The following is a 56,189-nucleotide window of genomic DNA, read 5'->3' as shown; positions in this document are numbered from 1 at the left end:
GCGAGGAGGTCGCGGGCGAATACCCACTCGACCGTCTCCTCGGCGCCGGTGTGGAAGGTGGCGTGCACGGCGTAGGGATCGGCCGTGTCATACCGCAGGCCCGCGGGAACAGGCAGTGAGGACTCGCTCGACACAACGAGGCGCAGGTGCAGCTCGCAGCTGACCGTGGTGTTCATAAGCGCCAGGGCCTTTCGCTCAGTGTGCGCTCGGGGATTCGCACGTCGGCGAAATCGACATGCCACCTACGGTGCCGTTGTAAACCCCTCTGACCGTTTTGCGGACCTCTGGGTCCCTCGGACGGCGGATCGAAACCGTCATTCACGTGTGCTTCGCACTCGGGTAGATTCGACCCCATGCATACGGGGAGTGACCGCGGAACGAACGAGTCCGCCGCCGGCGACACCACGACGGAAACCACCAAGCAGGACGCGGTGGACACCGCCGGGGAAACGCCGCACGTGTCCAAGGCGCCGGCCTTCATCAAGGCCCGCAAGAGCCTGCACCTCAGCTGGCAGGTCGGCGTCTTCGTCGTCGGTCTCGCGGTGATCGTCGCCGGCGTCGCCATGCTGGTCCTGCCGGGCCCCGGCTGGGTCGCGATCTTCGCGGGCCTGGCGATCTGGGCCACCGAGTTCGCCTGGGCCCACCTCGTGCTGCGCTGGACCAAGCGCAAGGTCACCGAGGCCGCGCAGAAGGCGCTCGACCCGAAGGTCCGCCGCCGCAACATCATCCTGACCACCGTGGGCCTCGTCATCGCGGCCGCCCTGATCGGCTTCTACCTGTGGAAGTACGGGCTGGTCCTGCCCTGGAACCTCAAGGACCAGTGATGGTCAATCGCACCGCTGACATGCGGTAATGTTTGCGGTGCGCCCGGGCGATTAGCTCAGTGGGAGAGCGCTTCGTTCACACCGAAGAGGTCACTGGTTCGAACCCAGTATCGCCCACCCGGAACCGAGGGCCCGGAGACTGTCACCAGTCTCCGGGCCCTCGGTCGTTCCCCGGACGGACTCCTGGATCCGGTCCGGACCCGGACCGGATCCAGGACGGGGATTCCCGACCGGATCCGGACCGGATCCAGGACGGGGCCCCGGTCCGGATCCGGTGCGGAAATTCACCCGTCCGGCCCAGCGTCCGGACCGCTCACCGCATCCGTGACAGCGCCTGCCGCAACCGCCGCGCGTCCCGCAGCCGCTTCTCGTACGTCGCCCCCACCGCCAGCAGCAGGACGCCGGCCAGCGCCGGCGGCAGCCACCGCGGCAGCGCGTCGACGACCTGGACGACGTACGGTGCCAGCTCGTGCAGCGCGACCAGCACCAGCACCGCCCCGCCCAGCAGCAGCGGAGCCTGGAGCCCGCGGTGCGCCCCCGCCAGGGTCACCGCCAGCGCGGCCGCCCCCAGCAGCAGCGGCCGCAGCCAGTGCGGGTCGCCCCAGGCCGCGACCAGGCTCGGCAGCAGCGTCGCGGCCAGCCCCGGACCGTACGCCGTCCACGACGAGGCCTCCGCGTCCCGGCGCCGCCGCAGCAGCCCCACCACCAGGGCCGGCACCGTCACCGGCAGCGTGTACGCCTCCGGCACCGCCACCCCCGACGCCGCCAGCCGGACCCAGGTCGCCGCCACGAACAGCGCCCCCGCCGCCCAGCCCACCACCCGCCGGTCCGCCCGGACCGCCGCGCCCGCGCACACCACCGCGGCCAGCGCCAGGACCAGGGCCAGCGTCGGCCGGTGCCCCGCCGCCAGCCCGATCGCGAGCAGCCCGGCCGCCGCACCCGCCCCCTCGGCCGCCACCCTGACCGGACCCAGCCGCGGACCGGCGGCCGCCACCGCTGCCGGGACCACCAGCACCAGCAGCGCCCCGTGGTGCAGCGGCAGCTCCAGCAGCGCCCCCAGGGCCACCAGCAGCGCCGTCGCGTACCCCACCGCCGCGACCGCCGCCCCCGCCCGGGCCGGGCGCGCGGCCCGCCCGTACGCCGCCACGGCCGCGGCCGCCGCGCCCAGCACACCGAACACCGCGAACGTCGCCGTCCGCCCGTCCAGTGCCGCCACGGACACGCTCAGCGCCCCGGCCGCCGCGCACCCGAAGGCCGCCGCGGCGCGGCCGGCCGCGCCGCGCAGCCCCAGGGCCAGGACGGCCACCGTCAGCGCCACCTGCGCCGCGAGCGCCACCACCGGCGGGGCGCCCAGGGCCCCCGGCGCCACGAACGCCGCCGCCCAGGCCGCCACCACCGCCACCTGCTGCGGACCGGGGCGCGCCGTGACCCGCTCCAGCCACCCGGCCGCCACCGCGAGCAGCACCAGCAGGACCGGACCGGCCGCCGACCGCGTCCAGGCCAGCACCGGCTCCGGGGTGGTCGCCGCCCACACCTCGCCCAGCACCCCCGCCGGCGCCGCCAGGGCTCCCGCCACCAGCGGCAGCGCCACCACCGCGGCCAGGGCCGCGACCAGCGCCCCCGCGCCCGCCAGGCCCCGCCGCAGCGGCGCCGGCAGCCCGGCCGCGACCCCCGCCGCGAGCAGCGGCAGCGCCGCCGCCAGTTGCACCACCACGAGCCACCCGCCCGACACCACCGGCCGGGCGAGCCCGCTGAGCGCCGCCACCAGGGCAAGACCGCCCGCGACCGCCACTCCCGTCGCCCACGGTGCCGGCCGCCACGCCACCGCCACGCACCCGGCCGCCACCGCCGCCAGCAGCACCGACGCCGGCACCGCCGCGGCAACCGTGGCGGCACCCGCCGACTCCGCCAGCGCGAGCAGCACCGCACCGGCCCCCAGCACCACCCCCGACACCCCCGCGAGGCCGCTCAGCGCGCCCCGCCGGCCGAACGCCGCGGGCGCCGCGTCGAGCACCGCCGTCACCAGCAGCGCCCAGCCCAGCCCCGGCGCACCGGCGCCGGCGGCCACCGCGGCCAGCGGGAGCACCAGCTGCGCCGTCAGCACCGCCGCGGGCAGCGGCAGCCGCAGCCCGCGCAGCGCCAGCCCGTACCCCGCCCACAGGGCCGCCAGCACCGCCGCCGCCCCCGCCGCGTACGCCGTACGGTCCGTGCCGGACATCCCGACCGCGTAGAGCGCGTACGCGTCCAGCACCGTCAGCGTCAGCCCCACCCCCGCGACCGACTCCGCCGTCGAACCGAGCCCCCGGCGCAGCAGCACGGCGGGCACCGCCAGCGCCGCCACCGTCAGCAGGGTCAGCACCGCGCTGCGCCCGCCGATCCCCATGGACCCCCAGCTGACCAGCGTGAACGCGAGCGCGGCCACGGCCAGCAGCACCGCCCCGAGGACCAGCAGCACGTTCTGCGCGCCCGGCGCGGACGCCTCCCGGGGCGGGACGCCCGCGGCCGGCCCCCACCCCGGCCACCCCGCCGGCGCCGCCGCCGGCCGCGCTGCCAGCACTCGCACCAGCCACTCCCGTCGCCTGAGCAACTGAAGGCGCCGGGCGTCGAGTTGTACGAGCTCGCGGTCGATGAGGGCCAGTTCGTCGGCCGGTGGCAAGGGGTTCTCCATAGCCGGAGTGTGGCGGCGGTCACGCGGTGAAGACATGGGCGTGCGTACTCATTTCCGCTCTGAGTACGGGGGAGTACCGGCCCGGCGCACGGGCCAGACTGGAGACATGGACTGGAGCCACTACCGCTTCCGCAGTGTCTGGGACCTCCCCGCCCCGCCCGCCCTCGTCTACGCCGTCCTGGAACAGGGCGAGGACTACCCGCGCTGGTGGCCGCAGGTCCGCCGGGTCGAACCGCTCGACGACCGCACCGGCACCGCCCTCCTGCGCTCCTTCCTCCCCTACGACCTCCGCGTCACCGCCACCGAGCTGCTGCGCGACCCGGCCCGCGGTGTGCTGGAGGCCGCCCTGCGCGGCGACCTCGACGGCTGGGCCCGCTGGACGGTACGGCCGCGCGCCGGCGGCACCCGGGCGCTCTACGAGCAGGAGGTCGTCGTGCGCAAGCCCCTGATGCGGCGCTTCGCGGTGCCCGGGAGGCCGGTGTTCCGGCTCAACCACGCGCTGATGATGCGCTCCGGACGGCGGGGCCTGGCCGCCTATCTGGCCCGGCGGCCGGAAGCGGTTTGAATCGGGGCGCCCGGCCCCTGTATGGTTCAGTGCGTTCCCGGGCGATTAGCTCAGCGGGAGAGCACTTCGTTCACACCGAAGGGGTCACTGGTTCGATCCCAGTATCGCCCACCGGGACAGGCCGGTCCGTCGTACGACGGACCGGCCTTCCGCATGTCGGGGCCCCTCACGCCGGGGACCCTCACGCGGCGGCGGGCAGCTCCGGCCGCAGCGGCCAGTGCGGATCCACCTCCTCCTCCGACCCGTTGCGCGCGAACCAGGCCTGGAGTCCCCGCGCCTGTGCCGCGTGCCACACCGCCTGGAGCGTGTGCAGCTCCGCCGGGCTCAGCCGCTCCAGCCGGGCCGCGAACCGGCGCCCGACCGCCCGTACGACCTCCAGCGAGGCCAGCGCGTCCGCCGCCGCGTCGTGCGCGCCCTCCAGCTCTATGCCGTAGTGCCCGCACAGGTCCGTCAGCGTCCGCCGCCCCTTGCGGTAGCGGTCCAGGTGCTTGTCCAGCACCCGCGGATCCAGCACCGTCAGCGGCCGGTTGTCCAGGTACCTCGCCAGCGACGACGCCCGGTGCCGGCGCAACTCCCGGTCCAGCAGCGTCAGGTCGAACGGCGCGTTCATCACCACCACCGGGCGGCCGGCCGTCTGCTGCTCGGCCAGCGCCCGCGCTATCTCCTCCACGACCGGCGCCGGCCAGCGCCCGTGGCGCTGGAGGTGCTCGTCGGTCAGGCCGTGCACTTCCGTGGCGCCCGGGGGCACCGGAACACCGGGATTGACCAGCCACCGCGTCGCGCGGACCCGGCCGCCCGCGCACTCCTGCACGACGAGCGCGGCGGACACGATCCGGTCCTGCTCGACGTCCACACCGGTGGTCTCCGTGTCGAATGAGGCCAGCGGGCCCTCGTACCAGCGCGTCATGGCGAACTCCTCGTCCCCGATCGGCAGATGGCACCCAGCGGCCCCGGCGGTGGCCGCGGCACCCTGCCCGCATCCGTGATACCCGGGCTGTTTGTTCCGTACGCCGTTTGCGGGGTGCCGGGTGCGGAGACAACTGACGTGGGGGACCGTACAGGTGAGCGGTCGTCACCACCGAGGCCAGTTCAGCCTGGAAGGCATGGGGAGCCATGGCCCTGGCGCAGCCCGAACCGGGCGAGGTGCTGCGTGGCACCCTCGCCACCACCGCCTGCATGGAGACCCTCCAGGTGGGCTATCTGCACGCCGTCGCGGCCGCGGCCGGCTGCTCCCTGTCCCAGCCCTTTCCGGACAACGGCATCGACTGGCACGTCAGTCACGGCGCGCCCGAGCACGTGGTCGACGACGAGGTCACCATCAAGGTCCAGCTGAAGGCGACCTACCAGATACCGCCGGGGCCGCCCGGGCCGACGTTCGCCTTCACGCTCGACAACGAACACCTGGTCAAACTCGCCCGGACACCGGTCGCGGTCCACAAGATCCTCGTGGTGATGCTCGTACCGCGCGAGCGCGGGGCATGGCTGCGCGCCGGGCACGACCGGCTGGACCTGCGGCACTGCTGCTACTGGACCAATCTGGCCGGGCACCCCGTGACCGGCCGGCGCCGGACCACCGTGCGGATCCCCACCACGCGGATCTTCGACGACCGGGCGCTGTGCGAGATCATGACCCGGGTCGGGTCGGGAGGGACACCCTGATGCACTGGCCGAACCTGGAACCCCTCACACCCGAGGAACTCGGCGCCCCCGCCCCCGACCCCGCACGGGTCGACCCCGCCGTGCTCGGCGCCCTGCTGCGCCGGCACGGCTGGGAACGCCGCGGGGGCCCGGCCGGCCGCTACGGGCGCTGGACCCCGCCGGGCCGCCCCGGCACCAGCGTCCTGGTCCCGGAGAACTGCTCCTTCCCCGACTGCGCCGACCTGCTGGAGGAGGCCCTGACCGCGCTCGCGCACAGCGGGCTGCCCTCCGCGCGGGAGGTGCTGTTCGGGCTGAACGTGCCCAGCGACGAGGTCCGCTGGGCCCGCGAGATCCCGGCGGGAGCACCGTACGGACCCCGGGGCGACGCCGGGTGGACGGCCCAGGAACGGCTCCGCTCCGCCGCGCACCGGCTGCTGCTGGCGGGCGCGCTGGCCGACCGCGCCCGGGCCGGATACTACGGCGCCCGCCACCGCGGCCAGGCCGAACGGGCCCTGGACGGCGTCCTGGTGGGCCCGGCGCCCGGCGGCCGCCGGCTGACCGCGTACGTCCCCGTCGACGGCGGGCGGGGCCCGGTGATCCGGCTGCACCACGCGCTGCACGCCGCCCGCGAGGCCGTCGACTACCGGCGGGCCACCGGCGGGATGGAGGCCTTCGACGCGGCCGTCGCCGCCGGCGTGAGCCGCGAGCTCGCCGAGGCCCTGATCGCCCTGGTCCGCGGCTCGGAAGGGGCCCGGATCGCGCTGGCCTGGGCCCCGGCGGCCGGCGTACCGGCGGGCTGCGCGGCCCGGCCTGAGCCGGTGGAGTTCTCGCCCGGCGACCTGCCCGTGCTGCGGGAGGCCGCCGCCCGCTACACCCGCGACGAGCCGGCGGTACCGGTACGGATCGCGGGCGCGGTGGTGCGGATGCGCCGCTCGGCGGCCGGCGGTGGCGGCTCCGTACGGCTGCGGGTGCTCTCCGGCGCGGAGATCCCGTACGTCAAGGCCGCCCTCGACGAGGAGGCCTACCGGGTGGCCGGCCACGCCCACCTCGTCGGGCTGCCGGTGCGGATCGGCGGGCGCCTGCAGCGGCGCGGCGGCTTCCGGCGGCTCACGGACGTCACCGACGTGACGCCCGTGCACCTCGACGCGGTGGAACGGGACCGGCTGATGAAGTCCCTCGACTCCCTCGACCGGGGCTACGACGGTGACGCGGACGCGCCCTACGGCGCCGACGACGGGGACGACGGCGCGGAGCAGCCGTAGAGGTCGCGCAGCAGCGCGATCTCGGCGCCGTGGTGCAGGACCTCCTGGTTGACCCACCAGACGGTCTCCAGGAACGGGTCCTCAGGATCGCTGCCGTACGGGTAGGCGCTGTGCCCGACCGTGTCCAGGGCCGCGTCGTCCGCGGCCAGCAGGGCCGAGCGCCAGGCCGCCGCCGCTGCCCGGAACGCGGCGACCGCCGCGGCGGCGGTCCCCGGGACCACCACGTCCTCGCGGGTCAGGGAGCGGCTGCCGGCGGTGTGGTCGGCGCGCAGCGTCAGCATCTCGGTGAGGTGGCTCAGTCGCCACGCCAGCGTCGTGAACGGCGGCGGCGCGGGGTGCGGCGGCGGCGTCGCGTCGCGGCCGTGGTCACCGGCACCCGCCAGGACGGTGGCGCGGGGACCGGGGCCCGCCGCCCTCGGCCGTACCGACCAGCAGCCGGGCACAGGCTCCCACAGGTACTCGGCGTCGGTCAGCGGCGTGTTGCCGACCGGCAGACCGTTGCCGCTGTCGCGCAGCGGCGCCGCCAGACGGTCGGCCAGCCGGCCGGCCGCGTGGTCGAACTGCTCCAGCAGCGGGACCAGGCGCGCCGGTACCGGACGGCGGGTGAAGGAGGCCATCCGCAGGCCCGGTACGGGCTCGAAGTCGGCGCCGCGCACGAAGCCCAGCCGTTCGTAGAGGGTGAGCGCCGGGGCGTTCGCGGCGCCGGTGGTGACCTCCACGGCCCGTCCGGCCGGCAGGCCGTCCAGCAGGTGGCGCAGCAGCAGGGAGGCGACGCCCTGGCGGAACCGGCCGGGATCCACGCACAGCCGGTCGATGGATACACCGCCGTCCGCGCCCTCCTCCCAGGCCAGGAACCCGGCGATCGACCCGTCGGCGGCGACCGCGCCGAGCCAGGTCAGCGGCAGGGCGCGGATCTCCTCGACCTCCTCGCGCAGCGCCGGGATGCCGTCGAAGCCGATCAGGGCGGCCTCCACGGCGTAGGCCGCGCGGCCGATCCGGTGCACCGCGGCGGCGGTGGCCGCGTCGGAGACGTCCAGCGGGCGTACGAGCACGTCAGGCATGAAAGGGTCCCTTCCAACGGCCGCCCACGCTAGCGGGGCACGGCGATCTTGGTCCACGCGTTATCCGTTTCGCGGGCGACCACTGCGGCTCGGTACGATTCCTCCCGCGCGCAGTGACCACTGCGGCGCCCCCGACAGGTCAGGAGAAACCGGTGTCAGACGTCCGTGTGATCATCCAACGCGATTCCGAGCGGGAAGAGCGCGTGGTGACCACGGGCACCACGGCGGCCGATCTCTTCCCCGGCGAGCGCACCGTCGTCGCCGCGCGCGTCGCGGGCGAGCTGAAGGATCTCACCTACGAGGTCAAGGACGGCGAGACCGTCGAGCCGGTGGAGATCTCCTCCGAGGACGGCCTGAACATCCTGCGCCACTCGACCGCGCACGTCATGGCGCAGGCCGTGCAGGAGCTCTTCCCCGAGGCCAAGCTGGGCATCGGCCCGCCGGTGCGGGACGGTTTCTACTACGACTTCGACGTGGCCCGGCCCTTCACCCCGGAGGACCTCAAGGCCATCGAGAAGAAGATGCAGGAGATCCAGAAGCGCGGCCAGCGCTTCGCCCGCCGCGTCGTCACCGACGAGGCGGCGCGCGAGGAGCTCGCGGACGAGCCGTACAAGCTGGAGCTCATCGGCATCAAGGGCTCCGCGTCCAGCGACGACGGCGCGAACGTCGAGGTGGGCGGCGGCGAGCTGACCATCTACGACAACCTCGACGCCAAGACCGGCGAGCTGTGCTGGAAGGACCTCTGCCGCGGTCCCCACCTGCCCACCACCCGTAACATCCCGGCGTTCAAGCTGATGCGCAACGCGGCCGCCTACTGGCGCGGCAGCGAGAAGAACCCGATGCTCCAGCGCATCTACGGCACCGCCTGGCCCTCGAAGGACGAGCTCAAGGCCCACCTCGACTTCCTCGCCGAGGCCGAGAAGCGCGACCACCGCAAGCTCGGCAACGAGCTGGACCTCTTCTCCGTCCCGGACGAGATCGGCTCCGGTCTGGCCGTCTTCCACCCGCGCGGCGGCATCATCCGCCGGGTCATGGAGGACTACTCGCGCCGCCGGCACGAGGAGGAGGGCTACGAGTTCGTCTACTCCCCGCACGCCACCAAGGGCGCGCTCTTCGAGAAGAGCGGTCACCTGGACTGGTACGCGGAGGGCATGTACCCCCCCATGCAGCTCGACGGTGGTACCGACTACTACCTCAAGCCCATGAACTGCCCGATGCACAACCTGATCTTCGACGCGCGCGGGCGTTCGTACCGTGAGCTGCCGCTGCGCCTGTTCGAGTTCGGCACCGTGTACCGGTACGAGAAGTCGGGCGTCGTGCACGGACTGACCCGCGCCCGCGGCTTCACCCAGGACGACGCGCACATCTACTGCACCCGTGAGCAGATGGCGGAGGAGCTCGACCGCACGCTCACCTTCGTGCTGAACCTGCTGCGCGACTACGGTCTGACCGACTTCTACCTGGAGCTGTCCACCAAGGACCCGGAGAAGTTCGTCGGCTCGGACGAGGTCTGGGAGGAGGCGACCGCCGTCCTCCAGCAGGTCGCCGAGAAGCAGGGCCTCCCGCTGACCCCCGACCCGGGCGGCGCGGCGTTCTACGGTCCGAAGATCTCCGTGCAGGCGCGCGACGCCATCGGCCGCACCTGGCAGATGTCGACCGTGCAGCTCGACTTCAACCTGCCGGAGCGCTTCGACCTGGAGTACACCGGCCCGGACGGCTCCCGGCAGCGCCCGGTCATGATCCACCGCGCGCTGTTCGGCTCCATCGAGCGGTTCTTCGCGGTGCTGCTGGAGCACTACGCCGGTGCCATGCCGCCGTGGCTGGCTCCGGTCCAGGCGATCGGCATCCCGATCGGCGACGGGCACGTGGAGTACCTGCGGGAGTTCGCCGCCGACGCGAAGAAGAAGGGCCTGCGGGTCGACGTGGACGCCTCGTCGGACCGGATGCAGAAGAAGATCAGGAACCACCAGAAGCTCAAGGTGCCGTTCATGATCATCGTCGGCGACGAGGACATGGCCGCCGGCACCGTCTCCTTCCGCTACCGCGACGGTTCGCAGGAGAACGGCATCCCCCGTGACGAGGCGCTGGCCAAGCTGGTCAAGGTCGTCGAGGAGCGCGTCCAGGTCTGAGCGGCGTGACCGCGCTACCGAGGGGCCCCCGGAGAACTTCCGCTCTCCGGGGGCCCCTCTTCGCCCTCCCGGCGGAACACCTGGATCAGCCAGGACGAGAAGGAGCCCGTCACCGCTCCCAGCAGGGCCAGCCCGGAGATCATCAGGGCGGTCGCGATGAGCCGCCCGGTCAGGGTCACCGGGGCCACGTCCCCGTAGCCGACCGTCGTCAGCGTCTGGACCACGCACCACAGCGAGTCCCCGAACGTCCGGATCGGGGAGGCCGGGTCCATGCGCTCGTTGTGGTAGATCCCGAGCGCTCCGGAGAAGCCCAGGATGACCGACGAGAGCCCCGCGTACGTGATCACGCGCGGGTACAGGCTGCTGCGCGGGTGGTCCCGGCGGGCCTGGAACGCGTCATGGAGCTTGACCACGCGCAGCGGCCGCAGGGTCGGCAGCAGGACGACCAGGCTGTCCAGCCAGTGCCGGCGGATGAACCGCAGCGGCCGCTCGCGGCTCAGGACCATCCGCACCAGGAAGTCCACGAGGAAGCAGAGCCAGGTGCCCAGGGCCACGAACAGGCCGATGTCGCGCAGGACGGGGTACCCCTCGGCGAGCACGCGGACCGCGTACCCGGTGAGGAAGAGCAGCGAGGCGAAGAACAGCGGCACCTCGGTGCGGCGCTCCCAGGCCTGGTCGCGGGTCTCGGGTTCAGCGTGCATGACCCCAGCATCGCGGCCCCTGCGCCGGTACTCGCCCCGGCGACACGCCCGACCGGGACAAGGTCATATGCTGCATCCCATGACGACTGAGCCGGAGCAGCAGATCGGTGTGGGCACGCAGGACGCGTTCCAGCGGCTGTGGACGCCTCACCGGATGGCGTACATCCAGGGGGAGAACAAGCCGACCGGCCCGGAGGCCGGCGACGGCTGTCCCTTCTGCGGGATCCCGGAGATGTCGGACGCGGACGGCCTGGTCGTGGCCCGCGGCAAGCACGTGTACGCCGTGCTCAACCTCTACCCGTACAACGGCGGCCACCTGATGGTCGTCCCGTACCGGCACGTCGCCGACTACACCGACCTGGACGGCCCGGAGACCCTCGAGCTCGCCGACCTCACCAAGCGGGCGATGGTCGCGCTGCGCAAGGCCTCCGGGGCGCACGGCTTCAACATCGGCATGAACCAGGGCGCGGCGGCCGGCGCGGGCATCGCCGCCCACCTGCACCAGCACATCGTCCCCCGCTGGGGCGGGGACACGAACTTCATGCCGGTCGTGGGCCACACCAAGGTGCTGCCCCAGCTCCTGGCCGACACCCGCGCGATGCTCGCGGACGCCTGGCCGAACGACTAGTGCCATGGCCGGAAAGGTTTGCCGGGTCGCGGTTTCCGGTGCGGTGCATCGCAAGGCGGAGGGCCGCGGCTCGTACTGGACGTACTTGCGCGGTCCGACAACGCAGCGAGGTGCCGTGCCGGGGGCCGTGACACGGTGAACCTTTCCGGTCACGGCACTAGCGGGTACGCCGGCGCCCCGGTGGACGCCCGGGGCGTCCACCGGGGCGCCTGGCCCCGCCGCCGTCCGGCGCGTCACGCGTCGTAGACGTCCGCCTTGCGCGGTGCCGGTTCCTGGATCATGCCGCTGACCACCGACGACCGGTTCGCGAACTTCTCGGTGTCGCAGCCGTTGTCGTTCAGGACCTTGATCGCGGCGGTGTGCACCAGCCGCAGGACCGGGGTGGCGGAGCGCATGACGTCGTCCACCATGAACCGGTGGCGCCACATCGAGCCGGCCCACACGTGCCGGACGCCGAAGGGCTCGGGCAGGACCAGCTTGCCGCCCAGCCACTCCAGCAGCGGCGGGTACCAGGTGAGCGGGGCGCGGACCATGAGGCGGACGACCTCGGTGGTGCTGCAGACCGGCAGGACGCGTTCGGTGGTCTCCCAGAACCGGATCGTCTTGGGGACCGCGACCTTCTCGGGCTCGGACTTGCTGGTGAACAGCCCGTGCACCGGGCCCAGGGCGTGACCGGTGACCTCCACCCGCAGGGTCTGGTAGAGCACGGTGACCGTGACCATCATCGTGATCACCAGCTGGCCGTCCCACAGCGGCCACTGGATGCCCAGGTAGTGCCGGTTGCCCGCGTTGAACTGCTGCTCGTTGCAGATCCGGGTGATCTCGTGCGGCTTGACCTGGAAGTCGTGCACGCCGTCGCCGCTGGGCCGGGAGACCTCCGCGGCCTTCTCGCCGACCGGGATGACGATCCAGTGCTTGATGCTGGGGGTGGGGAAGCCGCCGGTGTGCAGCGGGCCGCGCTCGATCCGCCCGAGCTGGTCATGGATGGCGCGGACGACGTCCCAGCTGCGGAACGGGTGGATCTCGGCGAGATCGGCCCGGGGGACGAGCTCCTCGGCCATCTGCCAGCTGCCCCAGCGGCTGCCCATGCCGAGTATGCCCTTGGGGCCGGCGTAGAAGACGGAGTTGCTGCGGTCCTCGGCGGTGAGCTTGGCCAGCTGCTGGCGCAGGTCCTCGGCGGCCTTGTCCGCCGGGTCGCCGGGGACCGCCTCGGGGATCTTGGCGGGCACGCCGCCGCCCGAGAGCAGGCCGTCCCAGCGCGAGCGCAGGTCGAGCGCGGTGGACTCGCACAGCCGGCGGGCGAGGAACCAGCCGATGGCGGGAGCGATGATCATGCCGCGCAGGTAGTAGGCCCAGAAGCCGGTGTACGGCAGCCGGAACATCACCACCAGGGCCAGGACGCCGATGCCGATCAGGACCACGGTGCCCAGCCAGGAGGAGCGCTTGCCCTCGCTGTTGGCGAGGGTCTTGCGCAGCTGGAACAGGCCCAGCCAGAGCAGCAGTCCGGGCAGGAACAGCACCCCGCACACGAGCGTGATCAGCATCAGCTTGCGGTCGCGCGCCCTGCGGATGTTGGAGGCGGCCAGGCAGTGCTCGACGACGGTCTGCGGGTCGGCACCGAAGGACTGGATCACCGGTTTGCGGGCGCCCCCCAGCAGCCGGCTCTCGACGGCGCGGCAGTACGCCTCGCCGAGGCTGGGCTCGAAGAGCGAGAGCTTGCCCTTCTTCACGGTGGACTCGTGGTACTCGTTGTTGGCATCGAGGATCTTGACGATCTTGGAGTCCTGGGCGCCGTCGCGGTACGCCACCGACGCCAGCGCGTTCGTCGCCACCGACTGGCTGCCGCCGCCCTGGACGGGGATCTGAGCCCCGGGACTGAAATCGAAGCCGTCGTCCGCCATTCCGCCCCCACCTGTCGTGCTGTGTCCTTCTCCGCCCATGGTCATGGGACAGGGAAATGCCGCCCACCGCAAGCTGGTTGGGTGGGCGGCCCTCTACGCTATGACAACTAGGTTCCCTTCTCCGCCTGTTCGCGAATCTTCTCCGCGAGCTGGGCCGGCATCGGTTCGTGGCGCACGTACGCGCGGCTGAACCGGCCGGTGCCGTGCGAGACCGACCGCAGCTCGACGGCGTACCGGTCGATCTCGATCTCGGGGACCTCGGCACGGACCAGGGTCCGGCCGTTGCCCGCCTGCTCGGTGCCGACCACCCGGCCGCGGCGGCCGGCGAGGTCGCTCATCACGGGCCCCACATAGCCGTCGGGAACCATCACGGTGAGCTCGGCGACCGGCTCCAGCAGGTGGATCCGCGCCTCGGCGGCCGCCTCGCGCAGGGCGAGGGCGCCCGCGGTCTGGAAGGCGGCGTCGGAGGAGTCCACCGAATGCGCCTTGCCGTCGAGGAGGGTGATGCGTACGTCGACCAGCGGGTACCCGGCGGCGACCCCGCGGGCCGCCTGACTGCGCACCCCCTTCTCGACGGAGGGGATGAACTGGCGTGGCACGGCACCGCCGACCACCTTGTCGACGAACTCGATCCCGCTGCCCGGGGGCAGCGGCTCGATCTCGATCTCGCAGATGGCGAACTGGCCGTGGCCGCCGCTCTGTTTGACGTGCCGGCCGCGCCCGGCGGCCCGGTCGCCGAAGGTCTCGCGCAGGCTCACCTTGTGGGGGACGGGGTCGACCTGGACGCCGTACCGGGTGCGCAGCCGCTCCAGTGCGACGTCCTGATGGGCCTCGCCCAGGCACCACAGGACCACCTGGCGGGTGTGCGGGTTCTGCTCCAGCCGCATGGTGGGGTCCTCGGCGACCAGCCGGGCCAGGCCCTGGCTGAGCCGGTCCTCGTCGGCCTTGCTGTGGGCCTCGATGGCCAGCGGCAGCAGCGGGTCCGGCATGTCCCAGGGCTCCATCAGGAGCGGGGCGTCCTTGGCGGAGAGGGTGTCGCCGGTCTCGGCGCGGGTGAGTTTCGCCACGCAGGCCAGGTCGCCGGCGATGGCCCGGGCCAGGGTGCGCTGCTGCTTGCCGAAGGGGGCGGTGAGGGTGCCGACGCGCTCGTCGACATCGTGGTCCTCATGCCCCCGGTCGGCCAGCCCGTGCCCCGAGACGTGCACGGTCTCGTCGGGGCGCAGGGTGCCGGAGAACACCCGGACCAGGGAGACACGGCCGACGTAGGGGTCGGAGGAGGTCTTGACGACCTCGGCGACCAGCGGCCCGTCGGGATCGCAGACGGCCTCCGGGCGGGTGGCGCCGGCGGGCGTGGTGACGGGGACGGGGGCCCGCTCCAGCGGGGTGGGGAAGCCACCGGTGATCAGCTCCAGGAGCTCGACCGTGCCCAGGCCCTGGCGGCCGCCGTCGGTGGCCGGGGCGGCCATCAGGACGGGGTGGAAGGTGCCGCGGGCGACGGCCCGCTCCAGATCGTCCACCAGGGTCTTGATGTCGATGTCCTCGCCGCCGAGGTAGCGGTCCATGAGGGTCTCGTCCTCGCTCTCGGCGATGATCCCCTCGATGAGCCGGGAGCGGGCCTCGGCGATGAGCGCGAGCTCCTCGGGCCCGGGGTCGCGTTCGACGCGCTCGCCGGAGGTGTAGTCGTACACGCGCTGCGAGAGCAGGCCGAGCAGCCCCGCCACGGGCCGGTGGCCGTCGGCGCCGGCGGGCCCGTACAGGGGCAGGTAGAGGGGGAGGACGGCGTCGGGGTCGTCGGCGCCGAACAGCTCGCCGCACACGGACGTCATCTGTGCGTAGTCGGAGCGGGATGCCTCCAGATGGGTGACGACGATGGCGCGCGGCATGCCGACGGCCTCGCACTCGTCCCACACCATCCGGGTCGCCCCGGCCAGGCCGTCGGGGCCCTCGGCGGCCGAGACGACGAAAAGGGCCGCGTCCGCGGCGCGCAGACCGGCCCTGAGTTCCCCGACGAAGTCGGCGTATCCGGGGGTGTCCAGGATATTGATCTTGATCCCGCCCCATTCGACGGGGACGAGGGAGAGCTGGACCGAGCGCTGCTGGCGGTGCTCGATCTCGTCGTAGTCCGAGACGGTGCCGCCGTCCTCGACCCGGCCGGCGCGGTTCACGGCGCCGGAGGTCAGGGCCAGGGCCTCGACCAGCGTGGTCTTGCCGGCTCCGGTGTGGCCGACCAGCACCACGTTCCGCAGGGACGCGGGGCGGTCGACCGCCGGTGCCCTGCCGGCGGCTCCGGATTGCTGTGCTTTGTCGCCCATGATGCTCGTGCCTCCCGTTGCAACGGTGAGGAGGATGAGATCCTTCGAGCTTCGCACCGCCGTCACACTCCGTCCATACGTCGTACCGCGGACCGTCGACGAGATGGACCGCGGCGGACGCGACGCGAACCGGAGGGTGCGCGGCGTCGCGGGCCCGGGGCGCTGGCTACGATGGGCCAGCCGGTGGCCGTGGTGGCCGTGCGGCCCAGCGACCCTCCGGGAAGGCCATGCTGAACAAGTACGCGCGTGCATTCTTCACGCGTGTTCTCACACCGTTCGCCGCGTTTCTGCTCCGCCGGGGGGTGAGCCCGGACGCGGTCACACTGATCGGCACGGCCGGAGTCGTCGCGGGTGCGCTGGTCTTCTTCCCCCGGGGCGAGTTCTTCTGGGGCACGATCACGATCACGCTCTTCGTCTTCTCCGACCTGGTCGACGGGAACATGGCCCGGCAGGCGGGGATCTCCAGCCGCTGGGGCGCGTTCCTGGACTCGACGCTGGACCGGGTCGCGGACGCGGCCATCTTCGGCGGACTCGCGCTCTGGTACGCCGGGCTCGGGAACGACAACGTGCTCTGCGCCGTGTCGATCTTCTGCCTCGCGAGCGGCCAGGTGGTGTCGTACACCAAGGCCCGCGGGGAGTCGATCGGGCTGCCGGTGGCCGTCAACGGGCTCGTGGAGCGGGCCGAACGCCTGGTGATCTCGCTGGTCGCGGCCGGCCTGTCGGGCCTGCAGACCTTCGGGGCGCCGTCCTGGCTCGGCGTGCTCCTGCCGGTGGCGCTGTGGCTGGTGGCGGTGGGCTCGCTGGTCACGCTGATCCAGCGGGTGGTGACCGTACGCCGGGAGGCGGCCGAGGCCGACGCGGCGAACCCGCCGCAGACGCCGTCGGGGCCGGCCGGGCCGTCGGGGCCGACCGGACCGCCGGCGTCCTCCGCGCAGCAGGGCGGCGCCGCCTGATGGGGAGCGTCCAGGACCGGCTCACCGACGGGCTGTACGGGCTCGGCTGGGCCGGGGTGAAGAAGCTTCCCGAGCCGGCGGCCACCGCGCTGGGCCGCCGGATCGCGGACTACGCGTGGAAGCGGCGCGGCAAGAGCGTGGCCCGGCTGGAGTCCAACCTGGCCCGGGTGGTGCCGGACGCCGGCCCCGAGGAGCTGCGCCGGCTGTCACGGGCGGGCATGCGCTCGTACATGCGCTACTGGATGGAGTCCTTCCGGCTGCCCGCCATGGATCCGAAACGGTTCGGCACCGAGGTGCGCATCGAGGACGACCACCTCCTGAAGGAGGCGCTGGCGACCGGCCGCGGGGTGATCGTCGCGCTGCCGCACCTGGCCAACTGGGACCTGGCGGGCGCCTGGGTCACCTCGCACCTGGGCGTGCCGTTCACGACGGTCGCCGAGCGGCTCAAGCCCGAGTCCCTCTACGACCGGTTCGTGGCCTACCGCGAGAGCCTGGGCATGGAGGTGCTGCCGCACAGCGGGGGGGCCGCCTTCGGCACGCTGGCCCGGCGGCTGCGGGCGGGCGGGCTCATCTGCCTGGTCGCCGACCGGGACCTGTCCGCGTCGGGGGTCGAGGTCGACTTCTTCGGCGCGCGGGCGCGGATGCCGGCGGGGCCGGCGCTGCTGGCCCAGCAGACCGGGGCACTGCTGATGCCGGTGACCCTCTGGTACGGGGAGACGCCGACGATGCGCGGCCGGATCCACCCGGCGGTGCCGGAGCCGGAGAGCGGCACCCGGGTGGCGAAGACCGCGGCCATGACGCAGGCGATGGCCGACGCCTTCGCCTCCGGCATCGCCGCGCACCCGGAGGACTGGCACATGCTCCAGCGGCTGTGGCTGGCGGACCTGGAGGAGCGGTCGGAATGAAGATCGGCATCGTCTGCCCGTACTCCTGGGACGTGCCGGGCGGCGTCCAGTTCCACATCCGCGACCTGGCGGAGCACCTGATCGGGCTCGGCCACGACGTGTCGGTCCTGGCACCGGCGGACGACGAGACCCCGCTGCCGCCGTACGTGATCTCGGCCGGCCGGGCGGTGCCGGTGCCGTACAACGGCTCGGTGGCCCGGCTGAACTTCGGCTTCCTGTCGGCGGCCCGGGTGCGGCGGTGGCTGCACGACGGCGCCTTCGACGTGATCCACATCCACGAGCCGGCCTCGCCCTCGCTGGGCCTGCTGTCGTGCTGGGCGGCGCAGGGGCCGATCGTGGCCACCTTCCACACGTCCAACCCGCGCTCGCGGGCGATGATCGCGGCGTACCCCATCCTCCAGCCGGCGCTGGAGAAGATCAGCGCGCGGATCGCGGTGAGCGAGTACGCCCGGCGCACGCTCGTGGAGCACCTCGGCGGGGACGCCGTGGTGATCCCCAACGGCGTCGACGTCGACTTCTTCGCACGGGCCGAACCGCGGCCGGACTGGTCCGGCATGACGCTCGGCTTCATCGGGCGGATCGACGAGCCGCGCAAGGGGCTGCCGGTGCTGATGGCGGCGTTCCCGGAGATCGTCGCCGCGTGCCCGGACGTCCGCCTGCTGGTGGCCGGACGGGGCGACGAGGAGGAGGCGGTGGCCTCCCTGCCGCCCGAGCTGCGGGCGCGGGTGGAGTTCCTCGGCATGGTCTCGGACGAGGACAAGGCGCGGCTGCTGCGCAGCGTGGACGTCTACGTCGCCCCCAACACCGGCGGCGAGAGCTTCGGGATCATCCTGGTCGAGGCGCTGTCGGCGGGCGCCGCCGTGCTCGCCTCCGACCTGGACGCGTTCGCGCAGGTCCTGGACCAGGGGTCGGCGGGCGAGCTCTTCACGAACGAGGACCCGCGCTCGCTGGCGGCCGCGGCGATCGCCCTGCTGCGCTCGCCCGAGCGCCGCGCGGAACTGAGCGGGCGGGGCTCGGCCCACGTCCGCCGCTTCGACTGGTCGACGGTCGGTGCGGACATCCTGGCGGTCTACGAGACGGTGACGGACGGCGCGGCGTCGGTGGCCACCGACGAACGCGTCAGCCTCCGCACCCGCCTGGGCCTGGGCACCCGCCCCCAGGTCCCGCCGACGCCGTGACCGGGTGGGCGGCGGTTCGGGATCGGTGGGGGAGGCGGTAGTGTCGCGCGGCGTGATCGAAACGCTCGTATGGGTCGCCCTCGCGCTCGCCGTGATCGGGGTCTACCTCAGCTGGACCGCCGGCCGCCTCGACCGACTGCACTCCCGGATGGACGCCGCCCGCGCCGCCCTCGACGCGCAGCTGGTCCGGCGCGCCTCGGTGGTGCTGGAGGTGGCCACCTCCGGTGTGCTCGACCCCGCCTCCTCCCTCGTCCTGTACGAGGCCGCCCACGCCGCCCGCCAGGCCGAGGAGGAGCACCGCGAGGTCGCCGAGAGCGAGCTCAGCCAGGCCCTGCGCGCGGTCTTCGCCGACGCCGACCAGGTCGAGGCCCTCAAGGAGGCGCCCGGCGGCGAGGAGGCCGCCGAGGAGCTGGCCGCGGCCGTCCGCCGGGTCCCCATGGCCCGGCGGTTCCACAACGACGCCGTCCGCGCCGCCCGCGCGCTGCGCCGGCACCGCAAGGTCCGCTGGTTCCGGCTCGCCGGCCACGCCCCGTTCCCATTGGCCTTCGAGATGGACGACGAACCGCCCGCGGACCTGGCCGACCGGCCGTAGTTGTACCTCGAGGCCAACTTGAAAGGAGCCACCGGCTCCACATTGGCCCTTGCAGTGGACCCTTCGGGGACGGTTACCTCAGCCAGGTACCGGCGTCATGCACCTGTACCGGTACCCCGCCAGGTACCCGCAGCACCGTCTTCCCTTCGAGTGAGGTCACCCCGTGAGCACGCTTCCCACCACCCCCCAGTCCCCCGAGACCGGCACCGCTCGCGTCAAGCGCGGCATGGCCGAGCAGCTCAAGGGCGGCGTGATCATGGACGTGGTCAACGCCGAGCAGGCGAAGATCGCCGAGGACGCGGGCGCCGTGGCCGTCATGGCCCTGGAGCGGGTCCCGGCCGACATCCGCAAGGACGGCGGCGTGGCGCGCATGTCCGACCCGAACATGATCGAAGAGATCATCGAGGCCGTCTCGATCCCGGTCATGGCCAAGTCCCGCATCGGCCACTTCGTCGAGGCCCAGGTCCTGCAGTCCCTCGGCGTGGACTACATCGACGAGTCCGAGGTCCTCACCCCGGCCGACGAGGTCAACCACTCCGACAAGTGGGCGTTCACCACCCCCTTCGTCTGCGGCGCCACCAACCTCGGCGAGGCCCTGCGCCGCATCGCCGAGGGCGCGGCCATGATCCGCTCCAAGGGCGAGGCCGGCACCGGCAACGTCGTCGAGGCCGTCCGCCACCTGCGCCAGATCAAGAACGAGATCGCCAAGCTGCGCGGCTTCGACAACAACGAGCTGTACGCCGCCGCCAAGGAGCTGCGCGCCCCGTACGAGCTCGTCAAGGAGGTCGCCGAGCTCGGCAAGCTCCCGGTCGTGCTGTTCTCCGCCGGTGGCGTCGCCACCCCGGCCGACGCCGCGCTGATGCGCCAGCTCGGCGCCGAGGGCGTCTTCGTCGGCTCCGGCATCTTCAAGTCCGGCGACCCGGCCAAGCGCGCCGCCGCCATCGTGAAGGCCACCACCTTCTACGACGACCCGAAGATCATCGCGGACGCCTCCCGCAACCTGGGCGAGGCCATGGTCGGCATCAACTGCGACACGCTGCCCGAGGCCGAGCGCTACGCCAACCGCGGCTGGTAGTCGTCATGACCAACCCCGTCATCGGTGTCCTGGCCCTCCAGGGCGACGTACGGGAGCACCTGATCGCCCTGGCCGCGGCGGACGCCGTGGCCAGGCCGGTCCGGCGCCCCGAGGAGCTCGCCGAGGTCGACGCCCTCGTCATCCCCGGCGGCGAGTCCACGACCATGTCCAAGCTCGCCGTCCTGTTCGGCATGCTGGAGCCGCTGCGCGAGCGCGTGAAGGCCGGCATGCCCGTCTACGGCACCTGCGCCGGCATGATCATGCTCGCCGACAAGATCCTGGACGGCCGTGAGGACCAGGAGACGCTCGGCGGCGTCGACATGATCGTCCGCCGCAACGCCTTCGGCCGCCAGAACGAGTCCTTCGAGGCGAAGATCGACTTCGCGGGCATCGAGGGCGGCCCCGTCGAGGGCGTCTTCATCCGCGCCCCGTGGGTCGAGTCGGTCGGCGCCGCCGCCGAGGTGCTCGCGACGTACGACGGTCACACCGTCGCCGTCCGCCAGGGCAACGTGCTCGCCACGTCCTTCCACCCGGAACTCACCGGCGACGACCGCGTCCACGCGTACTTCGTCGACATGGTGCGCGCCGGGCTGTAATCCGCTCCCGGTAGGATCGGGGACGAACATTACTGGTTACGCGAAGGAGACAGGCGGATGTCCGGCCACTCTAAATGGGCTACGACGAAGCACAAGAAGGCCGTGATCGATGCCAAGCGCGGCAAGCTCTTCGCGAAGCTGATCAAGAACATCGAGGTCGCGGCCCGTACGGGCGGCGCCGACCCGGACGGCAACCCGACGCTCTTCGACGCCATCCAGAAGGCGAAGAAGAGCTCGGTCCCGAACAAGAACATCGACTCCGCGGTCAAGCGCGGCGGTGGTCTCGAGGCCGGTGGCGTCGACTACGCGACGATCATGTACGAGGGTTACGGCCCGAACGGTGTCGCGGTGCTCATCGAGTGCCTCACCGACAACCGCAACCGCGCCGCCTCCGACGTCCGCGTCGCCATGACCCGCAACGGCGGCTCCATGGCCGACCCGGGTTCGGTCTCGTACCTGTTCAACCGCAAGGGCGTCGTCGTGCTGCCCAAGGGCGAGCTGACCGAGGACGACGTCCTCGACGCGGTCCTCGAGGCGGGCGCCGAGGAGGTCAACGACCTCGGTGAGTCCTTCGAGATCATCAGCGAGGCCACCGACCTGGTCGCGGTCCGTTCCGCGCTCCAGGAGGCCGGCTACGACTACGACTCGGCCGAGTCCAGCTTCGTCCCGACCATGCAGGTCGAGCTCGACGAGGAGGGCGCGCGCAAGATGTTCAAGCTGATCGACGCCCTCGAGGACAGCGACGACGTCCAGAACGTCTTCGCCAACTTCGACGTCTCGGACGAGGTCATGGAGAAGGTCGACGCCTGACCGGCGAGGACGTGACCACGGCGGGCCGACGGGGACACACCCCCGTCGGCCCGACGCGTTGTCGGTGGCACGCGTTAGCCTGCACGAACTGGCGGACGAGCGGGCGGAGGAGGGGCTGTGCGCGTTCTCGGGGTGGACCCGGGCCTGACCCGGTGCGGACTCGGCGTCGTCGAGGGCGTCGCGGGCCGGCCCCTGACGATGCTCGGGGTGGGCGTCGTCCGTACGCCCGCCGAGGCCGACATCGGGCAGCGGCTGGTCGGGATCGAGCGGGGCATCGAGACCTGGCTCGACGAGTACCAGCCGGAACTGGTCGCGGTGGAGCGGGTGTTCAGCCAGCACAACGTGCGCACGGTGATGGGCACCGCCCAGGCCAGCGCGGTCGCCATGCTGTGCGCCTCGCGGCGCGGGATACCCGTCGCGCTGCACACCCCCAGCGAGGTCAAGGCGGCCGTCACCGGCAGCGGACGGGCCGACAAGGCCCAGGTCGGCGCCATGGTGACCCGGCTGCTGCGGCTGGCCGCCCCGCCCAAGCCCGCCGACGCGGCGGACGCGCTCGCCCTCGCCATCTGTCACATCTGGCGCGCCCCCGCCCAGAACCGCCTGCAACAGGCGGTCGCCCAGCACGCATCCGCAGTGAGAGGCCGTACCCGATGATCGCCTTCGTGAGCGGCCCGGTCGCCGCGCTCGCCCCCACCACCGCCGTGATCGAGGTCGGGGGCGTGGGCATGGCCGTGCAGTGCACCCCCCACACCCTCGCCGGCCTGCGCGTGGGCGAGCCGGCGCGGCTGGCCACCTCGCTCGTCGTACGGGAGGACTCGCTCACCCTGTTCGGCTTCGCCGACGACGACGAGCGGCAGGTCTTCGAACTGCTCCAGACGGCCAGCGGCGTCGGCCCGCGCCTGGCCCAGGCCATGCTCGGCGTGCACAGCCCGGACGCGCTGCGCGTGGCGGTGGCGAGCGGGGACGAGAAGGCGCTGACGGCGGTGCCCGGGATCGGCAAGAAGGGCGCGCAGAAGCTGCTGCTGGAGCTGAAGGACAAGCTCGGCGCGCCCGTGGGGACCGGCGCGCTGGTCGGGGCGCAGCGGGCCGCGGCGGCCGGGCCGGCGCCGTGGACCGAGCAGCTGCTGACGGCGCTGATCGGGCTGGGGTACGCGGCGCGGGAGGCGGACGACGCGGTGGCGGCGGTGACGCCGCAGGCGGAGGCCGCCATCGCCGCCGGTGGCTCGGCGCCGGTGCCGCAGCTCCTGCGGGCGGCCCTGCAGTCCCTGAACCGCACCCGCTGACCCTGCTCGGGGGCTCCGCCCCGAGCCCCCTGCGCTCAAACGCCGCGCGGGCTTTTCAAGCCCCGCCGGCGTTTGAGGCGTGGGGGTCCCCCCGGACGGAGTCTGGGGGAGGGTCCGGGGCGGAGCCCCGGTTCGGGGAGGGGCGGGGTGGGGAAGGGCTCCGCGCAGCGGCCCGCCCCGTCCACCTGGAACCGTACGATCACCGAACCGCACGACGACCACGCGACGCACGAGAAGCGAGAAGGCAGAAGACCGTGAACTGGGACGACGACACCGCCGCCGCCGAGCCGGAGCGGCTCGTCGGTGCCGCCGCCGACGGTGAGGACAGCGCCGTCGAGGCGGCCCTGCGGCCCAAGGACCTGGACGAGTTCGTCGGGCAGGAGAAGGTCCGCCAGCAGCTGGACCTCGTCCTCAAGGCCGCCCGCCAGCGCGGAGCCACCGCCGACCACGTCCTGCTGTCCGGCGCGCCCGGCCTCGGCAAGACCACCCTCTCCATGATCATCGCGGCCGAGATGGGCGCGCCGATCCGGATCACCTCCGGCCCCGCCATCCAGCACGCCGGCGACCTCGCGGCCATCCTGTCCTCGCTCCAGGAGGGCGAGGTCCTCTTCCTCGACGAGATCCACCGCATGTCCCGGCCCGCCGAGGAGATGCTGTACATGGCCATGGAGGACTTCCGGGTCGACGTCATCGTCGGCAAGGGTCCCGGCGCCACCGCCATCCCCCTGGAGCTGCCGCCCTTCACCCTGGTCGGCGCCACCACCCGGGCCGGCCTGCTGCCGCCGCCCCTGCGGGACCGGTTCGGGTTCACCGGACACATGGAGTTCTACGCCCCCGAGGAGCTCGAACGGGTCGTCCACCGCTCCGCCCGCCTCCTCGACGTCGAGATCGACACCGCCGGCGCCGCCGAGATCGCCGGCCGCTCCCGCGGCACGCCCCGTATCGCCAACCGCCTGCTGCGCCGCGTCCGCGACTACGCGCAGGTCAGGGCCGACGGGGTGATCACGCGCGAGGTCGCCGGCCAGGCCCTGCAGGTGTACGAGGTCGACGCCCGCGGTCTGGACCGGCTCGACCGGGCCGTGCTGGAGGCCCTGCTCAAGCTGTTCGGCGGCGGTCCGGTGGGCCTGTCCACCCTCGCCGTCGCCGTCGGTGAGGAGCGCGAGACCGTCGAGGAGGTGGCCGAGCCGTTCCTGGTCAGGGAGGGTCTGCTGGCCCGCACCCCGCGCGGCCGGGTGGCCACCCCGGCGGCCTGGGCCCACCTGGGACTGACGCCGCCCGCGGCACAGACCGGACAACAGGGCCTCTTCGGGGCTTGACGGCGCGGAGGTTAGTGTGCCCAGGAACTGCGGTGCCATGCTGGGCGTTGTTCCATCGCGGCGGACTCGCCTAGACTCCGCCGATGCCGACCGTCCAGGTCGGCGTGCCCACCCCCGTAGAAACAAGGCCGCTCCTCCGGCGCGGTCGTGCGAAGGAAACTCCGTCCCGTGAACAGTCTCGTGACCTTCCTCCCGTTCATCGTGCTCATCGGGGCGATGTTCCTGATGACCCGCTCTGCCAAGAAGAAGCAGCAGCAGGCGGTACAGATGCGCGACCAGATGACCCCCGGCACCGGCGTGCGCACCATCGGCGGCATGTACGCCACGGTCAAGGAGGTCACCGACGACACCGTCCTCCTGGAAGTGGCCCCCGGAGTGCACGCGGTCTTCGCGAAGAACTCCATCGGCGCCGTGCTGGAGGACGAGGAGTACAACCGCATCGTCCACGGCACCGAGCCGACCATCGTCCCCGACGACGCCTCCTCGCTGACCCTCGACAAGGGTGACGACGAGGCCCCCAAGCTCGACCTGGGCAAGAAGGACGAGTCCGCCGACAAGCCGGCCGACAAGCCCGCCGCTCCCTCCGAGGCCAAGGCCGACGACGAGACCGGCACGACCGAGGGCAAGACGGACGGCGGCTCCGGCGCGAAGTAGCACGGGGCGGGGGACCGCGGGGCGCCCGACCGGCGGCCGCCGCGGTCCCCGGCAGTGACCACTTCTGCGGGGGGCAGGGGTCCCCACCACACATTTTTCGTGGCCGTCCGCGCGCTCACCCGGCGCGGGACGGTTGGACAGGGAGATACAACAAGGTGGCAGCACCGAAGAAGGGCCGGCGGCCCACGGGGGCTCAGGGGAGGCCGGGGCGCGCCCTGGCGATGATCCTGATCGCGATGGTGGCGCTCACCGCGGGGATGTTCATCTCCGGGCAGACCACTCCCCGGCTGGGCATCGACCTGGCGGGCGGCACGAGCATCACGCTCAAGGCGAAGAGCGAGCCCGGCAAGCCCAACGCCATCAACGAGACCAACATGAACACGGCGGTCGGCATCATCGAGCGCCGCGTCAACGGTCTCGGTGTCTCGGAGGCCGAGGTCCAGACCCAGGGCACCGACCACATCATCGTGAACATCCCCAAGGGGACGAACGAGAAGCAGGCGCGGGACCAGGTCGGCACGACCGCCCAGCTCTACTTCCGTCCGGTCATCGCCGTCGCGGGCGGCGAGCCCGTCGCCCCCGAGGGCGCGCCCTCGCCGACGCCGTCGGCCGGCGCCTCCGGCGCCCCCAAGGCCGGCGACGGCAAGAGCCCGTCGCCCACCCCGTCGTCCAGCGCCACTTCCCAGGGCCGTGCCCTCAGCGAGGCCCTCAAGGCCCCGGGCACCCCGACGCCGAGCGCGACCCCCTCGTCGGGCGCGTCGAAGAAGGCAGACGACCCCAAGGCCACGGCGACCCCGGGCGCCACCCCGGCCCCCACCCCGTCGGGCGCCGACGCCGGTGCGGCCGACCTCCAGGCGAAGTTCGCCGCGCTGGACTGCACCAAGGAGGACCAGCGGGCCACCGCCGGCAAGGGCACCAAGCCCGAGGAGCCCACCGTCGCCTGTGGCAAGAACAGCCAGGGCGCGTGGAACAAGTGGCTGCTCGGCCCCGTCGCCGTCGAGGGCAAGGACGTCAAGGAAGCCAAGGGCGTCATCGACCCGCAGCGTGGCATGTGGATCGTCACGATGCAGTTCAACGACAAGGGCGCGGACGCCTTCGCCAAGGTCACCGGTGAGCTCGCCGCCAAGCAGTCCCCGCAGAACCAGTTCGCGATCGTGCTCGACGGCCAGGTCGTCTCCGACCCGTACGTCAGCTCCGCGCTGACCGGTGGCAGCGCCGAGATCTCCGGCGGCTTCACCCAGCAGTCCGCCCAGGACCTCGGCAACATGCTGTCGTACGGCGCCCTGCCGCTGTCCTTCTCCGAGGACAGCGTCACCAGCGTCACCGCCGCCCTCGGTGGCGAGCAGCTGCGGGCCGGCCTGATCGCCGGCGCGATCGGTCTGGCGCTCGTCGTGATCTACCTGCTGGTCTACTACCGCGGTCTGTCGTTCATCGCGATCGTCAGCCTCCTGGTCTCGGCGATCCTGACGTACACGATCATGGCGCTGCTCGGCAAGGGCATCGGCTTCGCGCTGAACCTGCCCGCCGTCTGCGGTGCGATCGTCGCCATCGGTATCACCGCGGACTCGTTCATCGTGTACTTCGAGCGCATCCGCGACGAGATCCGCGAGGGCCGCACCCTGCGCCCGGCGGTGGAGCGGGCCTGGCCGCGCGCCCGGCGCACCATCCTCGTCTCGGACTTCGTCTCGTTCCTGGCCGCCGCGGTGCTGTTCGTCGTCACCGTCGGCAAGGTGCAGGGCTTCGCCTTCACCCTGGGTCTGACCACCCTCCTCGACGTGGTCGTGGTGTTCCTCTTCACCAAGCCGATCATGACGCTGCTGGCCCGGACGAAGTTCTTCTCGAGCGGTCACCCGTGGTCCGGGCTGGACCCGAAGCGGCTCGGCGCCAAGCCGCCGCTGCGGAGCTCCCGCCGTACCGTCTCCGCTCCCGTCGAAGCAAAGGAGGCGTGAGATGTCGAAGCTGGGAGATATCGGCGCCAGGCTGTACCGCGGTGAGGTCGGCTACGACTTCGTCGGCAAGCGCTTTCTCTGGTACGGCGTTTCCATCCTGATCACCATCACGGCGATCGTGGCCCTGGCCGTCCAGGGCCTGAACCTGGGCATCGAGTTCAAGGGCGGTGCCGTCTTCACCACCCCGAAGACGGCCGTCTCCGACTCCAAGGCCCGCGAGTTCGCCAAGGAGGCCTCCGGCCACGAGGCGATCGTCCAGAAGCTCGGCAACGGTGGCCTGCGCATCCAGATCACCGCGCTGGACACGGCCCAGGCCAACAAGGTCAAGGCCGAGCTGGCCGGTGACCTCAAGGTCGCCGAGCAGGACATCAACGCCGACCTGGTGGGCCCCAGCTGGGGCGAGCAGATCGCCAACAAGGCCTGGACGGGCCTGGGCGTCTTCATGATCCTGGTCGTGATCTACCTGGCGATCGCCTTCGAGTGGCGCATGGCCATCGCGGCGCTCATCGCGCTGATCCACGACCTCACGATCACCGTGGGCATCTACGCGCTGGTCGGTTTCGAGGTCACGCCGGGTACGGTCATCGGTCTGCTGACGATCCTCGGTTACTCGCTCTACGACACCGTCGTCGTCTTCGACGGTCTCAAGGAGTCGACGAAGGACATCACCAAGCAGACCCGCTTCACCTACAGCGAGCTGGCCAACAAGAGCATCAACGGCACCCTGGTGCGCTCGATCAACACCACGGTCGTCGCTCTGCTGCCGGTCGCCGCGCTGCTGTTCATCGGCGGCGGTCTGCTGGACGCGGGCATGCTCAACGACATCTCGCTGTCGCTGTTCGTCGGCCTCGCGGCCGGTGCGTACTCCTCGATCTTCATCGCGACCCCGCTGGTCGTGGACCTCAAGGAGCGCGAGCCGGCGATGAAGGCGCTGACCAAGCGGGTGCTCGCCAAGCGCGCCTCCGCCTCCGCCAAGGGCACGGACGACGCCGACGGCGCCGCGGACGCGCCGGAGGTCGTGGCGCAGGGCCGCTCCGGCCGCGCCTCCGGGCGGCGCCGGTGAGCGCGATCGCCGAGGAGACGCGCGCGCTGCTGCTCAGCCGGATCAAGGACGTCCCGGACTACCCGAAGCCGGGGGTGATGTTCAAGGACATCACCCCGCTGCTGGCCGACCCGAAGGCCTTCGCGGCCCTGACGGACGCGCTGGCCGCGCTGGCGGTCCGGTACGGCGCCACGAAGATCGTCGGCCTGGAGGCGCGCGGGTTCATCCTGGCGGCCCCGGTGGCCGTGCAGGCCGGGATCGGCTTCGTACCGGTCCGCAAGGCCGGCAAGCTGCCGGGAGCCACGCTCAGCCAGGCGTACGACCTGGAGTACGGCACCGCCGAGATCGAGGTGCACGCCGAGGACCTGGCGGCGGGCGACCGCGTCATGGTCATCGACGACGTCCTGGCCACCGGCGGCACCGCCGAGGCCTCACTCCAGCTGATCCGGCGGGCCGGCGCGGAGGTCGCGGGGGTCGCGGTCCTGATGGAGCTGTCCTTCCTCCCCGGCCGCGCCCGGCTGGCCCCGGCCCTGGCCGAGGCCCCGCTGGACGCCCTGATCACCGTCTGACGGCACGCACCGTCGGGCAGCCACCCGAGCGGCGGAGCCCCGGTCGACCACGACCGGAGCCCGCCGCTCGGGCGTTCCCCGGGAAGCGGTCCGGCATCCGCCGGGCCGCTCCCCGGGCCCGCCCGCCGTCCCGCCCCGTGACCGCGCGGAACGCGTCGGCGCCAGGCTCGCTACCATGGTTTATCCGGACCTGATCGGGGCACCGGATCCTCCCCCAGGCTTCGTCCGGGGGGACCCCCGAAGGAGCGCTCTTGCCAGACGAGGTCCAGCCACTGTCCGCCGCCCAGCCCGAGCCGACGGCCGAGAAGCCCACGCCCAAGCCGCCGCTCGCGCCGCCGCCCAAGCCCGCGCCGCTGAAGCCCGGCGGGTCCTCCAACCGGGTGCGGGCCCGCCTCGCCCGGCTGGGCGTCCAGCGCTCCAACCCGTACAACCCGGTCCTGGAGCCCCTGCTGCGCATAGTCCGCAGCAACGACCCGAAGATCGAGACGGCCACCCTGCGCCAGCTCGAGAACGCGTACCAGGTGGCCGAGCGCTGGCACCGCGGCCAGAAGCGCAAGAGCGGCGACCCGTACATCACCCACCCGCTCGCGGTGACGACCATCCTCGCCGAGCTGGGCATGGACCCCGCGACCCTGATGGCGGGCCTGCTCCACGACACCGTCGAGGACACCGAGTACGGCCTGGAGGACCTGCGCCGCGACTTCGGGGACGCCGTGGCCCTCCTCGTCGACGGTGTCACCAAGCTCGACCGGGTCAAGTTCGGCGAGGCCGCGCAGGCCGAGACCGTCCGCAAGATGGTCGTCGCCATGGCCAAGGACCCGCGCGTCCTGGTCATCAAGCTCGCCGACCGCCTGCACAACATGCGCACCATGCGCTACCTCAAGCGGGAGAAGCAGGAGAAGAAGGCCCGCGAGACCCTCGAGATCTACGCGCCGCTGGCCCACCGCCTCGGCATGAACACGATCAAGTGGGAGCTGGAGGACCTCGCCTTCGCGATCCTCTACCCCAAGATGTACGACGAGATCGTCCGCCTGGTGGCCGAACGCGCGCCCAAGCGCGACGAGTACCTCGCCGTCGTCACCGACGAGGTGATGGTCGACCTCCGGGCCGCCCGCATCAAGGCCACCGTCACCGGCCGGCCCAAGCACTACTACAGCGTCTACCAGAAGATGATCGTCCGCGGCCGCGACTTCGCCGAGATCTACGACCTGGTCGGCATCCGCGTCCTGGTGGACACCGTCCGCGACTGCTACGCGGCCCTGGGCACCGTCCACGCCCGCTGGAACCCGGTTCCGGGGCGGTTCAAGGACTACATCGCGATGCCCAAGTTCAACATGTACCAGTCGCTGCACACGACGGTCATCGGGCCCAGCGGCAAGCCGGTCGAACTGCAGATCCGCACCTTCGACATGCACCGCCGCGCCGAGTACGGCATCGCCGCCCACTGGAAGTACAAGCAGCAGACCGTCGCCGGCGCCTCCAAGGTCCGCACCGACGTCCCGCAGGCCGCCAAGGGCAGCGCCGGCCAGGACACCGTCAACGACATGGCCTGGCTGCGCCAGCTGCTGGACTGGCAGAAGGAGACCGAGGACCCCGGCGAGTTCCTCGACTCGCTGCGCTTCGACCTCTCCCGCAACGAGGTCTTCGTCTTCACGCCCAAGGGCGACGTCATCGCGCTGCCCGCCGGCGCCACGCCCGTCGACTTCGCGTACGCCGTCCACACCGAGGTCGGCCACCGGACCATAGGCGCCCGCGTCAACGGCCGCCTCGTCCCGCTGGAATCCACCCTCGACAACGGCGACCTGGTGGAGGTCTTCACCTCCAAGGCCGAGGGCGCGGGCCCGTCCCGCGACTGGCTGGGCTTCGTCAAGTCGCCGCGCGCCCGCAACAAGATCCGCGCCTGGTTCTCCAAGGAGCGCCGCGACGAGGCCATCGAGCAGGGCAAGGACGCCATCGCGCGGGCCATGCGCAAGCAGAACCTGCCGATCCAGCGGATCCTCACCGGCGACTCGCTGGTCACCCTCGCGCACGAGATGCGCTACCCCGACATCTCCTCCCTGTACGCGGCGATCGGCGAGGGCCACGTGGCCGCGCAGGGCGTCGTACAGAAACTCGTCCAGGCCCTCGGCGGCGAGGAGGCCGCGAACGAGGACATCGAGGAGAGCGTCCCGCCCTCGCGCGGCCGCAAGCGCCGCGGCAGCGCCGACCCGGGTGTCGTGGTCAAGGGCGTCGACGACGTCTGGGTCAAGCTGGCCCGCTGCTGCACCCCGGTGCCCGGCGACCCGATCATCGGCTTCGTCACGCGCGGCAGTGGCGTATCGGTTCACCGCGCCGACTGCGTGAACGTCGACTCGCTCTCGCAGCAGCCCGAGCGGATCCTCGAGGTCGAGTGGGCGCCCACCCAGTCCTCCGTCTTCCTGGTCGCCATCCAGGTCGAGGCACTGGACCGGTCCCGGCTGCTCTCCGACGTCACCCGGGTCCTGTCCGACCAGCACGTCAACATCCTCTCCGCGGCCGTACAGACCTCCCGCGACCGCGTGGCCACCTCCCGCTTCACCTTCGAGATGGGCGACCCCAAGCACCTGGGGCACGTCCTGAAGGCCGTCCGGGGCGTGGAGGGCGTCTACGACGTCTACCGTGTGACGTCCGCGCGCAGGCCGTAGGCTGACCGGCCGGAGGGGGGCGTAGATCATGCGCGAGGGCGAGTTAGTCGAGGGGCGCTACCGGCTCGGGCGCCTGCTGGGCGGCGGCGGCATGGGCGTCGTCCACGAGGCCGAGGACGTCAAGCTGCGGCGGCGGGTCGCCCTGAAGCTCCTCACCGGCACGGCCGCCCTCGACCCGGCGGGCGAGGAGATCGCCCGCTTCCACCGGGAGGCGGAGGCGCTGACCCGTGTCCGCCACCCCGGCGTGGTCACCCTGCACGACTGGGGCGAGCACGAGGGCACGCCCTACCTCGTCATGCAGCTCCTCGACGGCATGAACCTCGCCCAGCTCGTCGAGGTCGCCGGAGCGCTTCCGGCCGCCGAGGCGGCCTGGGCGGGCCTCGGCATGGCCGGGGCCCTCGCGGCCGTGCACGCGGCGGGCGTGCTGCACCGCGACCTCAAGCCCTCCAACGTGGGCATCACCCGGTCCGGTGACGTCGTCCTGCTCGACTTCGGGCTGGCCCAGCTGGTGGGCGAGGTCCGTATCACCGCCGCCGGCGCCCGCGTCGGCACCCCGCAGTTCATGGCGCCCGAGGTGATGAGCGGCGGCGCGCCCTCCCGCTCCGGCGACCTCTACTCGCTGGGCGCCTGCCTGTACCTGATGGCGACGGGCGAACTGCCGCTGGGAGACCGGGCCGACCTCGGCGCCATCATGGTCCACGCGATGGGCGCCGGCATCCCGCGCCTGTCGGGCCGCCACCGGTCCTACCCCACGGCGCTCAACGACCTCATCGACACCCTGTGCGCCAAGGAGCCCGCCACCCGGCCGCCCACCGCGGCGGCCGTCGCGACCCGGCTGGCCCACCTCGCGGACGGTGGCCGCGAGGGCCTGGCCGCCGCGGTGGAGGCACGGATCCGCGAGGATGCCGTCCGCGCGGCGTTCACCACGCCCCCGGCGCCCCGCCACGCCCCCGCGGCCGCCCCGCCCGGCCCCGGCCCGGCTGGCGCGGACCCGTCCGGCACCGGCCCGGTGGGCGCCCCGCCGGCCGAGGCCGGGCCGTACGGCGGCGCCCCTCCCGGCGGCGGGCCGGCCGACGGCGGCGCCGGCGCACCCGCGGACACCCGGCCCGAGCACGGCCCCTGGCTGCCGGCCCAGGCCACCGGCGCCCCGGCGCCCGGCCGGCTGCGCCCGGTCACCCTCAGCGCCGGCTTCCGCGACATCGTGCTCAGCGGCATGGACGAACAGAAGGCCGTGTCCCGGCTGCGCAAGGCCGTCAATCTCGTCCTCACCGACCAGATCCAGGAGGCCACGCAGCAGCTGGCCCTCCTCGTCGACTCCAGTACCGCCGCGCTCGGCGCGGACCACTCGACCACCCTCACCGCCCAGTACTGGCAGGGGATCTGCCTCGCCCGACTGGACGCCCCGGCCCAGGCCGTGGAGCTGTTCGCGCGCGTCAACGCGGCGGTGGACCAGCGGAAGGATTCCAGCGGTGCCTGAGATCGCCGTACGCGTCACCCGGACCGAGGACGACGAGGCCGCGCTGCGCGCCCTGCTCGGCTGGGTGCGCCAGGACGAGTCGCTCGCGGGCATGGTCCGCGGCCGCGGCGCGGCCGACGGCCCGGCCCGGCCGGACAGCATGGCCGGCGGCGCGCTCGACCTGCTCCAGTTCATCGTCGCCACCGGCCTCTCCCTCGGCAGCCTCGTCATGTCCGTCCTCCAGTGGCGGGCCGCCCTGCGCCGCCCGCCCGCCATCAGCTTCCGCAGCGGCGGCATCGAGGTCAGCCTGGACGAGACCGCGGCCCTCGACGACGACACCGTCCGCAAGATCGCCGACCTCCTCCAGGCCGGGGACGGGGACGATGACGGCGCTCGCTGACCCGAGCCGGTCCCGTGCCGTCCTCATCGGAACCGCTTCCTACCTGCACCTGGAACAGCTCCCCGCGGTCGAGGCCAACCTCGTCGACCTGGCCACCGAGCTGTGCGACCCCGGCGTCTGGGGGCTGCCCGTCGAACACTGCACGGTGGTCGCCGACCCCCAGAGCGCCGCCGAGATGCTCGACCCCGTCCACCGGGCCGCCGACGAGGCCACCGACACCCTGCTCGTCTACTACGCCGGCCACGGCATGCGCGACCCGGACTCCACCGACCTCTACCTCGGCCTGGGCGGCTCCCGCGACGGCCTCGGCTACTCCGCCGTCGCCTACCGGCACCTGCGGGCCGCCCTGCGCACCGCCTGGGCCCGCCGGAAGGTCGTCATCCTCGACTGCTGCTTCAGCGGCCGGGCCGCCCTGACCCTGTCCGGCAGCACGAGCACCATCGCCGACGAGGCCGCCGTCGACGGCGCGTACGTCCTGACCGCCGCGCCCCGTGACCGGGTGGCCCTGGCCCCCGACGGTGAGCGGCACACCGCCTTCACCGCCGAACTGCTGCGCATCCTGCGCCACGGGGTGCCCGACGCGCCCGAACTGCTCGACCTCGACACGCTCTACCGCGAACTCAAGGCCCGCCTGCACGCCAAGAACCGGCCCCTGCCCCAGCGTTCCCAGGAGAACTCCGTCGGCGCCCTGCCCCTGGCCCGCAACCGGGCCCGGGCCGGCGCCCACGCCCCCGCGGGGCCGGTACTCGCCGCCGACGTCCGCACCGCCGCCGTCTCCACCGGGCTCAGCATCGCCCGCATGCTGCGCGCCGAGGGCCACACCCGCGACGCGCTGCCCATCCTCCAGCTCGCCCTCCAGGAACAGCCGGCCGACGGCCAGGGCACCCTGTTCGCCGTCCAGCTGGAGCTGTCGGAGATGCTCGCCGAGACCGGCCGGCCGGCCGAGGCCATCGCGGTCCTGGAATCGGCGTTCCAGCAGCTGCACAAGGCCCACGGCCCGGAGGCCGTCCTGGTCTGCCGGCGCCTGGCCGACCTGCTCCAGGAGTCGGGGAACCACATCCAGGCCTGTGAGGTCCTCATGCACGCCCTCGACATCAGCGAGGGCAGAACCGGATCCGCCGACCGTCCGCCCGGGGCCCTCTGAAACGCCGACGGGGCCCGGCGGTGGACGATCCCACCGCCGGGCCCCGGCACACACCACGAGGGGAGCGGCGTCAGCCGCCGAACTCCTCCAGGCCCTTCAGGGCCTGGTCGAGCAGGGCCTGGCGGCCCTCCAGCTCACGCGCCAGCTTGTCCGCCTTGGCGTTGTTGCCCGCCGCGCGCGCCGCGTCGATCTGCTCGCGCAGCTTGTCGACGGCCGCCTGCAGCTGGCCCGTCAGACCCGCGGCGCGCGCCCGCGCCTCCGGGTTCGTACGGCGCCACTCGGCCTCCTCGGACTCCTGGATGGCACGCTCGACCGCGTGCATCCGGCCCTCGACCTTCGGGCGGGCGTCGCGCGGCACGTGGCCGATGGCCTCCCACCGCTCGTTGATGGACCGGAACGCCGCACGCGCCGCCTTCAGGTCCCGCACCGGGACGAGCTTCTCGGCCTCGTCGGCCAGCTCCTCCTTCAGCTTGAGGTTCTCCACCTGCTCGGCGTCACGCTCGGCGAACACCTCGCCGCGCGCCGCGAAGAACACGTCCTGGGCGCCGCGGAAGCGGTTCCACAGGTCGTCCTCCGCCTCGCGCTGGGCGCGGCCGACCGCCTTCCAGTCGGCCATCAGCTCGCGGTAGCGGGCCGCCGTCGGACCCCAGTCGGTCGACTTCGACAGCGACTCGGCCTCCGCGACCAGCTTCTCCTTGGCCTTGCGGGCGTCCTCGCGCTGCGCGTCCAGCGAGGCGAAGTGCGCCTTGCGGCGCTTGGAGAAGGCCGAGCGGGCGTGCGAGAAGCGGTGCCACAGCTCGTCGTCCGACTTGCGGTCCAGGCGCGGCAGACCCTTCCAGGTGTCCACCAGGGCCCGCAGCCGCTCGCCGGCCGAGCGCCACTGGTCGCTCTGCGCCAGCTGCTCCGCCTCGGTGACCAGATCCTCCTTGGCCTTGCGGGCCTCGTCCGTCTGCTTGGCCTTGGCGACCTTGCGCTCCTCGCGGCGCGACTCCACCGTCGCGACGAGCTTGTCCAGACGCACCTTCAGCGCGTCGAGGTCGCCCACCGCGTGGTGCTCGTCGACCTGCGTGCGCAGGTGGTCGATCGCCGTCTGCGCGTCCTTCGCGGACAGATCGGTGGTCCGCACCCGTCGTTCGAGGAGGCCGATCTCGACCACCAGCCCCTCGTACTTGCGCTCGAAGTAGGCCAGGGCCTCCTCGGGGGTGCCCGCCTGCCACGAGCCGACGACCTGCTCGCCATCGGCAGTACGCACGTACACGGTGCCCGTCTCGTCGACACGGCCCCACGGGTCGCTGCTCACAGCGCCTCCTCCACCTGATGCCCGTACGGGGGTTCCCCGCCCGGCATCGTCCACAGTTTCCTGGGGCGGGCAGCGCCCGCCCTGCACAACGCCAACATAGGCGACCGCCGGGCCGGCTGTCCGCATCCCGCACGACGGAATATCGGCCCGGCGGTCTTCCGCCCGGTCAGTTCTGGGTGACCGTGCCCTTCTCGATCGTCACCGGGTTCTTGGGAGCCCCGTCGGGCCCGCCGCCCGTACCCTGCTTGGCGATTTCCTCCAGTACCTTCAGGCCGGCCGCGTCGATCTTGCCGAACGGCGTGTACGTCGGTGCCAGCGGGCTGTCCTTGTAGACCAGGAAGAACTGGCTGCCGCCGCTGCCCGGCTGGCCGGTGTTGGCCATCGCGACGGTGCCCGCCGGGTAGATCACCCGGCCGGTCCCGTCGGGCTTGCCCAGCGCGTCCAGGTTCTCGTCCGCGATGGTGTAGCCGGGGCCGCCCATGCCGGTGCCCTCGGGGTCGCCGCACTGGAGCACGAAGATACCCTCCGTGGTCAGCCGGTGACACTTCGTCTTGTCGAAGTAGTTCTTGTCGGCGAGCGACTTGAACGAGTTCACCGTCTGCGGGGTCTTCGCCGCGTCCATCTCGAAGGCGATGTCACCCGCGCTCGTCTTCAGCGCGAAGGTGTACTTCGCCTTCTGGTCGATCGCCATCGCCGGCGACGGCGACTGCTTGGGCGTGGGCGTCGGCGCGGCCGACGGGGTGGCCTCCGGGTCCTTGGTCTCCTTGCCGTCGAAGACGCCGCCCACGGCCAGGCCGATGACGGTGGCCGCCACCACGGCCACGGCCGCGCCGATCACGACCGCCCGCTGCCGCGACTTGCGCCGGGCCTGCGCCCGCCGCTGCTGCTGACGCTCGTACTTCTCCTTGGCGAGCTGCCGTCGCCGCTGATCGCTCGTGACCACCGGGTCTCGTCTCCTTGTACGTCTCTGGTACCACTGTCCGGGCTGGGATAGGCCGTACCGTATATGGGTTCGCTGTGGGATGAGGGGCGCCGGTAGGCTCTGATCTGCCGTAACCCTCCCGACGGCCGACTCGACGGCGACGACTACCTAAGGACGAACGTGCTGATTGCCGGGTTCCCCGCCGGGGCCTGGGGGACCAATTGCTACTTGGTCGCCCCCGCCGCGGGTGAGGAGTGCGTCATCATCGACCCGGGCCACCAGGCCGCCCAGGGAGTCGAGGAGACGCTTCGGAAGCATCGGCTCAAGCCCGTCGCGGTCGTCCTCACCCACGGCCACATCGACCATGTCGCCTCGGTGGTCCCGGTGTGCGGAGCGCACGACGTACCCGCCTGGATCCACCCCGAGGACCGCTACATGATGAGCGACCCGGAGAAGGCCCTCGGGCGTTCGATCGGGATGCCGCTGATGGGCGAGCTGACCGTGGGCGAGCCGGACGACGTCCGCGAACTCGCCGACGGGGCCGAGCTGAAGCTGGCCGGTCTGGACTTCACCGTGTCGCACGCGCCCGGCCATACGAAGGGGTCGGTGACCTTCCGGATGCCGGAGGCCGCGGACGTCCCGTCCGTGTTCTTCTCCGGGGATCTGCTCTTCGCCGGCTCCATCGGACGCACCGACCTGCCCGGCGGCTCCCACGCCGAGATCCTCCGGTCGCTGGCCCGCGTGTGCCTGCCGCTGGACGACTCGACCGTGGTGCTGTCCGGCCACGGTCCCCAGACCACCATCGGCCGCGAGCGCGCGACGAACCCGTACCTGCGGGAGGTCGCCGCCGGCCTGGGTGCGGACCCGACCGCCGCCCCACGACGAGGAATGTGACGAGAGTTTCCGTGAGCACTTTCAAGGCCCCCAAGGGCACGTACGACCTGATCCCGCCGTACTCGGCCAAGTACCTCGCCGTCCGCGACGCGATCTCCGGCCCGCTGCGCACGGCCGGGTACGGCTACATCGAGACGCCCGGCTTCGAGGACGTCAACCTGTTCGCGCGCGGCGTCGGCGAGTCCACCGACATCGTGACCAAGGAGATGTACACCCTCACCACCAAGGGCGGCTCCCAGCTCGCCCTGCGCCCGGAGGGCACCGCCTCGGTGCTGCGCGCGGCGCTGGAGGCGAGCCTGCACAAGCAGGGCAACCTGCCGGTCAAGCTCTGGTACTCGGGCTCCTACTACCGCTACGAGCGCCCGCAGAAGGGCCGCTACCGCCACTTCTCGCAGGTCGGCGCCGAGGCGATCGGCTCCGAGGACCCGGCGCTGGACGCCGAGCTGATCATCCTGGCCGACCGGGCCTACCGCTCGCTGGGGCTGCGCAACTTCCGGATCCTGCTGAACTCGCTGGGCGACAAGGAGTGCCGTCCGGTGTACCGGGAGGCGCTGCAGTCCTTCCTGCGCGGGCTGGACCTGGACGAGGAGACCGTCCGCCGGGCCGAGATCAACCCGCTGCGCGTCCTGGACGACAAGCGCGAGGCGGTCCAGAAGCAGCTGGTGGGCGCGCCGATGCTGCGCGACTACCTGTGCGACGCGTGCAAGGCGTACCACGAGGAGGTGCGCGCGCTGATCACGGCCGCGGGCGTGGTCTTCGAGGACGACGAGAAGCTGGTGCGCGGCCTGGACTACTACACCCGCACCACCTTCGAGTTCGTGCACGACGGCCTGGGCTCGCAGTCCGCGGTCGGCGGCGGCGGCCGCTACGACGGCCTGTCCGAGATGATCGGCGGCCCCGCGCTGCCGTCGGTGGGCTGGGCGCTGGGCGTGGACCGCACGGTGCTCGCGCTGGAGGCCGAGGGCATCGAGCTGGACATCCCGGCCACGACGTCCGTTTTCGCGGTGCCGCTGGGCGAGGAGGCGCGCAAGGTCCTGTTCGGCCTGGTGACGCAGCTGCGTCAGGCCGGTGTGGCGGCGGACTTCGCGTACGGCGGCAAGGGCCTCAAGGGTGCGATGAAGGACGCGAACCGCTCCGGCGCCCGCTTCACGGTCGTCGCGGGCGAGCGCGACCTCGCCGAGGGCGTCGTCCAGCTGAAGGACATGGAGTCCGGGGAGCAGTCCCCGGTGGCCGTCGCGGAGCTCGTCGACGTGGTCCGGGGCGCGCTGGGCTGACCGCCGCAGCCCGTCGGGGGCGGGGCCGGGGTCTCCCCGGCCCCGCCCCCTGTCCTTATCTCCGGCGAACGGTGGCCACACAGCCACGTACGGCACAATGGCCGGTGCTTGATGACCTTGCAGACGCGGAGCGGTGGGATCGGGATCGGTATGACGACACGAAGTGCGGACGCGGACACCGCTCCCGGGACGGTCGGTGCGAGCCGGGCGTTCGCCTGGCTGCTGGTGATCACGGGAGCGCTGGGCCTGCTCGCCGCGTGGGTGATCACGATAGACAAGTTCAAGCTGCTGGAGGACCCGAACTTCACGCCGGGCTGCAGCCTGAACCCGATCGTCTCCTGCGGCAACATCATGAAGAGCGACCAGGCGGAGGTCTTCGGCTTCCCCAACCCCATGCTGGGCCTGGTGGCCTACGGCATCGTCGTCTGCGTCGGCATGAGCCTGCTGGCGGGGGCCCGGTTCCGCCCCTGGTACTGGCTGACCCTCAACGCGGGCACCCTCTTCGGCGTCGTCTTCTGCGCCTGGCTGACGTACCAGTCGCTGTACACCATCAACTCGCTGTGCCTGTGGTGCTGCCTGGCCTGGGTCGCCACGATCTTCATGTTCTGGTACGTGACCGCGCACAACGTCCGCGAGGGGCTGCTGCCCGCGCCGGGCTGGCTGAAGTCCTTCTTCGGCGAGTTCCCGTGGGTCCTGCCGGTGCTGCACGTCGGGATCATCGGGATGCTGGTCCTGACCCGCTGGTGGGACTTCTGGACCTCCTGAGCCCGCCGCCCGCTGTCAGCGGGCGGGCTTAGGCTTCCGGTGTGGAACCAGACCTCTTCACCGCCGCCGCCGAAGACCGCCGGGAGAAGGACCCCGCGAGCTCTCCCCTCGCCGTCCGGATGCGCCCGCGCACCCTGGACGAGGTCGTGGGGCAGCAGCACCTGCTCAAGCCCGGTTCGCCGCTGCGGCGGCTGGTGGGGGAGGGCGCCGGGGGACCGGCCGGGGCCTCGTCGGTCATCCTCTGGGGACCGCCCGGTATCGGCAAGACCACCCTGGCCTACGTGGTCAGCCAGGCCACGCAGAAGCGGTTCGTGGAGCTGTCGGCCATCACGGCCGGCGTCAAGGAGGTCCGGGCCGTCATCGAGGGCGCCAAGCGCGCCGCCGGCGGCTTCGGCAAGGAGACCGTCCTCTTCCTCGACGAGATCCACCGCTTCAGCAAGGCGCAGCAGGACTCGCTGCTCCCGGCGGTGGAGAACCGCTGGGTCACGCTGATCGCGGCCACCACCGAGAATCCGTACTTCTCGATCATCTCCCCGCTGCTGTCGCGTTCGCTGCTGCTGACGCTGGAGCCGCTGACCGACGAGGACCTCGGCGGCCTGCTGCGGCGCGCGCTGACCGAGGAGCGCGGGCTGGGGCGGGCCGTGACACTGCCCGCGGACGCCGAGGCGCACCTGCTGCGCATCGCCGGGGGCGACGCGCGCCGGGCGCTGACGGCCCTGGAGGCCGGAGCCGGATCGGCCCTGGCCAAGGGCGAGGCGGAGATCACCCTCGAGACGCTGGAGGAGGCCGTCGACCGTGCGGCGGTCCGCTACGACAAGGACGGCGACCAGCACTACGACGTGGCGTCGGCGCTGATCAAGTCCATCCGCGGCTCGGACGTGGACGCGGCGCTGCACTACCTGGCGCGGATGATCGAGGCGGGGGAGGACCCCCGGTTCATCGCCCGCCGGCTGATGATCTCGGCGAGCGAGGACATCGGGCTGGCGGACCCCACCGCCCTGCCGACGGCGGTCGCGGCGGCCCAGGCGGTGGCGCTGATCGGCTTCCCGGAGGCGGCGCTCACCCTGTCGCACGCGACGATCGCCCTGGCGCTGGCCCCGAAGTCGAACACCGCGACGACCGCGATCGGAGCGGCCCTGGCCGACGTCCGCGCGGGCCTGGCGGGCCCCGTGCCGGCGCATCTGCGCGACGGGCACTACAAGGGCGCGGCCAAGCTGGGGCACGCGCAGGGGTACGTGTACCCGCACGACGTGCCGGGCGCGATCGCGGCCCAGCAGTACGCACCGGACGCGATCCACGGCAAGCGCTACTACGAGCCGACCCGGTACGGCGCCGAGGCCCGCTACGCGGACGTGGTGGAGAAGGTCCGCGAGCGGCTGCGCGGCGCGACCTGACCCGGCGCGACTCCCCTGATCACCGTGCGGCGGCGGGGAGCGCGCTCACCCGGTGGCGGCCGCCGAGAAGAGGGTGTGCATCGCCCGGCGCAGTTGGCAGATGTCCGTGACCGGCTCGGGGAAGTCGAAGCGCGCGTCGAAGCAGCCGGCGGAGCCCGGACCGTCGCCCTGACCTGCACCGGCGCCCGTGAAGCGCACGCGCAGGCCGAGCCGGTCCAGGGCCACCGGCGCCGCGTCGAGGTCCGCCGCCCGCGGCCCCAGCAGGGCGGACAGCTCGCGCAGCCGGTCGCCGTGGGCGGCCGCGAGGTGCTGGAGGATCTCGGCCTCGTGGGCCACCAGCGGGTCGGGCTCGGCGGTGGCCAGGGCGTCGGGATCCACGTGCTCGGAGCCCCACAGGTCGTCCACCGTGATCTCGCCGACCTCCAGGCGCAGCATCGTCCAGGCGGCCCGGCCGGAGTGGTCGAGGGCCTCGCGCAGGCCCAGCAGCTCGCCCACCGGCTGCCGCTCGGCGAGCAGCGCGGCGTACACGGGACGGTCGTCGCCGCGCACCGGGGTGAGCCAGCCCGCCAGCCACGCGCGGCCCCGGATACGATGGGCCACGGACACCGGCGCCACATCAGTGATCTCGATCACCGCTGTGAGGTCGTCGTCCTGGGCGTGAGCGGCTGCCCTGGCAGCCGCGGATTCCCCGGAGACAAGGAGAATCACGTCCCCGTCCGGAGTGAAGGTCCGCGCGACCGGCATTCCGATCCCGAGCCCGTCGAGGTCCTCGGGCCCCTGTGGGTCACGAGCACCCGGCAGCGTGAGGGATACTGAGGCGTTGGACTCTACGAGGGTTCGTACGCGTTCGGCTCCGGTGAGCTGCCGAACGCCTTCCCTGGGACGCGGCTGACTCTGCCTACCGTCGTCGTAAGCGGACGTGGATTGTTTCTCGTCCGGACTGCGATGCGCACTGGGCAGGGGGATCCCATGCGGTCGAGACATTACGTCCTCCTCGAAATAAGGTAAGCCTCACCTAACTTACATGGAGGTAGGTTCCCCGTGAACCAGAAGCGACCCAAGGTCAAGAAGTCGCGTGCCCTCGGCATCGCCCTGACGCCGAAGGCCGTCAAGTACTTCGAGGCCCGCCCCTACCCGCCGGGCGAGCACGGCCGTGGCCGCAAGCAGAACTCGGACTACAAGGTCCGTCTGCTGGAGAAGCAGCGTCTGCGCGCTCAGTACGACATCTCCGAGCGCCAGATGGCCCGCGCGTACGACCGCGCCAAGAAGGCCGAGGGCAAGACGGGCGAGGCGCTGGTCGTCGAGCTCGAGCGTCGCCTCGACGCCCTGGTCCTGCGTTCGGGCATCGCCCGCACGATCTACCAGGCCCGCCAGATGGTCGTCCACGGCCACATCGAGGTCAACGGTGGCAAGGTCGACAAGCCGTCGTTCCGTGTCCGTCCGGACGACGTCATCACCGTGCGCGAGCGCTCCCGCGAGAAGCACCCCTTCCAGGTGGCTCGCGAGGGTGGCTACGCCGGTGAGGGCGAGGCCCCGCGCTACCTTCAGATCAACCTGAAGGCGCTCGCGTTCCGTCTGGACCGCGACCCGCAGCGCAAGGAGATCCCCGTGATCTGCGACGAGCAGCTCGTCGTCGAGTACTACGCCCGCTGATCCCAGCCGGCGCGGTCCGCGGACTGTTGCTCGAAACCCGTCGTCCCCCAGTGGGGGGCGGCGGGTTTCGCCGTTCCCGTCCGTCCCGGAATTCCGGTACGACGGCCCGCTCCCGGCGCGATAGGGTCGGGGGACGACTTTTCTACGTGCAGGGAGCGGTGCAACGTGTCCGGTGGAGAGGTGGCCGGGATCCTCGTGGCCGTCTTCTGGGCGATCCTGGTCTCGTTCCTGGCCGTGGTGCTGGTGCGGCTCGCCCAGACGCTCAAGGCGGCCACCAAGCTGGTGGCGGACGTGACCGAGCAGGCCGTCCCGCTCCTGGCGGACGCCTCCACCACGGTCCGGTCCGCGCGCACCCAGCTCGACCGGGTCGATGCGATCGCCAGCGACGTCCAGGAGGTCACCTCCAACGCGTCCGCGCTCTCCTCGACCGTGGCCTCCACCTTCGGCGGCCCGCTGGTCAAGGTGGCGGCGTTCGGCTACGGCGTGCGCAAGGCCATGGGCCGCGACGCCGACGCGCCGGCCGCCCGCGAGTCCCGCCGCACCGTGATCGTCGGACGCACCGTGCCGGGGGCACGGACCGCCCGTTCCGCATGGCGCCGCAAGCAGAAGGACTGAAACCGCGATGTTCCGCCGTACCTTCTGGTTCACCGCAGGCGCAGCCGCCGGCGTGTGGGCCACCACCAAGGTCAACCGCAAGCTCAAGCAGCTGACCCCGGAGAGCCTCGCCGCACAGGCCGCCGACAAGGCGCTGGAGGCGGGCCACCGGCTCAAGGACTTCGCGCTCGACGTGAAGGCGGGAATGCTGCAGCGCGAGGACGAGCTGAACGATGCACTGGGGTTGCGAGCCGACCCCGACCGGCCCGGCAACGTCACCGCCCTGCCCGGGCAGCGACGGCTGCGGGCCATCCAGAACGACCAAGACCACCGTTCGGGCCCCCTGAGGGTCACGTACAACCGGAATGAGGACCACTGATGGAGTCGGCCGAGATTCGCCGCCGCTGGCTGAGCTTCTTCGAGGAGCGCGGTCACACCGTTGTCCCTTCGGCGTCGCTCATCGCGGACGACCCGACTCTGCTGCTGGTCAACGCGGGCATGGTGCCCTTCAAGCCGTACTTCCTCGGTGAGACCAAGCCGCCGGCCCCGCGCGCCACCAGCGTGCAGAAGTGTGTCCGTACGCCCGACATCGAAGAGGTCGGCAAGACCACCCGGCACGGCACGTTCTTCCAGATGTGCGGCAACTTCTCCTTCGGCGACTACTTCAAGGAAGGCGCCATCACGTACGCCTGGGAGCTGCTCACCAGCCCCGTGGCGGACGGCGGCTACGGCCTGGAGCCGGAGAAGCTCTGGATCACCGTCTACCTCGACGACGACGAGGCCGAGGCCATCTGGCGCGACAAGATCGGCGTCCCGGCCGAGCGCATCCAGCGCCTGGGCAAGAAGGACAACTTCTGGTCCATGGGCGTCCCGGGCCCCTGCGGCCCCTGCTCGGAGATCAACTACGACCGCGGCCCCGAGTTCGGCGTCGAGGGCGGCCCGGCCGTCAACGACGAGCGGTACGTCGAGATCTGGAACCTCGTCTTCATGCAGTACGAGCGCGGCGCCGGTGACGGGAAGGAGGACTTCCCGATCCTCGGCGACCTGCCGTCGAAGAACATCGACACCGGCCTCGGCCTCGAGCGCCTCGCCATGATCCTGCAGGGCGTGCAGAACATGTACGAGACCGACACCCTGCGCGTGGTCATGGACAAGGCCACCGAGCTGACGGGCGTGCGGTACGGGGCCGCCAAGGACACCGACGTGTCCATGCGCGTGGTCGCCGACCACATGCGCACCTCCGTCATGCTCATCGGCGACGGCGTCACCCCCGGCAACGAGGGCCGCGGCTATGTGCTGCGCCGCATCATGCGCCGCGCCATCCGCAACATGCGCCTCATGGGTGCCACCGGCCCGGTCGTCCAGGAGCTCCTCGACGTCGTGATCGACACGATGGGACAGCAGTACCCGGAGCTGATCACCGACCGCAAGCGCATCGAGACCGTCGCGCTCGCCGAGGAGGCCGCCTTCCTCAAGGCTCTCAAGGGCGGCACGAACATCCTCGACACCGCCGTGACCGAGACCAAGGCCGCCGGCGGCACGGTCCTCTCCGGCGACAAGGCGTTCCTGCTCCACGACACCTGGGGCTTCCCGATCGACCTCACCCTGGAGATGGCCGCCGAGCAGGGCCTCGCCGTGGACGAGAGCGGCTTCCGGCGCCTGATGCAGGAGCAGCGCGACCGGGCCAAGGCCGACGCCAAGGCCAAGAAGACCGGCCACGCCGACGTCTCCGCCTACCGCCTGATCGCCGACAACGCCGGCGCCACCGAGTTCACCGGCTACGCCACCACCCAGGGCGAGTCCACCGTCGTCGGCCTGCTGGTCAACGGCATGCCCGCGCCGGCCGCCTCCGAGGGCGACGAGGTCGAGGTCGTCCTCGACCGCACCCCCTTCTACGCCGAGGGCGGCGGCCAGCTCGCCGACCAGGGCCGCATCAAGCTCGACTCCGGCGCCGTCATCGAGGTCCGCGACGTCCAGCAGCCGGTCCCCGGCGTCTCCGTGCACAAGGGATCCGTCCAGGTCGGCGAGGTGACGGTGGGCGCCTCCGCGTACGCCGCCATCGACGTCAGGCGGCGCCGGGCCATCGCCCGTGCCCACTCGGCCACGCACCTGACCCACCAGGCGCTGCGTGACGCCCTCGGCCCGACGGCCGCCCAGGCCGGTTCCGAGAACAGCCCCGGCCGCTTCCGCTTCGACTTCGGCTCGCCGAACGCCGTTCCCGGCTCGGTGCTCACCGACGTCGAGCAGAAGATCAACGACGTGCTCTCCCGCGAGCTCGACGTCACCGCCGAGATCATGAGTATCGACGAGGCGAAGAAGCAGGGTGCCATCGCCGAGTTCGGCGAGAAGTACGGCGAGCGCGTCCGCGTCGTCACCATCGGCGACTTCTCCAAGGAGCTGTGCGGCGGCACCCACGTCGGCAACACCGCCCAGCTGGGTCTGGTGAAGCTGCTCGGCGAGTCCTCCATCGGCTCCGGCGTGCGCCGCGTCGAGGCCCTGGTGGGCGTGGACGCGTACAACTTCCTCGCCAAGGAGCACACGGTCGTCGCCCAGCTGCAGGAGCTGGTCAAGGGCCGCCCCGAGGAGCTGCCGGAGAAGATCTCCGCCATGCTCGGCAAGCTGAAGGACGCCGAGAAGGAGATCGAGAAGTTCCGCGCGGAGAAGGTCCTCCAGGCCGCCGCCGGTCTCGCCGGGAACGCCCAGGACATCCGTGGCGTCGCCCTCGTCGTCGGCCAGGTGGCGGACGGCATCGGCGCCGACGACCTGCGCAAGCTGGTCCTGGACGTCCGCGGCCGCATCGCCGGCGACCGTCCGGCCGTCGTGGCCCTGTTCACCGTGGCGAACGGCCGCCCGCTGACCGTCATCGCCACCAACGAGGCCGCCCGCGAGCGCGGTCTCAAGGCCGGTGACCTGGTGCGCACGGCCGCCAAGACCCTCGGTGGCGGCGGTGGCGGCAAGCCGGACGTCGCCCAGGGCGGCGGCCAGAACCCGGCCGCCGTGCCGGAGGCCATCGCCGCGGTCGAGCGGCTCGTCGTAGAGACGGTCTGAGCATGACGCTGCGCAGAGGACGTCGGCTCGCCGTCGACGTCGGGGACGCCCGGATCGGGGTCGCCTCGTGCGACCCCGACGGGGTGCTCGCCACGCCGGTGGAGACCGTGCCGGGACGGGACGTCCCGGCCGCCCACCGGCGGCTGCGCCAGCTCGTCGCGGAGTACGAGCCGCTCGAAGTCGTGGTCGGCCTGCCCCGCTCGCTCAGCGGGCGGGAGGGGCCGGCCGCGGCCAAGGTGCGCACGTTCGCGACGGAGCTGGCCAGGGGCATCAAACCCGTGCCCGTCCGGCTCGTCGACGAGCGGATGACGACGGTCACCGCCGCCCAGGGGCTGCGGGCCTCGGGGCGCAACGCCAAGAAGGGCCGCTCGGTCATCGACCAGGCCGCCGCCGTGATCATCCTTCAAAACGCTCTTGAGACCGAACGGGTATCTGGTAATCCCCCCGGTGAGTGCGTCGAAGTGGTCATCTGATCGCGATACGGTAACGTTCCGCGCGAAGTGGCGGCATTTCGAACAGCCGTCGGCTCTTCGACGCGGCGCCTTAGGGGATCGATGACTGAGTATGGACGGGGCCAGGCACCCGAACCGTGGCACCCCGAGGACCCCCTGTACGGGGACCCGGGGTGGACGGGACAGCATCAGGTCCCGCAGCACCAGGCCCAGGAGCCGCAGTACCAGCAGCAGTACCAGCAGGAATACCAGGGGCAGCAGTACCAGCAGCAGCCGTATCCGGAGCAGTACCACGCTGAGCAGTACCACCCGGAGCAGTACCACCCCGAGCAGTACCCGCAGCACCAGCAGCACCACCAGCAGCAGGCGTACCCGCAGATGATGTCCGCGCCGCAGCAGACGTACGGCGCGCAGGTCTGGGATACCGGTCAGATGATCGGGCAGGCCGTCCACCCCCAGACCGCGTACCCCCAGGCCCCGCAGGCGGTGGCCGATCCCTACGTGGGCCCCGACGCGTACGGGGGCGCCGATCCGTACGGCCAGCAGCCCGCCGTCTACCCCGGCGAGACCGCCGACCTCTACGCCACCCCCGAGGCCTACCCGCCGCCCGTCCCGCCCCACCGCCGGGCCGAGGTCGAGGAGCAGGCCGAGGAGTGGCAGGACGAGGTCCTCGACGACTCCACCGCGCACGGACACGAGGACGCCCCGCGCCCCGGGGACGACGGTGACGACGACGGCGACGAGGCGCTCGCCGCCGGCCGCCGCTCCGACCGCGCGAGCACCCGCGGCGGCAAGGGCAAGGCGGGCAAGGGCAAGGGCAAGAAGAAGAGCCGCAACGGTGTGGCCTGCCTGTTCACCTCCATGGTCCTGCTGGGCATCGTCGGCGGTGGCGGCTACTACGGCTACAGCTTCATCGAGAACAAGTTCGGCGCCGACGCGGACTTCACCGGCGCGGGTACCGACCCCATCGACGTCGAGATCCCCAACGGTTCGGGCCTCGGTGAGATGGGCCGCATCCTCAAGGCCAAGGGCGTGGTGGCCAGCGCCGGGGCGTTCGTCTCCGCCGCGCAGGCCCACCCCAAGGGCGGCAACATCCAGCCCGGCCTCTACCCGCTGCGCAAACAGATGTCGGCCCGCGAGGCCGTCGAGCTGATGACGGACCCCTCGAAGCTCAACGTGGTCACCATCGCCGAGGGCATGCGCAACGCCGCCGTCTACCAGATGATCGACAAGAAGCTCAAGCTGTCCGACGGCACCACGCAGGACACCGCGAAGCGCGAGCTGAAGAACCTGGGCCTGCCCGCCTGGGCCGACAGCGACAACCCGAAGATGAAGGACCCGCTGGAAGGGTTCCTCTACCCGGCGCGCTACGACCTCGCGCACGACATGAAGCCCGAGGACCTGCTCAAGAAGATGGTGGCGAAGGCCAACGAGTCCTACGCCGCCCACGGCGTCGAGGCCAAGTCCAAGGCGCTCGGCCTCTCCTCGCCGCTGCAACTGGTCACGGTCGCCTCGCTGGTCCAGGCCGAGGGCATGAACCACGACGACTTCAAGCGGATGTCCGAGGTCATCTACAACCGCCTCAAGCCGTCCAACGACGTCACGAACCAGAAGCTCGAGTTCGACTCGACGATCAACTACCTCAAGGGCACGAGCAACATCAACGTCTCCCGCAGCGAGACGCGTACCCTCGACAACCCGTACAACACGTACTTCCACAAGGGCCTCACCCCCGGCCCGATCGGCAACCCGGGCGACGACGCCGTCAACGCGGCGCTCAACCCGGACGGTGGCGGCTGGATGTTCTTCGTATCGGTCGACGGGAAGAAGACGACCTTCACCCAGACCTTCGACGAACACGAGAAGCTGGTCGCCGAATTCAACGAGCGTCAGAAGAAGAAGAGTGGCGGGTAGCCGAGACATGTCACGCATACGGGCCGCGGTGCTGGGATCTCCCATCGAGCACTCCCTCTCACCGGTGCTGCACCGCGCCGCCTATCAGGAGCTCGGCCTCGCCGACTGGTCCTACGACCGGTTCGAGGTGGACGAGGCCGCGCTCCCGCAGTTCATGGCCGGCCTCGGTGCGGAGTGGGCGGGCCTGTCGCTGACCATGCCGCTCAAGCGGGCGATCATCCCGCTGCTGGACGGGATCAGCGACACCGCCGCCTCCGTCGAGGCGGTCAACACGGTCGTCCTCACCGAGGACGGCCGCCGGGTCGGCGACAACACCGACATCCCCGGCATCGTCGCCGCCCTGCACGAGCGGGGCATCGACAAGGTCCCGGCCGCCGCCGTGCTCGGCGCCGGCGCCACCGCCTCCTCGGCACTGGCCGCGCTGGCGCGGATCTGCTCCGGCGAGGTGACGGCGTACGTCCGCAGCGCCGGCCGCGCCGCCGAGATGCGCCAGTGGGGCGAGCGGCTCGGCGTGGACGTCCGTACGGCCGACTGGTCGGCGGCGGCCGAGGCGCTGACCGCGCCCCTGGTGATCGCGACCACCCCGGCCGGGACCACCGACGCCCTGGCCGCCGCGGTGCCGCAGGCGCCCGGGACCCTGTTCGACGTGCTGTACGACCCCTGGCCGACCGCGCTCGCGGCCGCCTGGGACGAGCGCGGCGGCACGGTGGTCGGAGGCCTGGACCTCCTGGTCCACCAGGCTGTCCTCCAGGTCGGCCGGATGACCGGCCGTCCCGGTCCGCTGGCCGCGATGCGGGCCGCCGGAGAACGGGCACTGGCCGCGCGATAGGCTCCCCGCCTGCACTTTCGAGGGTGAGGGACCATGGACGGAATCGAGCACGGCTGGATCCTGGCGTCGAAGGACGACGTGGCGTACGGGGTCGTGCTGTTCCTCCGCATGCTCGTGGGCAGCATGCCGGACTGGTTCAAGGCGACCCTCATCGCGACCGTGGCGGGCCTCCTGCTGTGGAGCGCCATGAGGCGGCTGCGACGGCGGAGAGCTACCGTCCGGTAGCCGCAACTTGCCACAATGGCGTCCGATAGCTGGACCGGAGGCCGTTTCACCTGCCCGGACATGGGAGGATCGGGTGAGGCGGGCACGGGCTGCGCACCCGGCCGCGCCGTCGCTGTACCAGGCGCGAGCATGAGGAGCATCGTTGAGCAGGTTGCGTTGGCTGACCGCTGGGGAGTCGCACGGACCGGCGCTGGTAGCGACGCTGGAGGGTCTCCCCGCCGGCGTTCCGGTCACCACCGAGCTGGTGGCCGACCACCTGGCCCGCCGTCGGCTGGGCTATGGCCGCGGTGCCCGGATGAAGTTCGAGCAGGACGAGATCACCTTCCTCGGTGGCGTCCGCCACGGCCTTTCCCTCGGCTCCCCGATCGCCGTCATGGTGGGCAACACCGAGTGGCCCAAGTGGGAGACGGTCATGTCGGCCGACCCCGTGGACCCCTCGCTGCTCAAGGAGACCGGCCGTAACGCGCCGCTGACCCGCCCCCGCCCCGGCCACGCCGACCTCGCGGGCATGCAGAAGTACGGCTTCGACGAGGCCCGCCCGATCCTGGAGCGCGCCAGCGCCCGGGAGACGGCGGCCCGCGTCGCCCTCGGCGCCGTCGCCCGGTCCTTCCTCAAGGAGGCCGCGGGCATCGAGATCGTCTCCCACGTCGTGGAACTGGCGTCCGCCAAGGCCCCGTACGGCGTCTACCCGACCCCCGCCGACGTCGACAAGCTCGACGCCGACCCGGTCCGCTGCCTCGACGCCGACGCGTCGAAGGCGATGGTCGCCGAGATCGACCAGGCCCACAAGGACGGCGACACCCTCGGCGGCGTCGTCGAGGTCCTCGCCTACGGTGTGCCGGTCGGCCTCGGCTCGCACGTCCACTGGGACCGCCGCCTCGACGCGCGCCTGGCGGCCGCGCTCATGGGCATCCAGGCCATCAAGGGCGTCGAGGTCGGCGACGGCTTCGAACTCGCCCGCGTCCCCGGCTCCCGGGCCCACGACGAGATCGTCTCCACGCCCGAGGGCATCCGGCGCACCTCCGGCCGTTCCGGCGGCACCGAGGGCGGCCTGACCACCGGTGAGCTGCTGCGCGTACGCGCCGCCATGAAGCCGATCGCCACCGTGCCCCGGGCCCTGGCGACCGTGGACGTGGCCACCGGCGAGGCCGCCGCCGCCCACCACCAGCGCTCCGACGTCTGCGCCGTCCCGGCCGCCGGCATCGTCGCCGAGGCCATGGTCGCCCTCGTCCTCGCGGACGCGGTCGTGGAGAAGTTCGGCGGCGACTCCGTCCCCGAGACCCGCCGCAACGTGCAGTCCTACCTCGACAACCTCCAGATCCGGTGACGGCCGGACCCGGCAGCGGCCCGCTGGTCGTCCTCGTCGGCCCCATGGGCTCCGGCAAGTCCACGGTGGGGGCGCTGCTCGCCGAGCGGCTCGGCGTCCCCTACCGGGACACGGACGCGGACATCGTGGCGGCCGAGGGCCGGGCGATCTCCGACATCTTCGTCGACGAGGGCGAGCCGCACTTCCGTGAGCTGGAGCGGCGGGCGGTCGCGGCCGCCGTCGCCGAGCACACCGGGGTCCTCGCCCTCGGCGGCGGCGCGGTGCTCGACGCGGGCACCCGGACCCTGCTGTCCGGGCGGCCCGTCGTCTACCTGTCGATGGACGTCGAGGAAGCCGTACGGCGGGTCGGCCTCGGCGCCGCCCGCCCGCTGCTCGCGATCAACCCGCGGCGGCAGTGGCGCGAGCTGATGGAGGCGCGCCGCCCCCTGTACACCGAAGTCGCGCGCGTCGTGGTGGCCACCGACGACCGCACCCCCGAAGAGGTCGCCCAGGCGGTCCTCGACGCACTGGAGTTGAAGGACGCATGACGGAGCACCAGGACCAGGTCACGCGGATCACGGTCGGCGCGAGCGCCGGGCACCCCGCGTACGACGTGCTGGTCGGCCGGCAGCTGCTCGGCGAGCTGGGCACGCTGATCGGCGACAAGGCCCAGCGGGTCGCCGTGATCCACCCCGAGGCCCTCGCCGAGACCGGCGAGGCACTGCGGGCGGACTTCGCCGAGCAGGGCTACGAGGCGGTCGCCATCCAGGTGCCGAACGCCGAGGAGGCCAAGACCGTCGAGGTCGCGGCGTACTGCTGGAAGGCGCTGGGCCAGTCCGGCTTCACCCGCACCGACGTGATCGTCGGTGTCGGCGGCGGCGCCACCACCGACCTCGCCGGCTTCGTCGCGGCCAGCTGGCTGCGCGGGGTGCGCTGGATCGCCGTACCGACCACGGTCCTGGCGATGGTGGACGCGGCCGTCGGCGGCAAGACCGGCATCAACACCGCCGAGGGCAAGAACCTGGTGGGCGCCTTCCACCCGCCGGCGGGCGTGCTGTGCGACCTCGCCGCGCTGGAGTCCCTCCCGGTCAACGACTACGTGTCGGGCCTGGCCGAGATCATCAAGGCCGGCTTCATCTCCGATCCGGTGATCCTCGACCTGATCGAGGCCGACCCGCAGGCGGCCCGCACCCCGGCGGGCCCGCACACGGCCGAGCTGATCGTGCGGTCCATCCAGGTCAAGGCGGACGTCGTCTCCAGCGACCTCAAGGAGTCGGGCCTGCGGGAGATCCTGAACTACGGCCACACCCTCGCGCACGCCATCGAGAAGAACGAGCGCTACAAGTGGCGGCACGGCGCGGCCGTGTCCGTCGGCATGGTCTTCGCCGCCGAGCTCGGCCGGCTCGCCGGCCGCCTCGACGACGCGACGGCCGACCGGCACCGGGAGATCCTGGCCGCCGTCGGGCTGCCGCTGACCTACCGCGGCGACCAGTGGCCCAAGCTGCTCCAGACCATGCAGGTCGACAAGAAGTCCCGGGGCAACCTGCTGCGCTTCATCGTCCTGGACGGCCTGGCCAAGCCCACCGTCCTGGAGGGCCCCGACCCGGCCCACCTGATCGCCGCGTACGGCGAGGTGTCCGCGTGAGCCGCCCGGTCCTGGTCCTCAACGGCCCCAACCTCGGCCGGCTCGGGTCGCGCGAGCCCGACGTGTACGGGTCGACCTCGTACGCGGGCCTGGTGGAGACCTGCACCAAGCTGGGCGCCGAGCTCGGCTTCGCCGTCGAGGTCCGCGAGACCAACGACGAGGGCGAGCTGGTGCGCTGGCTGCACGAGGCCGCGGACGGCCGGATCCCGGTCGTCATCAACCCCGGCGCGTTCACGCACTACTCGTACGCCATGCGCGACGCGGCCGCCCAGCGGACCGCGCCGCTCATCGAGGTGCACATCTCCAACCCGTACGCCCGCGAGGAGTTCCGGCACACCTCGGTCATCGCCTCCGTGGCCAGCGGCACCGTCGCCGGCTTCGGCCTGGGCTCCTACCGGCTGGCGCTGCGCGCGCTGGCGGAGGAAGTCCAGGGCTGAGATAACGTTCTCGCATCAGGCGCCTGAACGAGACGGAGTGGCAGCGGATGCAGCATGGAGTGGGGGGCTGGGGACCTTCCTCGGGACAGCCGCCGATACCCCCTGCGCAGGGCTGGCCGGTGGCGCCGGTCCCGGAGGCCACCGGGCACATCCCGCTGCCGCCCGTGGCACCGCCCGCCCCCGCGGCCCCCGTCGCACCCCCCGTGCCGGGCACCGGGACCGCCACGCTCGCGGTGCTGCTGATCGGCCCGGCGGGCGCGGGCAAGACCACCGTGGCCCGGCACTGGGCGGGCACCCGCCCGGTGCCGACCGCGCACATCAGCCTCGACGACGTCCGCGAGTGGGTCTGCTCCGGCTTCGCCGACCCGCAGGCGGGCTGGAACGACCACTCCGAGGCCCAGTACCGCCTCGCCCGCCGCACCTGCGGCTTCGCCGCCCGCAACTTCCTCGCGAACGGCATCTCCTGCATCCTCGACGACGCCGTCTTCCCCGACCGGCCGGTGGTCGGCCTCGGCGGCTGGAAGCGGCACGTGGGCCAGAACCTGCTGCCCGTCGTGCTGCTCCCCGGCCTGGAGATCGTCCTGGAGCGCAACGCCGAACGCTCGGGCAACCGGCGGCTCTCGGACGAGGAGGTCGCCCGGATCCACGGCCGGATGGCCGGCTGGTACGGCTCCGGGCTGCCGATCATCGACAACTCCCACCTCGACGTCGAGGGCACGGCCCGAGCCCTGGACGAAGCCCTGGCCCGCGCGATAGCCACCCCACCGGGCTGGTGACCCGTCCCCGGTCCGGCAGCCCGGGGACCTCTGCCGGCCCGGGGGCAGCTGTGCGGTGTGGGTGTCCGGGAACGGTCGGGGCAGCGGCGGTGGGGAGCTCGTGGGCGTGCCCGAGCGGACGCGCTCGGCGCGCCGCGCGCGGGCCCCGCTCGTAGGCTCGAAGACATGTCAGACGTGTACGCCGCCCGCCGTGGCCTGCTCCGCGACCGCTGCGCCGCAGCCGGCACCGCCGCCGCCCTGATCACGCGTCCGGCCAACGTCCGCTACCTGGCCGGCGCCGGCCCCGCCGACGCCGTGCTGCTGATCGGGCCGGCCGAGGACGTGCTGTTCTGCGCCGGCACGCCCACCGGCGAACCCGAGGAGGGCCGGCTCGACGAGCACCTGCGGGTCTCGGTCCTGCCCACCCGCGGCGGCGACCCCGCCGTCGCGGGCGCCGACCTCGCCGCCGCCCAGCGGGCCGACTCCCTCGCCGTCGAGGAGCACCACCTCACCGTCGCCCGCCACCGCGCCCTGCGCTCCGTCGCGCCCGGGCTGCGGCTCGGCGACCTCGGCACCGCCGTCGAGCAGCAGCGCCTGGTCAAGGACGAGGAGGAGATCGCCTGCCTGCGCATCGCCGCCGAGATCGCCGACCAGGCCCTCGGTGAGCTGCTGGAGTCGATCCTGGTCGGCCGTACCGAGCGGCACCTCGCGCTGGAGCTGGAGCGGCGGCTCGTCGACCACGGCGCCGACGGCCCCGCCTTCCCCACCTCCGTCGGCACCGGACCGCACTCCGGCCGGTCCCGGCACCGCCCCTCGGACCGCCGGGTCGAGGAGGGCGACTTCCTCTCCGTCTGCCTGGGCGCCAGCTACCGCGGCTACCGCTGCGAGATCGGCCGTACCTTCGTGATCGGCACCACGCCCGCGGACTGGCAGATCGAGCTCTACGACCTGGTCTTCGCGGCCCAGCGGGCCGGCCGCGAGGCCCTGCTGCCCGGCGCCGCCTACCGCGATGTCGATCATGCCGCGCGCTCGGTCCTGGACTCCGCCGGCCACGGCGAGGCGCTCTCCCCGTCGACGGGACACGGCGTCGGCCTGGAAATCGACGAGGACCCGCAGCTTGCACCTACGGCAATGGGTAAACTGGACGCTTGCGTGCCGGTCACCGTCGAACCGGGGGTTCACCTCCCCGGCCGGGGAGGTGTCCGGATCGATGACACGCTCGTCGTGCGCCCCGAGGCGGACGGCGGTCCCGAGCTACTCACCATTACGACCAAGGAGCTGCTCGCGCTGTAGCCGGCAGGCTGTGCGCACACCCTCGGTCCTCCAGTGCAGGAGATTCCGCAACCGTGGCTTCCACGAACGACCTCAAGAACGGCATGGTGCTCAAGCTCGACGGTGACCAGCTCTGGTCCGTCGTCGAGTTCCAGCACGTCAAGCCCGGCAAGGGCCCGGCCTTCGTGCGCACCAAGCTCAAGAACGTGCTCTCGGGCAAGGTCGTCGACAAGACCTTCAACGCCGGTGTGAAGGTCGAGACGGCCACCATCGACCGCCGTGACATGCAGTTCTCGTACATGGACGGCGACTACTTCGTCTTCATGGACATGCAGACCTACGACCAGCTGCACGTCGACAAGAAGGCCGTCGGCGACGCCGCGAACTTCCTGATCGAGGGCTTCACCGCCTCCGTCGCGCAGCACGAGGGCTCGGTCCTCTACGTCGAGCTGCCCACCTCCGTCGAGCTCGTCATCGAGCACACGGACCCGGGCGTCCAGGGCGACCGCTCCACCGGTGGCACCAAGCCCGCCCGCCTGGAGACCGGCCACGAGATCCAGGTCCCGCTCTTCGTCACCACCGGCGAGAAGGTCAAGGTCGACACCCGCACCAGCGACTACCTCGGCCGGGTGAACAGCTAACCGTGGCTGCCCGGAGCAACGCCCGCAAGCGTGCTTTCCAGATCCTCTTCGAGGCCGACCAGCGGGGCGTACCCGTGCGTGAGGTCCTCGCCGACTGGGTGCGTCACTCCCGTAACGACACCCGGCAGCCCCCGGTGAACGCGTTCACCATGGATCTTGTCGAGGGTTACGCCGACAAGGTGAACCGGATCGACGAGCTGATCGCCACGTACGCCGTGGACTGGGACCTCGACCGCATGCCGGTCGCGGACCGGAACATCGTGCGCATCGGTGCCTACGAGCTGATCTGGGTCGACGAGACCCCGGACGCCGTGGCCATCGACGAGGCCGTCCAGCTCGCCAAGGAGTTCTCCACGGACGACTCCCCGGCCTTCGTGAACGGCCTGCTGGGCCGCTTCAAGGACCTCAAGCCCAGCCTGCGCCGCGACCGCGACTAAGGTCTGTCCGGCGGCATGACAGCGGCATGAAAGGGGCCCGCGGCGCACACGCGCCGCGGGCCCCTTCACGCGTTCTCGTCCCCGCCGGGCCCGGGGAAGACCCCGGGAACGCGAAACCGGCGGGCGCCGGGACCCTCCCCGGTCCCGGCGCCCGCCGG

54 protein-coding genes, 2 tRNA genes and 1 pseudogene (1 of these 57 running past the window's edge) are annotated in these 56,189 nt (G+C 72.3%); 46 read left to right on the top strand and 11 right to left on the bottom strand.

Annotation, left to right across the window (positions count from 1 at the left end):
- Nucleotides 1–176, bottom strand: partial view of an SsgA family sporulation/cell division regulator gene (locus ACZ6KO_RS22940; protein ID WP_030011909.1) — the 5' portion only. Its footprint begins 238 nt before the window's first position; only the first 176 of its 414 coding nucleotides appear in the window; it begins with the start codon at nucleotides 174–176; its stop codon lies beyond the left edge, outside the window.
- 177 nt (nucleotides 177–353) lie between these two features.
- Between ACZ6KO_RS22940 and ACZ6KO_RS22935 the strand changes: the two genes are divergently transcribed.
- Together ACZ6KO_RS22935 and ACZ6KO_RS22930 are read left to right on the top strand one after the other, a co-directional pair.
- Nucleotides 354–824, top strand: coding sequence for a TIGR02611 family protein (locus ACZ6KO_RS22935; protein ID WP_469305866.1), 471 nt, complete (start codon nucleotides 354–356; stop codon nucleotides 822–824).
- Nucleotides 825–869: 45 nt separating this feature from the next.
- Nucleotides 870–941, top strand: a tRNA-Val gene (locus ACZ6KO_RS22930).
- Between the two features lie 196 nt (nucleotides 942–1,137).
- Here ACZ6KO_RS22930 and ACZ6KO_RS22925 read toward each other — a convergent pair.
- Nucleotides 1,138–3,492, bottom strand: coding sequence for an SCO7613 C-terminal domain-containing membrane protein (locus ACZ6KO_RS22925; RefSeq protein ID WP_469305865.1), 2,355 nt, complete (start codon nucleotides 3,490–3,492; stop codon nucleotides 1,138–1,140).
- 106 nt (nucleotides 3,493–3,598) lie between these two features.
- Here ACZ6KO_RS22925 and ACZ6KO_RS22920 point away from each other — a divergent pair, with 106 nt between their 5' ends.
- Nucleotides 3,599–4,057, top strand: coding sequence for an SRPBCC family protein (locus ACZ6KO_RS22920; protein ID WP_469305864.1), 459 nt, complete (start codon nucleotides 3,599–3,601; stop codon nucleotides 4,055–4,057).
- 39 nt (nucleotides 4,058–4,096) lie between these two features.
- Nucleotides 4,097–4,168 (top strand) — tRNA-Val (locus tag ACZ6KO_RS22915).
- Between the two features lie 70 nt (nucleotides 4,169–4,238).
- On the opposite strand, the gene ACZ6KO_RS22910 is transcribed toward ACZ6KO_RS22915, so the two are convergent.
- Nucleotides 4,239–4,964, bottom strand: coding sequence for an exonuclease domain-containing protein (locus ACZ6KO_RS22910; RefSeq protein ID WP_469305863.1), 726 nt, complete (start codon nucleotides 4,962–4,964; stop codon nucleotides 4,239–4,241).
- A gap of 206 nt (nucleotides 4,965–5,170) precedes the next feature.
- On the opposite strand from ACZ6KO_RS22910, the gene ACZ6KO_RS22905 reads away from it, so the two are divergent.
- Nucleotides 5,171–5,716, top strand: coding sequence for a DUF4365 domain-containing protein (locus ACZ6KO_RS22905; RefSeq protein WP_401449205.1), 546 nt, complete (start codon nucleotides 5,171–5,173; stop codon nucleotides 5,714–5,716).
- Nucleotides 5,716–6,957 (top strand): hypothetical protein, encoded by a 1,242-nt coding sequence (locus ACZ6KO_RS22900; RefSeq protein WP_469305862.1) that lies wholly within the window; start codon nucleotides 5,716–5,718, stop codon nucleotides 6,955–6,957. The genes ACZ6KO_RS22905 and ACZ6KO_RS22900 overlap by 1 nt, the downstream gene beginning before the upstream one ends.
- Here ACZ6KO_RS22900 and ACZ6KO_RS22895 read toward each other — a convergent pair.
- On the bottom strand, nucleotides 6,915–7,574 hold the full coding sequence (locus ACZ6KO_RS22895) for a DinB family protein (protein ID WP_469306073.1): 660 nt from the start codon (nucleotides 7,572–7,574) through the stop codon (nucleotides 6,915–6,917). The genes ACZ6KO_RS22900 and ACZ6KO_RS22895 overlap by 43 nt on opposite strands.
- A gap of 45 nt (nucleotides 7,575–7,619) precedes the next feature.
- A pseudogene (locus ACZ6KO_RS22890) lies at nucleotides 7,620–8,018 on the bottom strand (GNAT family N-acetyltransferase); the annotation flags it as partial.
- A gap of 152 nt (nucleotides 8,019–8,170) precedes the next feature.
- On the opposite strand from ACZ6KO_RS22890, the gene thrS reads away from it, so the two are divergent.
- A complete protein-coding gene (thrS, locus tag ACZ6KO_RS22885) occupies nucleotides 8,171–10,147 on the top strand; it encodes a threonine--tRNA ligase (protein WP_469305861.1) in 1,977 nt (658 codons plus the stop codon).
- A 14-nt stretch (nucleotides 10,148–10,161) separates the two neighbouring features.
- Here thrS and ACZ6KO_RS22880 read toward each other — a convergent pair whose 3' ends face one another.
- Entirely contained in the window at nucleotides 10,162–10,848 is a 687-nt protein-coding gene (locus tag ACZ6KO_RS22880; RefSeq protein WP_469305860.1) for a potassium channel family protein, read from the bottom strand.
- Nucleotides 10,849–10,915: 67 nt separating this feature from the next.
- Here ACZ6KO_RS22880 and ACZ6KO_RS22875 point away from each other — a divergent pair, with 67 nt between their 5' ends.
- Complete coding sequence (locus ACZ6KO_RS22875; RefSeq protein ID WP_469305859.1) at nucleotides 10,916–11,476, top strand: HIT family protein; 561 nt, start codon at nucleotides 10,916–10,918, stop codon at nucleotides 11,474–11,476.
- Nucleotides 11,477–11,709: 233 nt separating this feature from the next.
- Here ACZ6KO_RS22875 and ACZ6KO_RS22870 read toward each other — a convergent pair whose 3' ends face one another.
- Together ACZ6KO_RS22870 and ACZ6KO_RS22865 are read right to left on the bottom strand one after the other, a co-directional pair.
- Nucleotides 11,710–13,377 carry a hypothetical protein gene (locus tag ACZ6KO_RS22870; protein WP_469305858.1) on the bottom strand — a complete coding sequence of 556 codons (1,668 nt, stop codon included), beginning with the start codon at nucleotides 13,375–13,377 and terminating at the stop codon, nucleotides 11,710–11,712.
- 107 nt (nucleotides 13,378–13,484) lie between these two features.
- A complete protein-coding gene (locus tag ACZ6KO_RS22865; protein WP_469305857.1) occupies nucleotides 13,485–15,689 on the bottom strand; it encodes an elongation factor G-like protein EF-G2 in 2,205 nt (734 codons plus the stop codon).
- 227 nt (nucleotides 15,690–15,916) lie between these two features.
- On the opposite strand from ACZ6KO_RS22865, the gene pgsA reads away from it, so the two are divergent.
- The 18 genes from pgsA (at nucleotide 15,917) to ACZ6KO_RS22775 (ending at nucleotide 34,274) form a co-directional block, all read left to right on the top strand.
- Complete coding sequence (gene pgsA / locus ACZ6KO_RS22860; protein WP_469305856.1) at nucleotides 15,917–16,642, top strand: phosphatidylinositol phosphate synthase; 726 nt, start codon at nucleotides 15,917–15,919, stop codon at nucleotides 16,640–16,642.
- The gene (locus tag ACZ6KO_RS22855; RefSeq protein WP_469305855.1) at nucleotides 16,642–17,547 is read left to right on the top strand and encodes a phosphatidylinositol mannoside acyltransferase; all 906 of its coding nucleotides are present in this window, start codon (nucleotides 16,642–16,644) and stop codon (nucleotides 17,545–17,547) included. The genes pgsA and ACZ6KO_RS22855 overlap by 1 nt, the downstream gene beginning before the upstream one ends.
- Nucleotides 17,544–18,725, top strand: a complete 1,182-nt coding sequence (locus ACZ6KO_RS22850; RefSeq protein ID WP_469305854.1) for a glycosyltransferase family 4 protein — start codon at nucleotides 17,544–17,546, stop codon at nucleotides 18,723–18,725. The genes ACZ6KO_RS22855 and ACZ6KO_RS22850 overlap by 4 nt, the downstream gene beginning before the upstream one ends.
- A 52-nt stretch (nucleotides 18,726–18,777) precedes the next feature.
- A complete protein-coding gene (locus ACZ6KO_RS22845; protein ID WP_469305853.1) occupies nucleotides 18,778–19,317 on the top strand; it encodes a LemA family protein in 540 nt (179 codons plus the stop codon).
- 163 nt (nucleotides 19,318–19,480) lie between these two features.
- Nucleotides 19,481–20,392, top strand: coding sequence for a pyridoxal 5'-phosphate synthase lyase subunit PdxS (gene pdxS / locus ACZ6KO_RS22840; RefSeq protein WP_401449230.1), 912 nt, complete (start codon nucleotides 19,481–19,483; stop codon nucleotides 20,390–20,392).
- A gap of 5 nt (nucleotides 20,393–20,397) precedes the next feature.
- Nucleotides 20,398–20,988, top strand: coding sequence for a pyridoxal 5'-phosphate synthase glutaminase subunit PdxT (gene pdxT, locus ACZ6KO_RS22835; protein WP_469305852.1), 591 nt, complete (start codon nucleotides 20,398–20,400; stop codon nucleotides 20,986–20,988).
- A gap of 57 nt (nucleotides 20,989–21,045) precedes the next feature.
- Entirely contained in the window at nucleotides 21,046–21,798 is a 753-nt protein-coding gene (locus tag ACZ6KO_RS22830; RefSeq protein ID WP_469305851.1) for a YebC/PmpR family DNA-binding transcriptional regulator, read from the top strand.
- Nucleotides 21,799–21,915: 117 nt separating this feature from the next.
- Complete coding sequence (ruvC, locus tag ACZ6KO_RS22825; protein ID WP_469305850.1) at nucleotides 21,916–22,452, top strand: crossover junction endodeoxyribonuclease RuvC; 537 nt, start codon at nucleotides 21,916–21,918, stop codon at nucleotides 22,450–22,452.
- Complete coding sequence (ruvA, locus tag ACZ6KO_RS22820; RefSeq protein WP_469305849.1) at nucleotides 22,449–23,081, top strand: Holliday junction branch migration protein RuvA; 633 nt, start codon at nucleotides 22,449–22,451, stop codon at nucleotides 23,079–23,081. The genes ruvC and ruvA overlap by 4 nt, the downstream gene beginning before the upstream one ends.
- Before the next feature lie 254 nt (nucleotides 23,082–23,335).
- On the top strand, nucleotides 23,336–24,397 hold the full coding sequence (gene ruvB, locus ACZ6KO_RS22815; RefSeq protein WP_469305848.1) for a Holliday junction branch migration DNA helicase RuvB: 1,062 nt from the start codon (nucleotides 23,336–23,338) through the stop codon (nucleotides 24,395–24,397).
- Between the two features lie 216 nt (nucleotides 24,398–24,613).
- On the top strand, nucleotides 24,614–25,051 hold the full coding sequence (gene yajC, locus ACZ6KO_RS22810) for a preprotein translocase subunit YajC (RefSeq protein WP_469306072.1): 438 nt from the start codon (nucleotides 24,614–24,616) through the stop codon (nucleotides 25,049–25,051).
- 155 nt (nucleotides 25,052–25,206) lie between these two features.
- Nucleotides 25,207–27,000, top strand: a complete 1,794-nt coding sequence (secD, locus tag ACZ6KO_RS22805) for a protein translocase subunit SecD (protein WP_469305847.1) — start codon at nucleotides 25,207–25,209, stop codon at nucleotides 26,998–27,000.
- 1 nt (nucleotide 27,001) lies between these two features.
- Nucleotides 27,002–28,063, top strand: coding sequence for a protein translocase subunit SecF (gene secF / locus ACZ6KO_RS22800; RefSeq protein ID WP_469305846.1), 1,062 nt, complete (start codon nucleotides 27,002–27,004; stop codon nucleotides 28,061–28,063).
- Entirely contained in the window at nucleotides 28,060–28,611 is a 552-nt protein-coding gene (locus tag ACZ6KO_RS22795; RefSeq protein ID WP_469305845.1) for an adenine phosphoribosyltransferase, read from the top strand. Before secF ends, ACZ6KO_RS22795 begins: the two co-directional genes overlap by 4 nt.
- A gap of 251 nt (nucleotides 28,612–28,862) precedes the next feature.
- The gene (locus tag ACZ6KO_RS22790; RefSeq protein WP_469305844.1) at nucleotides 28,863–31,274 is read left to right on the top strand and encodes a RelA/SpoT family protein; all 2,412 of its coding nucleotides are present in this window, start codon (nucleotides 28,863–28,865) and stop codon (nucleotides 31,272–31,274) included.
- Nucleotides 31,275–31,302: 28 nt separating this feature from the next.
- Nucleotides 31,303–32,751 (top strand): serine/threonine-protein kinase, encoded by a 1,449-nt coding sequence (locus tag ACZ6KO_RS22785; RefSeq protein WP_469305843.1) that lies wholly within the window; start codon nucleotides 31,303–31,305, stop codon nucleotides 32,749–32,751.
- Nucleotides 32,744–33,130, top strand: coding sequence for an effector-associated constant component EACC1 (locus ACZ6KO_RS22780; protein ID WP_469305842.1), 387 nt, complete (start codon nucleotides 32,744–32,746; stop codon nucleotides 33,128–33,130). The genes ACZ6KO_RS22785 and ACZ6KO_RS22780 overlap by 8 nt, the downstream gene beginning before the upstream one ends.
- Nucleotides 33,114–34,274, top strand: a complete 1,161-nt coding sequence (locus ACZ6KO_RS22775) for a caspase family protein (protein ID WP_469305841.1) — start codon at nucleotides 33,114–33,116, stop codon at nucleotides 34,272–34,274. The genes ACZ6KO_RS22780 and ACZ6KO_RS22775 overlap by 17 nt, the downstream gene beginning before the upstream one ends.
- Nucleotides 34,275–34,344: 70 nt before the next feature.
- Here the strand turns inward: ACZ6KO_RS22775 and ACZ6KO_RS22770 are convergent, their stop codons facing one another.
- Together ACZ6KO_RS22770 and ACZ6KO_RS22765 are read right to left on the bottom strand one after the other, a co-directional pair.
- Nucleotides 34,345–35,574: a DUF349 domain-containing protein gene (locus ACZ6KO_RS22770; protein WP_469305840.1), complete on the bottom strand. Its 1,230-nt coding sequence runs from the start codon at nucleotides 35,572–35,574 to the stop codon at nucleotides 34,345–34,347.
- 166 nt (nucleotides 35,575–35,740) lie between these two features.
- Nucleotides 35,741–36,517: a peptidylprolyl isomerase gene (locus ACZ6KO_RS22765; RefSeq protein WP_469305839.1), complete on the bottom strand. Its 777-nt coding sequence runs from the start codon at nucleotides 36,515–36,517 to the stop codon at nucleotides 35,741–35,743.
- 159 nt (nucleotides 36,518–36,676) lie between these two features.
- On the opposite strand from ACZ6KO_RS22765, the gene ACZ6KO_RS22760 reads away from it, so the two are divergent.
- The 4 genes from ACZ6KO_RS22760 to ACZ6KO_RS22745 all read left to right on the top strand — a co-directional run bounded on the left by ACZ6KO_RS22760 (nucleotide 36,677) and on the right by ACZ6KO_RS22745 (nucleotide 40,823).
- A complete protein-coding gene (locus tag ACZ6KO_RS22760; RefSeq protein WP_469305838.1) occupies nucleotides 36,677–37,390 on the top strand; it encodes an MBL fold metallo-hydrolase in 714 nt (237 codons plus the stop codon).
- A gap of 11 nt (nucleotides 37,391–37,401) precedes the next feature.
- The gene (gene hisS / locus ACZ6KO_RS22755; RefSeq protein ID WP_469305837.1) at nucleotides 37,402–38,664 is read left to right on the top strand and encodes a histidine--tRNA ligase; all 1,263 of its coding nucleotides are present in this window, start codon (nucleotides 37,402–37,404) and stop codon (nucleotides 38,662–38,664) included.
- Between the two features lie 150 nt (nucleotides 38,665–38,814).
- On the top strand, nucleotides 38,815–39,429 hold the full coding sequence (locus ACZ6KO_RS22750; protein WP_469305836.1) for a vitamin K epoxide reductase family protein: 615 nt from the start codon (nucleotides 38,815–38,817) through the stop codon (nucleotides 39,427–39,429).
- Nucleotides 39,430–39,470: 41 nt separating this feature from the next.
- Entirely contained in the window at nucleotides 39,471–40,823 is a 1,353-nt protein-coding gene (locus ACZ6KO_RS22745) for a replication-associated recombination protein A (RefSeq protein WP_469305835.1), read from the top strand.
- A gap of 45 nt (nucleotides 40,824–40,868) precedes the next feature.
- On the opposite strand, the gene ACZ6KO_RS22740 is transcribed toward ACZ6KO_RS22745, so the two are convergent.
- Nucleotides 40,869–41,807: a DUF2470 domain-containing protein gene (locus ACZ6KO_RS22740; RefSeq protein ID WP_469305834.1), complete on the bottom strand. Its 939-nt coding sequence runs from the start codon at nucleotides 41,805–41,807 to the stop codon at nucleotides 40,869–40,871.
- 57 nt (nucleotides 41,808–41,864) lie between these two features.
- On the opposite strand from ACZ6KO_RS22740, the gene rpsD reads away from it, so the two are divergent.
- From rpsD to nusB, 16 genes are all read left to right on the top strand, one after another.
- On the top strand, nucleotides 41,865–42,476 hold the full coding sequence (gene rpsD, locus ACZ6KO_RS22735; RefSeq protein ID WP_150210796.1) for a 30S ribosomal protein S4: 612 nt from the start codon (nucleotides 41,865–41,867) through the stop codon (nucleotides 42,474–42,476).
- A gap of 165 nt (nucleotides 42,477–42,641) precedes the next feature.
- The gene (locus ACZ6KO_RS22730; protein WP_469305833.1) at nucleotides 42,642–43,091 is read left to right on the top strand and encodes a DUF948 domain-containing protein; all 450 of its coding nucleotides are present in this window, start codon (nucleotides 42,642–42,644) and stop codon (nucleotides 43,089–43,091) included.
- Between the two features lie 7 nt (nucleotides 43,092–43,098).
- Nucleotides 43,099–43,449: a hypothetical protein gene (locus ACZ6KO_RS22725; RefSeq protein WP_469305832.1), complete on the top strand. Its 351-nt coding sequence runs from the start codon at nucleotides 43,099–43,101 to the stop codon at nucleotides 43,447–43,449.
- Nucleotides 43,449–46,118, top strand: a complete 2,670-nt coding sequence (alaS, locus tag ACZ6KO_RS22720; RefSeq protein WP_469305831.1) for an alanine--tRNA ligase — start codon at nucleotides 43,449–43,451, stop codon at nucleotides 46,116–46,118. Before ACZ6KO_RS22725 ends, alaS begins: the two co-directional genes overlap by 1 nt.
- Nucleotides 46,119–46,120: 2 nt before the next feature.
- The gene (ruvX, locus tag ACZ6KO_RS22715; RefSeq protein WP_469305830.1) at nucleotides 46,121–46,591 is read left to right on the top strand and encodes a Holliday junction resolvase RuvX; all 471 of its coding nucleotides are present in this window, start codon (nucleotides 46,121–46,123) and stop codon (nucleotides 46,589–46,591) included.
- Nucleotides 46,592–46,672: 81 nt separating this feature from the next.
- Nucleotides 46,673–48,484, top strand: a complete 1,812-nt coding sequence (gene mltG, locus ACZ6KO_RS22710) for an endolytic transglycosylase MltG (protein ID WP_469305829.1) — start codon at nucleotides 46,673–46,675, stop codon at nucleotides 48,482–48,484.
- 7 nt (nucleotides 48,485–48,491) lie between these two features.
- Nucleotides 48,492–49,313, top strand: coding sequence for a shikimate dehydrogenase (locus tag ACZ6KO_RS22705; RefSeq protein WP_469305828.1), 822 nt, complete (start codon nucleotides 48,492–48,494; stop codon nucleotides 49,311–49,313).
- Between the two features lie 33 nt (nucleotides 49,314–49,346).
- On the top strand, nucleotides 49,347–49,538 hold the full coding sequence (locus ACZ6KO_RS22700; protein ID WP_469305827.1) for a hypothetical protein: 192 nt from the start codon (nucleotides 49,347–49,349) through the stop codon (nucleotides 49,536–49,538).
- 142 nt (nucleotides 49,539–49,680) lie between these two features.
- On the top strand, nucleotides 49,681–50,865 hold the full coding sequence (gene aroC, locus ACZ6KO_RS22695) for a chorismate synthase (protein WP_469305826.1): 1,185 nt from the start codon (nucleotides 49,681–49,683) through the stop codon (nucleotides 50,863–50,865).
- A 44-nt stretch (nucleotides 50,866–50,909) separates the two neighbouring features.
- On the top strand, nucleotides 50,910–51,392 hold the full coding sequence (locus ACZ6KO_RS22690; RefSeq protein WP_469306071.1) for a shikimate kinase: 483 nt from the start codon (nucleotides 50,910–50,912) through the stop codon (nucleotides 51,390–51,392).
- Nucleotides 51,389–52,489 (top strand): 3-dehydroquinate synthase, encoded by a 1,101-nt coding sequence (gene aroB / locus ACZ6KO_RS22685; protein WP_469305825.1) that lies wholly within the window; start codon nucleotides 51,389–51,391, stop codon nucleotides 52,487–52,489. The genes ACZ6KO_RS22690 and aroB overlap by 4 nt, the downstream gene beginning before the upstream one ends.
- Nucleotides 52,486–52,926 carry a type II 3-dehydroquinate dehydratase gene (gene aroQ, locus ACZ6KO_RS22680; protein ID WP_401449308.1) on the top strand — a complete coding sequence of 147 codons (441 nt, stop codon included), beginning with the start codon at nucleotides 52,486–52,488 and terminating at the stop codon, nucleotides 52,924–52,926. Before aroB ends, aroQ begins: the two co-directional genes overlap by 4 nt.
- Nucleotides 52,927–52,973: 47 nt before the next feature.
- Nucleotides 52,974–53,702: an AAA family ATPase gene (locus ACZ6KO_RS22675; RefSeq protein ID WP_469305824.1), complete on the top strand. Its 729-nt coding sequence runs from the start codon at nucleotides 52,974–52,976 to the stop codon at nucleotides 53,700–53,702.
- Nucleotides 53,703–53,867: 165 nt separating this feature from the next.
- Nucleotides 53,868–54,974 carry an aminopeptidase P family protein gene (locus ACZ6KO_RS22670; RefSeq protein ID WP_469305823.1) on the top strand — a complete coding sequence of 369 codons (1,107 nt, stop codon included), beginning with the start codon at nucleotides 53,868–53,870 and terminating at the stop codon, nucleotides 54,972–54,974.
- A gap of 53 nt (nucleotides 54,975–55,027) precedes the next feature.
- Complete coding sequence (efp, locus tag ACZ6KO_RS22665) at nucleotides 55,028–55,594, top strand: elongation factor P (protein WP_469305822.1); 567 nt, start codon at nucleotides 55,028–55,030, stop codon at nucleotides 55,592–55,594.
- 2 nt (nucleotides 55,595–55,596) lie between these two features.
- Nucleotides 55,597–56,031 carry a transcription antitermination factor NusB gene (nusB, locus tag ACZ6KO_RS22660; RefSeq protein WP_401449320.1) on the top strand — a complete coding sequence of 145 codons (435 nt, stop codon included), beginning with the start codon at nucleotides 55,597–55,599 and terminating at the stop codon, nucleotides 56,029–56,031.
- Nucleotides 56,032–56,189: the final 158 nt, after the last annotated feature.

Source organism: Streptomyces sp. NPDC042102, assembly GCF_055582305.1.
Note: the sequence above shows the minus strand (reverse complement) of the source record. Positions and strands in the feature narration are given on the sequence as shown.

Coding starts and splice junctions, on each gene's coding strand:
- ACZ6KO_RS22935 (WP_469305866.1), top strand. CDS start 354: ATGCATACGGGGAGTGACCGCGGAACGAACGAGTCCGCCGCCGGCGAC.
- ACZ6KO_RS22925 (WP_469305865.1), bottom strand. CDS start 3,492: ATGGAGAACCCCTTGCCACCGGCCGACGAACTGGCCCTCATCGACCGC.
- ACZ6KO_RS22920 (WP_469305864.1), top strand. CDS start 3,599: ATGGACTGGAGCCACTACCGCTTCCGCAGTGTCTGGGACCTCCCCGCC.
- ACZ6KO_RS22910 (WP_469305863.1), bottom strand. CDS start 4,964: ATGACGCGCTGGTACGAGGGCCCGCTGGCCTCATTCGACACGGAGACC.
- ACZ6KO_RS22905 (WP_401449205.1), top strand. CDS start 5,171: ATGGCCCTGGCGCAGCCCGAACCGGGCGAGGTGCTGCGTGGCACCCTC.
- ACZ6KO_RS22900 (WP_469305862.1), top strand. CDS start 5,716: ATGCACTGGCCGAACCTGGAACCCCTCACACCCGAGGAACTCGGCGCC.
- ACZ6KO_RS22895 (WP_469306073.1), bottom strand. CDS start 7,574: ATGGCCTCCTTCACCCGCCGTCCGGTACCGGCGCGCCTGGTCCCGCTG.
- ACZ6KO_RS22880 (WP_469305860.1), bottom strand. CDS start 10,848: ATGCACGCTGAACCCGAGACCCGCGACCAGGCCTGGGAGCGCCGCACC.
- ACZ6KO_RS22875 (WP_469305859.1), top strand. CDS start 10,916: ATGCTGCATCCCATGACGACTGAGCCGGAGCAGCAGATCGGTGTGGGC.
- ACZ6KO_RS22870 (WP_469305858.1), bottom strand. CDS start 13,377: ATGGCGGACGACGGCTTCGATTTCAGTCCCGGGGCTCAGATCCCCGTC.
- ACZ6KO_RS22865 (WP_469305857.1), bottom strand. CDS start 15,689: ATGGGCGACAAAGCACAGCAATCCGGAGCCGCCGGCAGGGCACCGGCG.
- pgsA (WP_469305856.1), top strand. CDS start 15,917: ATGCTGAACAAGTACGCGCGTGCATTCTTCACGCGTGTTCTCACACCG.
- ACZ6KO_RS22855 (WP_469305855.1), top strand. CDS start 16,642: ATGGGGAGCGTCCAGGACCGGCTCACCGACGGGCTGTACGGGCTCGGC.
- ACZ6KO_RS22850 (WP_469305854.1), top strand. CDS start 17,544: ATGAAGATCGGCATCGTCTGCCCGTACTCCTGGGACGTGCCGGGCGGC.
- pdxT (WP_469305852.1), top strand. CDS start 20,398: ATGACCAACCCCGTCATCGGTGTCCTGGCCCTCCAGGGCGACGTACGG.
- ACZ6KO_RS22830 (WP_469305851.1), top strand. CDS start 21,046: ATGTCCGGCCACTCTAAATGGGCTACGACGAAGCACAAGAAGGCCGTG.
- ruvA (WP_469305849.1), top strand. CDS start 22,449: ATGATCGCCTTCGTGAGCGGCCCGGTCGCCGCGCTCGCCCCCACCACC.
- yajC (WP_469306072.1), top strand. CDS start 24,614: ATGTTCCTGATGACCCGCTCTGCCAAGAAGAAGCAGCAGCAGGCGGTA.
- secF (WP_469305846.1), top strand. CDS start 27,002: ATGTCGAAGCTGGGAGATATCGGCGCCAGGCTGTACCGCGGTGAGGTC.
- ACZ6KO_RS22785 (WP_469305843.1), top strand. CDS start 31,303: ATGCGCGAGGGCGAGTTAGTCGAGGGGCGCTACCGGCTCGGGCGCCTG.
- ACZ6KO_RS22775 (WP_469305841.1), top strand. CDS start 33,114: ATGACGGCGCTCGCTGACCCGAGCCGGTCCCGTGCCGTCCTCATCGGA.
- ACZ6KO_RS22750 (WP_469305836.1), top strand. CDS start 38,815: ATGACGACACGAAGTGCGGACGCGGACACCGCTCCCGGGACGGTCGGT.
- ACZ6KO_RS22740 (WP_469305834.1), bottom strand. CDS start 41,807: ATGTCTCGACCGCATGGGATCCCCCTGCCCAGTGCGCATCGCAGTCCG.
- ACZ6KO_RS22725 (WP_469305832.1), top strand. CDS start 43,099: ATGTTCCGCCGTACCTTCTGGTTCACCGCAGGCGCAGCCGCCGGCGTG.
- alaS (WP_469305831.1), top strand. CDS start 43,449: ATGGAGTCGGCCGAGATTCGCCGCCGCTGGCTGAGCTTCTTCGAGGAG.
- ruvX (WP_469305830.1), top strand. CDS start 46,121: ATGACGCTGCGCAGAGGACGTCGGCTCGCCGTCGACGTCGGGGACGCC.
- mltG (WP_469305829.1), top strand. CDS start 46,673: ATGACTGAGTATGGACGGGGCCAGGCACCCGAACCGTGGCACCCCGAG.
- ACZ6KO_RS22705 (WP_469305828.1), top strand. CDS start 48,492: ATGTCACGCATACGGGCCGCGGTGCTGGGATCTCCCATCGAGCACTCC.
- ACZ6KO_RS22700 (WP_469305827.1), top strand. CDS start 49,347: ATGGACGGAATCGAGCACGGCTGGATCCTGGCGTCGAAGGACGACGTG.
- ACZ6KO_RS22690 (WP_469306071.1), top strand. CDS start 50,910: ATGGGCTCCGGCAAGTCCACGGTGGGGGCGCTGCTCGCCGAGCGGCTC.
- aroB (WP_469305825.1), top strand. CDS start 51,389: ATGACGGAGCACCAGGACCAGGTCACGCGGATCACGGTCGGCGCGAGC.
- ACZ6KO_RS22675 (WP_469305824.1), top strand. CDS start 52,974: ATGCAGCATGGAGTGGGGGGCTGGGGACCTTCCTCGGGACAGCCGCCG.
- ACZ6KO_RS22670 (WP_469305823.1), top strand. CDS start 53,868: ATGTCAGACGTGTACGCCGCCCGCCGTGGCCTGCTCCGCGACCGCTGC.